The 57,671-nt window shown below is 52.1% G+C and carries 38 protein-coding genes and 1 tRNA gene (2 of these 39 only partly in view); 25 read left to right on the forward strand and 14 right to left on the reverse strand.

Annotated elements, in window-relative coordinates:
- Positions 1-789, reverse strand: partial view of a DUF368 domain-containing protein gene (locus CMUST_RS07185; RefSeq protein WP_047261939.1) — the 5' portion only. 144 nt of this gene lie to the left of the window's left edge; 789 of the gene's 933 nt are visible here — the first part of the coding sequence; it begins with the start codon at positions 787-789; its stop codon lies beyond the left edge, outside the window.
- A 102-nt stretch (positions 790-891) separates the two neighbouring features.
- A tRNA-Leu gene (locus tag CMUST_RS07190) sits at positions 892-965 on the reverse strand.
- Between the two features lie 192 nt (positions 966-1,157).
- On the opposite strand from CMUST_RS07190, the gene polA reads away from it, so the two are divergent.
- Positions 1,158-3,854, forward strand: a complete 2,697-nt coding sequence (gene polA, locus CMUST_RS07195; protein ID WP_407921998.1) for a DNA polymerase I — start codon at positions 1,158-1,160, stop codon at positions 3,852-3,854.
- A gap of 154 nt (positions 3,855-4,008) precedes the next feature.
- Entirely contained in the window at positions 4,009-4,878 is an 870-nt protein-coding gene (locus tag CMUST_RS07200; RefSeq protein ID WP_047261940.1) for a hypothetical protein, read from the forward strand.
- A 106-nt stretch (positions 4,879-4,984) separates the two neighbouring features.
- On the opposite strand, the gene CMUST_RS07205 is transcribed toward CMUST_RS07200, so the two are convergent.
- Entirely contained in the window at positions 4,985-5,623 is a 639-nt protein-coding gene (locus tag CMUST_RS07205; protein ID WP_047261941.1) for a PepSY domain-containing protein, read from the reverse strand.
- Positions 5,624-6,222: 599 nt separating this feature from the next.
- Here CMUST_RS07205 and CMUST_RS07210 point away from each other — a divergent pair.
- The 10 genes from CMUST_RS07210 to CMUST_RS07255 all read left to right on the forward strand — a co-directional run bounded on the left by CMUST_RS07210 (position 6,223) and on the right by CMUST_RS07255 (position 26,808).
- Positions 6,223-6,414, forward strand: a complete 192-nt coding sequence (locus CMUST_RS07210; protein WP_047261942.1) for an Rv0909 family putative TA system antitoxin — start codon at positions 6,223-6,225, stop codon at positions 6,412-6,414.
- 447 nt (positions 6,415-6,861) lie between these two features.
- A complete protein-coding gene (locus CMUST_RS07215; RefSeq protein ID WP_047263469.1) occupies positions 6,862-8,199 on the forward strand; it encodes an amidase family protein in 1,338 nt (445 codons plus the stop codon).
- A gap of 150 nt (positions 8,200-8,349) precedes the next feature.
- Complete coding sequence (locus CMUST_RS07220; protein ID WP_047261943.1) at positions 8,350-9,444, forward strand: hypothetical protein; 1,095 nt, start codon at positions 8,350-8,352, stop codon at positions 9,442-9,444.
- A gap of 114 nt (positions 9,445-9,558) precedes the next feature.
- Positions 9,559-12,846 carry a hypothetical protein gene (locus tag CMUST_RS07225; protein WP_047261944.1) on the forward strand — a complete coding sequence of 1,096 codons (3,288 nt, stop codon included), beginning with the start codon at positions 9,559-9,561 and terminating at the stop codon, positions 12,844-12,846.
- 65 nt (positions 12,847-12,911) lie between these two features.
- Positions 12,912-16,229, forward strand: a complete 3,318-nt coding sequence (locus CMUST_RS07230) for a hypothetical protein (protein WP_047261945.1) — start codon at positions 12,912-12,914, stop codon at positions 16,227-16,229.
- On the forward strand, positions 16,229-19,291 hold the full coding sequence (locus CMUST_RS07235) for a hypothetical protein (RefSeq protein WP_047261946.1): 3,063 nt from the start codon (positions 16,229-16,231) through the stop codon (positions 19,289-19,291). The genes CMUST_RS07230 and CMUST_RS07235 overlap by 1 nt, the downstream gene beginning before the upstream one ends.
- 244 nt (positions 19,292-19,535) lie before the next feature.
- Positions 19,536-19,958, forward strand: a complete 423-nt coding sequence (locus CMUST_RS07240) for a hypothetical protein (protein WP_047261947.1) — start codon at positions 19,536-19,538, stop codon at positions 19,956-19,958.
- A 5-nt stretch (positions 19,959-19,963) separates the two neighbouring features.
- Entirely contained in the window at positions 19,964-23,146 is a 3,183-nt protein-coding gene (locus CMUST_RS07245) for a hypothetical protein (protein ID WP_047261948.1), read from the forward strand.
- 67 nt (positions 23,147-23,213) lie between these two features.
- The gene (locus CMUST_RS07250; protein WP_047261949.1) at positions 23,214-26,345 is read left to right on the forward strand and encodes a hypothetical protein; all 3,132 of its coding nucleotides are present in this window, start codon (positions 23,214-23,216) and stop codon (positions 26,343-26,345) included.
- 76 nt (positions 26,346-26,421) lie between these two features.
- Positions 26,422-26,808, forward strand: coding sequence for a hypothetical protein (locus tag CMUST_RS07255; protein ID WP_047261950.1), 387 nt, complete (start codon positions 26,422-26,424; stop codon positions 26,806-26,808).
- A gap of 57 nt (positions 26,809-26,865) precedes the next feature.
- Here CMUST_RS07255 and CMUST_RS07260 read toward each other — a convergent pair whose 3' ends face one another.
- On the reverse strand, positions 26,866-27,204 hold the full coding sequence (locus CMUST_RS07260) for a DUF2004 domain-containing protein (RefSeq protein WP_144414148.1): 339 nt from the start codon (positions 27,202-27,204) through the stop codon (positions 26,866-26,868).
- 329 nt (positions 27,205-27,533) lie between these two features.
- On the opposite strand from CMUST_RS07260, the gene CMUST_RS07265 reads away from it, so the two are divergent.
- On the forward strand, positions 27,534-30,053 hold the full coding sequence (locus tag CMUST_RS07265) for a DUF7824 domain-containing protein (RefSeq protein WP_047261952.1): 2,520 nt from the start codon (positions 27,534-27,536) through the stop codon (positions 30,051-30,053).
- On the opposite strand, the gene pflA is transcribed toward CMUST_RS07265, so the two are convergent.
- The 4 genes from pflA to CMUST_RS07285 form a co-directional block, all read right to left on the reverse strand.
- The gene (gene pflA / locus CMUST_RS07270; protein WP_047261953.1) at positions 30,050-30,922 is read right to left on the reverse strand and encodes a pyruvate formate-lyase-activating protein; all 873 of its coding nucleotides are present in this window, start codon (positions 30,920-30,922) and stop codon (positions 30,050-30,052) included. The genes CMUST_RS07265 and pflA overlap by 4 nt on opposite strands.
- 115 nt (positions 30,923-31,037) lie before the next feature.
- Positions 31,038-31,289, reverse strand: a complete 252-nt coding sequence (gene grcA2 / locus CMUST_RS07275) for an autonomous glycyl radical cofactor GrcA2 (RefSeq protein ID WP_047261954.1) — start codon at positions 31,287-31,289, stop codon at positions 31,038-31,040.
- 129 nt (positions 31,290-31,418) lie between these two features.
- Positions 31,419-33,509, reverse strand: coding sequence for a formate C-acetyltransferase (gene pflB / locus CMUST_RS07280; RefSeq protein WP_236690180.1), 2,091 nt, complete (start codon positions 33,507-33,509; stop codon positions 31,419-31,421).
- Positions 33,510-34,031: 522 nt separating this feature from the next.
- Positions 34,032-34,865: a class I SAM-dependent methyltransferase gene (locus CMUST_RS07285; RefSeq protein ID WP_047261956.1), complete on the reverse strand. Its 834-nt coding sequence runs from the start codon at positions 34,863-34,865 to the stop codon at positions 34,032-34,034.
- A gap of 169 nt (positions 34,866-35,034) precedes the next feature.
- Here CMUST_RS07285 and rpsA point away from each other — a divergent pair, with 169 nt between their 5' ends.
- From rpsA to CMUST_RS07300, 3 genes are all read left to right on the forward strand, one after another.
- Positions 35,035-36,495, forward strand: a complete 1,461-nt coding sequence (gene rpsA, locus CMUST_RS07290) for a 30S ribosomal protein S1 (protein ID WP_047261957.1) — start codon at positions 35,035-35,037, stop codon at positions 36,493-36,495.
- A gap of 98 nt (positions 36,496-36,593) precedes the next feature.
- On the forward strand, positions 36,594-36,935 hold the full coding sequence (locus CMUST_RS07295; RefSeq protein WP_047261958.1) for a hypothetical protein: 342 nt from the start codon (positions 36,594-36,596) through the stop codon (positions 36,933-36,935).
- Positions 36,936-36,953: 18 nt separating this feature from the next.
- Complete coding sequence (locus CMUST_RS07300; protein ID WP_047261959.1) at positions 36,954-37,529, forward strand: GNAT family N-acetyltransferase; 576 nt, start codon at positions 36,954-36,956, stop codon at positions 37,527-37,529.
- A 77-nt stretch (positions 37,530-37,606) separates the two neighbouring features.
- Here CMUST_RS07300 and CMUST_RS07305 read toward each other — a convergent pair whose 3' ends face one another.
- Both CMUST_RS07305 and CMUST_RS07310 read right to left on the reverse strand, forming a co-directional pair.
- Positions 37,607-38,305: a hypothetical protein gene (locus CMUST_RS07305; RefSeq protein WP_047261960.1), complete on the reverse strand. Its 699-nt coding sequence runs from the start codon at positions 38,303-38,305 to the stop codon at positions 37,607-37,609.
- Positions 38,306-38,465: 160 nt separating this feature from the next.
- Positions 38,466-40,085, reverse strand: a complete 1,620-nt coding sequence (locus tag CMUST_RS07310; RefSeq protein WP_201779230.1) for an aspartate:alanine exchanger family transporter — start codon at positions 40,083-40,085, stop codon at positions 38,466-38,468.
- Positions 40,086-40,823: 738 nt separating this feature from the next.
- Between CMUST_RS07310 and CMUST_RS07315 the strand changes: the two genes are divergently transcribed.
- The 5 genes from CMUST_RS07315 to CMUST_RS07335 all read left to right on the forward strand — a co-directional run bounded on the left by CMUST_RS07315 (position 40,824) and on the right by CMUST_RS07335 (position 46,702).
- Entirely contained in the window at positions 40,824-42,851 is a 2,028-nt protein-coding gene (locus CMUST_RS07315; protein ID WP_047261962.1) for a glucose PTS transporter subunit IIA, read from the forward strand.
- An 87-nt stretch (positions 42,852-42,938) separates the two neighbouring features.
- The gene (gene coaE / locus CMUST_RS07320; RefSeq protein WP_047261963.1) at positions 42,939-43,544 is read left to right on the forward strand and encodes a dephospho-CoA kinase; all 606 of its coding nucleotides are present in this window, start codon (positions 42,939-42,941) and stop codon (positions 43,542-43,544) included.
- Positions 43,545-43,579: 35 nt separating this feature from the next.
- A complete protein-coding gene (gene uvrB / locus CMUST_RS07325; RefSeq protein ID WP_047261964.1) occupies positions 43,580-45,667 on the forward strand; it encodes an excinuclease ABC subunit UvrB in 2,088 nt (695 codons plus the stop codon).
- 84 nt (positions 45,668-45,751) lie between these two features.
- Positions 45,752-46,201: a universal stress protein gene (locus CMUST_RS07330; protein ID WP_047261965.1), complete on the forward strand. Its 450-nt coding sequence runs from the start codon at positions 45,752-45,754 to the stop codon at positions 46,199-46,201.
- Between the two features lie 60 nt (positions 46,202-46,261).
- On the forward strand, positions 46,262-46,702 hold the full coding sequence (locus CMUST_RS07335) for a universal stress protein (protein WP_047261966.1): 441 nt from the start codon (positions 46,262-46,264) through the stop codon (positions 46,700-46,702).
- Between the two features lie 117 nt (positions 46,703-46,819).
- Here the strand turns inward: CMUST_RS07335 and CMUST_RS07340 are convergent, their stop codons facing one another.
- The 3 genes from CMUST_RS07340 to CMUST_RS07350 form a co-directional block, all read right to left on the reverse strand.
- Complete coding sequence (locus CMUST_RS07340; protein ID WP_052844587.1) at positions 46,820-49,054, reverse strand: HelD family protein; 2,235 nt, start codon at positions 49,052-49,054, stop codon at positions 46,820-46,822.
- A gap of 145 nt (positions 49,055-49,199) precedes the next feature.
- Complete coding sequence (locus CMUST_RS07345; protein WP_047261968.1) at positions 49,200-50,033, reverse strand: DoxX family protein; 834 nt, start codon at positions 50,031-50,033, stop codon at positions 49,200-49,202.
- A 183-nt stretch (positions 50,034-50,216) separates the two neighbouring features.
- Complete coding sequence (locus CMUST_RS07350; RefSeq protein WP_047261969.1) at positions 50,217-50,807, reverse strand: MBL fold metallo-hydrolase; 591 nt, start codon at positions 50,805-50,807, stop codon at positions 50,217-50,219.
- A gap of 74 nt (positions 50,808-50,881) precedes the next feature.
- On the opposite strand from CMUST_RS07350, the gene uvrA reads away from it, so the two are divergent.
- On the forward strand, positions 50,882-53,737 hold the full coding sequence (uvrA, locus tag CMUST_RS07355; RefSeq protein WP_047261970.1) for an excinuclease ABC subunit UvrA: 2,856 nt from the start codon (positions 50,882-50,884) through the stop codon (positions 53,735-53,737).
- A 58-nt stretch (positions 53,738-53,795) separates the two neighbouring features.
- Here uvrA and CMUST_RS07360 read toward each other — a convergent pair whose 3' ends face one another.
- Complete coding sequence (locus CMUST_RS07360; protein ID WP_158408208.1) at positions 53,796-56,210, reverse strand: hypothetical protein; 2,415 nt, start codon at positions 56,208-56,210, stop codon at positions 53,796-53,798.
- 318 nt (positions 56,211-56,528) lie between these two features.
- Between CMUST_RS07360 and infC the strand changes: the two genes are divergently transcribed.
- The 3 genes in view from infC to rplT are tightly spaced (at most 59 nt apart) and all read left to right on the forward strand, a layout consistent with a single transcriptional unit that may run on beyond the window.
- Positions 56,529-57,050, forward strand: a complete 522-nt coding sequence (gene infC / locus CMUST_RS07365) for a translation initiation factor IF-3 (RefSeq protein ID WP_083987465.1) — start codon at positions 56,529-56,531, stop codon at positions 57,048-57,050.
- Positions 57,051-57,079: 29 nt separating this feature from the next.
- Positions 57,080-57,274, forward strand: coding sequence for a 50S ribosomal protein L35 (gene rpmI, locus CMUST_RS07370; protein WP_047261973.1), 195 nt, complete (start codon positions 57,080-57,082; stop codon positions 57,272-57,274).
- A 59-nt stretch (positions 57,275-57,333) separates the two neighbouring features.
- A protein-coding gene (gene rplT / locus CMUST_RS07375) for a 50S ribosomal protein L20 (protein ID WP_047261974.1) crosses the window boundary here: on the forward strand, positions 57,334-57,671 show its 5' portion. Its footprint extends 46 nt past the window's final position; 338 of the gene's 384 nt are visible here — the first part of the coding sequence; its start codon is at positions 57,334-57,336; the stop codon falls past the right edge of the window.

A 57,671-nucleotide genomic window follows, 5' to 3' on the forward strand; every position in this document is an offset into this window, starting at 1 on the left:
TTGCCACGGCCAGAGAGCACGAAGCGACCCGAGCATGAACCCAGCCATCGTCATCATGGTCAGAGTGTGGTAATTGGTAATGAGGAATTTCAGCGTTTTAATAAATAGAGCCAAGCCTGTCATAGCGCCCAGAACAAATACTGCTATAACGACCATATTGCGTTCCGATACTGCGCCGATTACTGGTTGGTAAAGCCCCATGGACAGCAGAATAAACGAACCGGAAATTCCTGGTAATACCAAAGCACACACGGCGATGGCTGCGGCACCAAAAATAATAATGAGAGGCGGATTGGGCTTTTCCGCAGAGGTAATGCCTGTAAGGAAGAAAATCGCTACAGCTGCAATGAGGAACAACGCCATAGCAGCAAAACGGTTTTTAGCAAAATCCTGCTTATCGATCATCTTGATGGGAACGATCAGCGAAACCGCGACCATGCCCAGGAATAATGCACGAGAGGTTTGCGGACTGAATTCAACAAACCGATGCATCACGCCACTTAATGCCAACACGGTGCCGACCATGCCAGCACCGATGGAAGCTAAAAATACCCACTCCACTTTCGCTGCTGCCTGTTTGAAATTTTGCCGGTCAAAAACAGCGGTGCGCACTGCGTGCAGCAAGGCATCACCGTTGCGGATTGCGCGCTCATAAATGCCCGTCACCAGCGCCACCGTGCCACCGGAGACACCAGGGACCATCTCCGCCAGGCCAATCAGGCAACCAACAATAACATTGACAACGTGACTTAGCGGCGAATTTTTTGCCAACTTCTGCGTGTCTGACATTAAACAAGCACCTTACGGTCGAGGGAATTTTTTCTAGTAGCGTACGGATAAAAATAAAACTGCCTTTCACCCGTGCAGTTAGGCAAAAGACAGTTTATAGTGTGCCCCAGGTGAGACTCGAACTCACACTGGACGGGTTTTGAATCCGTTGCCTCTGCCAATTGGGCTACTGGGGCGCAAAGAAGATATTAGCCTAATGGGGAAGTAATGGTGAAATTAGCGTCATTATGTGGGCTTTTAATGGCGGATATGGCTTTTGCGGCCGCCGCTAACTACCCGTTAATTGTTTTGGCCTATGTGGATTGTCAATGAAAGATTGTCGATGCATTCCGCTATTCGGGTGGGGCTTTTCGCTAGACTGTTGGACTGTGACTGATGCACATAACCGACTCATGCTTATCGACGGACATTCCATGGCGTTTCGCGCTTTTTACGCGTTACCAGCTGAAAACTTCGCCACCTCAGGTGGGCAGGCTACCAACGCTGTCTACGGATTCCTTTCGATGTTGTCGAATTTGCTTAACGACGAAAAACCCAGTCATGTCGCGGTGGCGTTTGACATCGGCCGAAAAACTTTCCGCTCCGAATTGTTCCCGGAGTATAAGGCGCAGCGAGAAGAGACACCCGAGGCGTTTCGCGGACAGGTGCCGCTGTTGAAAGAAGTGCTCGCTTCGCTCGGTATTGTCACATTGGATAAAGAAAATTACGAGGCGGACGATATTATCGCCACCTTAGCCACCGCCGCGAAACCCTTGGGCTATGAAACTCTCATCGTTACCGGCGATCGAGATTCTTTCCAGTTGGTCAACGACACGACGACGGTGTTGTATCCAATGAAAGGGGTTTCGGTTTTGCACAGGTTCACTCCGGAAGCCATCCAAGAGAAATACGGATTGCAGCCAAACCAATACCCGGATTTCGCCGCGTTGCGGGGTGACCCATCCGATAACCTGCCGTCGGTGCCTAAAGTGGGCGAGAAAACCGCGACGAAATGGATTGTCCAGTATGGATCTTTGGAGAATCTTCTCAGTAGTGCAGACGAAATCAAAGGTGTTGTTGGTAGCAACTTGCGTGAGTGTATTGAACAGGTGCGGATGAACCGAACCTTGACTGAAATGGTCAAGGACTTGGAACTTCCTTATTCACCAGATCAATTGGAGTTGCGCCCGGCAAATGTCACTGAGGTTGCAGCTAAATTCGACGAATTAGAATTTGGTGTTAATCTTCGAGAACGAGTTCTTGAAGCAGTTCACGCAGACGGTGCCGTTGCTGCCCAAACGGTAGAAAACGCTGTATCTTCCACCATTGATTTGGTTCCGGTGGACAAGTGGTTAGCAGCTAGGAAAAAAGCTGCAGGCATCAAGACTTGGGATGCTACAGCACCTGGGATGGCGGTGTTTATTGAAGGTTCGGGTACGCCAGCTACGGGTGATGCGGAAGGTTTTGCGATCGTCGATCAGGATTTCCACGCAGTTGCTGGATCATTTGCGGAATTGACACCAGGTGAAGAAAAAGCTCTGGTGGAATACCTCGAATCGCAGGCACCGAAGTTTTTTCACGGAGCTAAAGCTCATTTCCATATGGTTGCTGGCCGGGGAATTGCTCTTAATGGGATCGCCCATGACACAGCAATCGCAGCGTATTTGCTTCGACCGGGGCAACGTACCTATGAATTAAAAGATGTTTATCAACGCCACCTCAAACGTCAGCTTGAGGTGGCGGAATCAGGTCAACTTTCTCTCCTGGATATTCCGGGCTCGGAGCACCTTGTTGATGCCGCTGTCGCAATTATGGAATTAGTACCCACCTTGGTTTCCGAACTGCAAGACATTGCCAGCTTGGAACTGTATCTTGACCTGGAACTGCCATTGATCTCGTCGTTGGCTGCAATGGAAGAAGCTGGCATCGCCATTGATGTGGCAACCTTGGAAGACCAACTGGAAACCTTCCAGCAGCAGGTAATTGAGGAAGAAGAAGCTGCCCGCGCGATCGCCGGAGACCCCGCGTTAAAACTCACCTCGCCGAAACAATTACAGGTGGTGTTGTTTGACACCCTCGGCCTGCCAAAAACAAAGAAAACTAAAACTGGGTATTCGACAGCGGCCAAGGAAATTGAGGCGTTGGCGGTCAACCATCCGCATCCGTTTTTGGATCACCTGTTGGCGCATCGCGAATACCAAAAAATGAAGACCACCCTTGAGGGGTTAATCAAAGCGGTGGGCAGTGACGGGCGGATTCACACTACTTTCAATCAGACGGTAACCTCCACTGGCCGGTTGTCTTCAACAGACCCGAACTTACAGAACATCCCAGTGCGTACTCCGGCTGGTCGGAAGATTCGTTCCGCCTTTGTGGTGGGGGAAGGCTATGACAAGCTGCTTACAGCCGACTATTCGCAGATTGAAATGCGGGTGATGGCGCATCTATCCGCCGACCCAGGTTTGGTTGAGGCCTACCAAAAAGGTGAGGACCTGCACAATTACGTGGGCTCCAAGGTTTTTGAAGTGCCAGTCGATGAAGTTACCCCGGAGCTGCGTCGACGTGTTAAAGCGATGTCTTATGGTTTGGTGTACGGACTTTCTGCTTTTGGGTTATCGCAACAACTAGGTATTTCGCCAAGTGAAGCGAAAAACATTATGACTGCGTATTTCGAACGATTCGGTGGTGTGAAACGCTACCTAGACGAGGTTGTGGAAAAAGCAAGGAAAGACGGGTACACGGCAACGCTGTTTGGTAGGCGGCGCTATCTGCCTGAGCTAAATTCCGACAACCGGGTCGCCCGGGAAAATGCTGAGCGTGCAGCGCTAAATGCGCCGATTCAAGGAACCGCCGCCGACATTATCAAAGTAGCCATGTTGCGGGTGGACCGTGAGTTGAAGAAGATCGGCGCCAAGTCGCGGGTTTTGCTTCAGGTACACGATGAATTGGTTTTAGAAGTTGCCGAAGGAGAATTAGACCACGTGCGCGAGATTTTAGAGACCGAAATGGATTCTGCGATCTCTCTATCTGTTCCGCTAGAGGTATCCGCAGGGGTAGGAGATAACTGGGACGAAGCTGCCCACTAGAAGTTGGGGTTACAGGTGGCGTCGAAAAGCAACTATTTTCCGCTTTTCGACGCCGCCACTAAGATCTGGACGGTGAAGATCAGAGCCAACGACACGTAGACACGTAATTCCGATGTAATGTCCATGACCGTGCAAGCACATATCAGAGGTTTCAATGGCGTCTTTTACCCGAAGCAAGGTATCCACGGAATCGACAACTGCTAACTTCACAGATGCCGAGTTCGCGAAAATATGGCCGAAGCCATTGGAAGAACGTAAAACTACACCATCTTCTGCGCTTGTCGATATTAGATCCGGCGATGACCCGCAGAATAAAACAGCGATCCGAGTGATTATCAAATTATCTGATAATCCAGATTGTCAGTACGATATAGACTCACCTGCCGCATTGTCACAGTGGAATGACCATGCCGAAATTAGCACCCGACGGCTGTCGGTTGCCCACGTGGCTGGCCGCCATGAGGGGGCTAAACCAACGTTATTATGGCGGCGTAATGGCTGGATGGAGAAAGATTGTTTTGGTCTCAATGACTACCCAATCATGTCTGCTGAGATTCCAGTACTTACGGAAGTTTCTATAGCAATGCTGGCTTTCCTGGCAATTGGTACTCCACATAACCAGGTATCTAGTGCTCAGGTCACCGTACTGAAGGCAGTAAGAGCGCAGAGGCTACCATTATCACAGGTACGTGTCGCAACTTCGTTTTTGTTGAGATTTCCCCATTGGAAACCTGATACGGCAGTTCGAATTTTCCGTAAGAATCCCAGTGCACTCCCACATCTGTGGCCGATGTTGACAGAATGTTTGAATTACGCGGCAACAACCGTGGTTGCTGAAGGTTCGCTACCAGGATGGCTATCTGAAGTAATGTCGGTTATCTACGACAGCCAGCATATTTTGGTGGAAGCTACCAGACGAGGTTACATCGCAGCATCGGAGTGGAAAAGTTTGAAAACCATCGTAACCGTAAATCAGGATACGACCGCAGTCATTCAAGCCCAGGAGATGCTTTCCGCTTTCTGATGATTGCTTGGACGTCCTGGGGTTTGTCTTGAGGCGGTTGGATTTCCCAATTGCCATAAGAAAAACGCCCCGCGTTCTAATGCGAGGCGATCGAGTGCGTAGGACCTTATTTCGCTGGGATTTCTACGCTTGGTAGGTCTGCGTGGGTGTCGGCGTCGTCTAGCTCAACATCCCAATGCAGGCGGCCATTATCGTCATCTAGGTCGATGGAATCAATATAGGCGTTATTGTGATCAGAAAGCGCCTGTGCAGCGGCTTCCTTTGCCGTGACTGTTGCCTCAGCGGCCATGCGGACATCTTCAGCAAGATCGTCGCCATCGTCATCCATGTTGTCTTTGACATTGCCATCTTGGTCAACATGGATGCTCTTGAACGCGCCGTCGATGATCATATCCACCTCGGTGTGGTGGTCATCATCGGAGCGGTCAGCGTTGATGACCACCGCGTTGGGGTTCTTTTCCAGTGCGATGTCGATCGCGTTGAGAACCTGGTCATCGGATGTAGCTGCGGTCATTTTGTCATCGGCTTTGTTCATAGCGCTGGCACCCGCGTCTTTAGCCTTATCCACAGCAGACGCTCCTGCATCTTGAGCAGATGATACGCCGGAACCAACTTTTTCTGCTGCAGACGAGGCTGCCGCTGGTGCGTCGGCGCGCTGGGAGTCGGTGCATGCTGCAAGGGCTGGAAGCGCAAGGGCGGCAACTGCGGTGCCTACAAGAATGCGGTTACGGAAAGGTGAAGTCATATCAACTGCCTAACTTAGATTGCGTGACATTCATAGAAGAATGTGTCACTAGATTCGAACAAAGAACATCTTACCGACGTTTTTTGGAACCAGCCATAGCTGTTTAGTAGGCTGATATTTCTGTGTTTTTGCTGGGGGAGCAGTTGCTTTAGCTAAAATAACGTGCATTACTCCTGTTAGATCGCATTTGTGATATGTGTACAGCAAAGCCCAGTTCAGGAATCTGCTACTGATGTGACACAATTTAATTCATGTATTGCTTTAGCTTTTCTAAGTTCCGTCTCGCATGCTGTCGTCGTAAATTGCTGTTGTGCGAGACAGTTTCGGCTGTAAGCGGTAAGGCTTTTCAAGGAGATGGTCTTGTGTCAGTATTCCCAACTGTGATTGGGTGAAGTTTTAGGGCAGCGCTGTACCACATGGAAGGAAACAGCTGCTTGGTTGCAGGCTCGAGTTTATAACGTATGTGCAACAGTTTCACATGTTTTTCTTCGCAAGTTACTTAATTAAGGCTAAGTTTCGTGATTCGTGGGTTTTGGTGGGTTAGTATGTGAAATCGCGTGTTTTGATTGCACATTTTAGTTTGTAGAGAAAGGTCAACAATGAGCTTTATTAAGAAGATCAAGAAAGTTCTAAAGCTTACTGATAACGAATACGGTGAGCAGATTACAGACAGTGCTTTGGATGGGGCTACCAGTGTTGCAGAATCCGTCGCTGGTGAAGAGCATGCAGACAAGATCCAATCCGGCCGTGAATTTATTGACGGTAAAATTGGCCAGAAAGATGCGCAGTAACCCCACAGCTCGACTTATGTAAGGTGACACTGATGGAACAGTTTTCTTGTTCTGGTGTCACCTTTTTTGCGTGGCGTACTCGACTTGCGCCAGCGGGATGCTGCATTACACAACAGACAGCCGGCGCGATGCTAGAAAAACGAGCGGACGGGCCACAACTGTCGATTTGGTGATCTGCGAATAATTAGTGTGTATAGTGCGCATCGCTAACGCCGAAAGCTACTTTGCTTTTCGACGCTCAATCCCGTTTAGACTGTGGTGACCAAGTTACGCGGCGCCTTAGGTGTGGAAGTGGGGTAAGGGATGTGCTTGTTATGGAATTGAGGGATCTTGTGAACCCTGATATCTGAAATTATTGCGGTTAGCTTTACTATTGAATGCAACGGATCTACGGGAGCAATAAACAAGCCGGGAGGCGTGATGGGCGCAGCGTTAAACTGGGCGGCAATGGATGCCACTGATTGGGTTGGTACTGATGACGTGGCCGGTGGGGTTGAGCATTGCTTGGCAGTGATCGTAGAAAAAGACAAACAGATTAACGCTTTTGAACACGTCTTTGCGGAGTCAGCTCGCAAACGGGCAGCGAAATTGGACAAACTTTCTCCGAAAGATCGTGGACCATTGCATGGATTACCGGTAGCTATTAAAGCGGAGAACAACGTTCTCGGTGTGCCTACCTCTTTTGGCACCCACGCTAATATCACCCCGCCTGCGGTGGAAAGTGCGGTGGTGCGGAGGCTACGTGAGGCTGGTGCCGTTATTATCGGCACAACTCGGATGCCGGAATGTGGCGCGTGGCCGGTGACGGAAACAGACCGGGTTATTAGCCGCAATCCGCTTAACACTGATTTTAGTCCAGGTGGATCTTCTGGTGGCTCGGCAGCTGCAGTTGCTGCGGGCATGGTTCCGGTTGCAATCGGAGGTGATGGTGGCGGTTCGATCCGTATCCCGGCAGCCGTGTGCGGATTATTTGGGTTGAAACCGCAATTGGGGCGGATTTCTGTTGCCCCGTATCCGCACTTGTGGCATAACTTGGGAGTGGTTGGACCTTTAACCAAATCGGCTCGGGATTTGCGGTTGCTATATAGGGTATTGGCGGGAAATGAGCCGACCGACCAGTATCCGGCGGCAGCCCCAATGGCTGAAAACATGTTATGTGTTGCGCCAGCGCCTCGGTTGCGAATCGGTACTGTGATGAAAGCTTCATTTCCTGGAATCGCTGTTGATAAGGTGCACCGAGATGCGGTAGCCAAAGTGGCGTCATTATTGGATGGCGAAGTGGTTGCCGAGGTCGATTTACCTAAGGTTACTGGTACTTTTATCCCGTTGTATTACGCTTCGATTGCTGGTGAAGTTGAGTACATGGAGCATCCGGAAGATCTGGATAGTAAAACGAAACAATTAGTTGCGTTTGGTAATGCGGTCCCGAAGCCGGTGGTGTCGCTACTAAAGAAACGAAGTATTCAACATGCAGCAACAGTTAATGATCTTTTCGCGCGGTTTGATTTGCTCATTACCCCAGTAATCGCTCCCCGGCCAGCACCTGCGGGTTTTCTTAATGGCATATCTGCGGTTAAAGCTCAACTAAAGTCAGCTCCGTATGCCGCTTTTACCGCTTTATTTAATGTGACAGGGCACCCTGCCATGAGCGTTCCAGTGGGATACTCTGCTGCGGATGGGCTTCCGGTTGCGGTGCAACTTGCCGCTGCGGAACACCAGGAGAATCTACTCATTGATGCAGCCGAATATATTCATGACAAGCTTAAAGATAGAACATGGGGTTAAAAACTACACCAGTTAAAAATAGGTTGCGGCCACATTGAAAATGACCACTAGCGGATTTTCGCATGGGGAAATTTTTGCGCTTTTGCAGCATGCGTCAAGACACGGTGCGCACTTTTATGGGAAACACAAGAATACGACATGGGGTATCGGATGCTTAGTTCGCGTGACGCCATCTTGCAGTTAGATCGTGAGCTTGCTGCGTTGGGGTGGAAGGAAGCGAGGGTAGAACAAGCAGCGGCTTTGCCATTGGGCTCAAAAGAATTCCAGCAGCAAGTCGCGTCCATCATGTATCTTCATGACGACCTTCCTTATGGTTTTCTCAGCGACGACTATAACGTTCGATACATATACGGTTTACGCTTAGAAAAAGAACAATACTTCTTGCGGTATTGCAGGTATGACGGTCCACCTGAAATTGTCAAGGACATCGTTTCTCGTTGGGATCTGCCTGATATTCAACGCTTTATCCTCAACTCTTGTTACGGTGAGGGTGATTTTTCCCTTCCTCTCCGCAACGCCGATATTGCGGCAATCATGCTAGTAAACGACCCTGATCTAGGTTTTGACATACCGCGTTGCCAGGAGTATCTCCACGGGTGGGTATCTGTTGCCGCAAAGGTCATAGCAAAACTCGACAAAGTTGAAAATCCCAATAGCCTCACATTGCCCACGCGGGAAGAACTTATGCCACGCCTTCAAGAGCATATAGCTGCAGCTTTAGAACAAGGCATTCCCCCGTGGGAGGCGCTGGGCTATCTTCTTATCCATGTGAGCAAGGAGGGCCTTTTCGATCGAGCCAGACTCATTGGGCTTTTCCTCAGCAGTATTGAACGAGCACCACGGGTTTTTCTCCGCCACACGATGGTTAACATGTTCAAGGAAAACCTCGCAGTTACCGATGCCGAACTATATGAGCACCGACATATCCTCATTCCCCATTTGGTGGCGGGGGATCTGTTTTTTGTGAAGTCGTTTGGCAGGTGGCTTCTCCCACTCCTTGAGGGTGCCGAGCTGGTTGCCGCCGCCACCGGCGCATTGGGAGTGAAAAATGATGCTAGAAAGCGAGAGATCCTTCAGATTCTTCTTGATTTCGAGCCACCACCCAAGGTGACCCCAGAACTTGCCGCGTGTGTGCGTTTTTTGCTGAATTCCCCTCACCGTGATGGTGCCAAATGCGCGAAGAAATTAAGCCACGCGTGGGGGATTCCCGCTGAACCGGACTACACGAAGCGAGCATCTCACTGATTCTCCCGCACCTTTTGCGCCCCGCCACCCACTGTCCCGAAAATCCCCTCCACGGATTACCACCACACCACGCCTCAATAAAAGTAACAACAAAAAATTAGGAGAAAACACACGATGAAATCGCAAAACCACACCAGCGAAAACGACATTGCCCGTATCCACCAAAGCCTCGCCGAGCTTGGGTGGAGCACGGCCACCTGTGAGCAGGCGCTCACCCTCCCGTTGGGGCCCAAAGAATTACAGACTAAGGTGCGTGCACTGCTGCGCCCGCCGTTGTCGATCCCAGACGACTTCCTCAACAAGGACAGAAGTATCCGGGTTCTTTACGCTATTAGGGCGGCAGAATCCCCAAAGAACATTCTGTGGTCAGGGTTTCATGGTTCCCCAGAAATCTTGGCACAGGCCCTTCACAACCAAGGGGTGGGCTATGTTCAAAAGGTTGGGAACCACTTCACCTTTGAGCCCGAAAACGAATTCGAGGGATTCTACTATTCGAATTATCGGCTGGGGGTCATCACTGCAATAAGTGACCCAGAGTTCAACTGCCCCATCCCAGACAACCCTGACTATCTGCGCGCGTGGGGCCTTATGGCCGCCATCAGTGTGGTGAAACTTGATCGTGTGACCAGGTACTTCGACGATGACGAGCTTTCTGCGGAGCTACTGGAGCCCCGCTTCGATGAGCACTGCCAGAAAGCTATCGAACTGGATTTACCCCTGTGGGGGCCGTGGGGCTATATCTTGAGCTTCCAGGCGAATCGGGGGCGGTGTGACCGTGCACAACTAATCGCGAGGCTGCTTACCGCACTGGAAGTGGAACCGAGGACCCAAGACCGCCGCATCATTACCGAAATCCTCACCAAAGAACTCAAGGTCACCACCGAGGATCTTCTTGCCCACCAAGAAGTGATCGCCCAACTCCTCGGCACAGCCGACCCAATGTACGTCAACGCGTTCGCCGCCCAGCTCATACCCGCAGTGGAAGAATCAAACCTCTTCGACGTAGCACTCGGGGCACTGTATGTGAAAACGCTCAAGGGGCAAAAAATTGTGCTTGACGCGTTGGCGAAACGAAACCCACCCAGCCTAGACATTGCCGAATCCTTCGCACCGTCCCTGCAAACCCTCGCAGACTCCGCCGACACGCAGGTGGCCAAGCGTGCGGCAGACCTGATGGGGAAGTGGGGTCTGGCGGTGGCGTCGACAAGCGAAAAACCAGAAACCAGCATGTGGCGCGAAACCCCACCACTGTGGGAGGTGCCACGGTTTGAGCCGGGCGAAGGCACACTCGAATCAGTGATCGCCGCGCTAAAGGACATGCCGACCAGCCCAGGGTCCGGCTTTGTACCGCGGTCGGTCACCTACTCCGACCTGAGCGTGGAAATTTTCCTCCACCGCTACCACGAGCTGGCACGCAAAGACGGGCAGGTGGCAAAACGAGCGATCCAGGGCGCGCCGAGCAACATTCGGGGCGGCATTGTGAAGACACGTGCGGAGCGTTCTGGCATTTCGTGGTGGCAGAATAAGGATGGGTCGCCGGTGGTTCACCGCGACGAGGCGGTGCTGCTGTTTGCGCAGGAAATGCCGTGTATCCTGTCCGCCCCATCGTTTGAGGACCTGCGGATCACCCTCGACGATTTCCTTGACCGCCTCGAACAGTACGATCAGCTGGGTCGCGCAGTTCAGGGGCCGGATCTGGTGCTTGCGCTGCTGCGCCTCGACTTGAGTGGGGCAGATGTGGATGCGGCGAAGCAGCGGCTGAAAAACCTCAACGTCCCCATAAAGAAAAACAGCTTGGGGTCGAAAACACAGCAGGAGCCGAAAGGAAACGCGGCGGTTGTTGCCTCCATCTACCTGTCTGGCCCATACGTTGAACCGCCGCTGAGACTCGTGGAGGGTATGTGGTTCCCTAAAAAACTCGACACCCCACGCGCCATCAGCTCACTGCACGATCAGCTGCGCAAGGCCGCCGCGATCGAAAGGGAGATTGATCCTGCCGCTGTGCCCAACTGGGGTGATGCGGCATGGGTGAATCTGTGTTGGTCCCCCACGCTCCCCGTCAACGCGCTGGGGAAGATGGCGGCGCAGGCCGCGCGTCTGTCTCGCCCGTTCGGGCCGGGGCTTGCGGCGAACATGTTGGAGATTCAGCGCCCCACCCGCCGTGGCGAGCTGGTAGGGGTGCGGGAAGCGCTGTGGCAGTCCTGGGAGCGAGGCCTTCTTCGCCCCGGCGTGGCTGACCTGTGCTTTCTCTCCACCTTCAAGGGGGTGGCTGCAACGTGGGAGGAGCTTGCCCGCGACGGTTTGTTGTCCGTGGTGTGGCCGCTTTTCGACGCCATCCTCACGTATGCCTCAGAGTGCAGCTCTCCTACGGCTGGGGCAAGTGAAATAGCGGAAGCCATGGCGAGGCTTGCCCCACACGTTGTGGCGGCGGTGGATTCGGGGGTGGCTGATAAGTCGGCACTTGAAGCACCTGGTGCACGCGCGTGGTCTGGGAAAACCGGCTCCTCAAAGGTGGTGAAAGCCGCGAAGCAGGTGGTGGAAGCTTTAGGTGTGGTAGCTGGTGTACAAGCGCAACCCCAGCCAGTGAAGAAGCCTAAGGGTCGGAAAGTATCAAATCTTACAGAGTTGTGGGCTCCTGACGAATCCACCACGGTGGTGTTTCACCCGGAAACAACAATGAAGGTGATAGCTGGTGAAACCTCATCCACAGCAAAAGAATTGTGGACTGAATTTCAGCTTCCTAATTATCCCGACCAGTCTTTCATCATCCCAGTTCCGATGATCTACAGCATTGATGTAAAAGAAAGTAATTGGCGGGTCTATGAACGCCAAGAAACTCCACTCCGCTACAACCACCGTCGCTACAAGAGCATGTACTGGGATGGCACCAGCATGGTGGTGACGAAAGGCTACGACACCACACCGATCGACTCACCGCGCCCGGCACCCCAACCAGTGATTGTTGCTGCACTTGCGGGCCTTTCCGCAGGCACCGGCGACCGATCCTATTCCACGTACGCATTGCTGCGTGGTCTCGTCAAACACAAACGGATCGGTACCTCATCTTGTAGGCAGGCTGTCCAGGTTCTTATGGCATCGGGTGGACTGTGGAGCCCCGCTAAAGCAATGTCGATAATCAACGGTATACCCGAGTTCCTGCCACAACTGTGGCCGCTTGTCACCGACACCATTGCCTTCGCGGCAGGGGAAAAGACCACCCCGAGATGGCTAAATAAGGTGTTGGACGCGGCATTGGCTAACTCAGAAAGCTTGGTTTACGGCACCGAGGCTGGGCACATTAAGGCTGAAGATTGGGCGGGGCTTGTCACCATCGCCGACCAGAAGAAGGCCAGTGCCGCCCGGACAAAAGCACAGGAACTGAAAACAGCCCTCAACCTTTAAAACGGTAGGCAAGAAAATTATTTGTTTTGCACCTTTTGTTGAGTTTCACACGAGAGAATCATGTAATGGCACACAAAGATTTATCCCATGCGGTTGAACTGTTTCGAGAGCTTGGTTGGGCGAAGGCTCAGCCGAAAGATACCTCTACGTTAGGTGTGGGGACTCCCGAGCAGCAGGCAGTGGCGAAACGGGGGTTAACAAGTGGTGACTGGTACGGGAAAGATTTCAATCGCGCCCGTGAACTTCACGGGATTGACCTTTATATGATGATCCTGTTTGCACTGCGTCTCGGGGTGAACCCAAGCCGTGTCATTCGTCTCTTCCGAAACTATGAGGAGAGTACCGATTATCGTCTGATCGCTGAGCTTGTGGCGCTCAATGGGCAGGATTATGCGGAGCGTTTTATTGAGGAGGCTGTGCGTTTCCGCGAATTTGAAGGCCTGGAGGCAGAATTGGGCAACGAATTTACCGTGTCAGTATTCTTCCTAGTAACGCAGCATTTTCCTGAGCTGGAAATGCCGGTGGATAGAAATTATCTCGAAGCGTGGGCGTTGTGTGCAGCAGTGCAGATGGGAATACCTGGGGCTAAAATGCGGGGACCACGGGGACAGTTTCCTACGTGGGAAGAACTGTTGCCCACATTGAGTGCTCACCTCGAGCAGTGCGCTAGTGCGGGGGTGGAAATGTGGAACGCTCTCGGCAATGTCATTGTCGAATGTGTTCAGCGTCAACTGCTAAGCCGTGACACGGCTGTGAACTACGCGATTCGTGGACTTGATGCTGCTACAAGGCAGGGGCAGCGGCGGCGAATGGTGGCTGTTTTGTGTGACGAGCTTGGGGTTAGTGATGCGGAACTTGTTAAGCATTGTCAGGTGCTGAGTGGGGTATTGTCTGCGGCTGAGCCGGTGGTGGTGTCGGCGTTGGGGTTGCGGCTTATAGGGTGTGTGCCGTCGGAAGAGCTGGCGGATGTTGCTTTACCTATGTTGTATGTGTCCACGTTGAAGGGACAGCGTGATGTTCTTTCTGCCATTGTTCAACGAGGTGATCTACCGGAATCAGCACAAATTATTCTTCAACCACGTATGAGTGAACTTAAGTCAAGTACGGATAAAAAGGTTGCCGATGCGGCAACTAGGCTCCTTGAGCAGTGGGGTAGTGGGGTGACGGATTCAGGTGGCGAGGAGGGTGAGTTTTATTCGTGGAGTAATCCGCCCTTAGTGTGGGACCTTCCGCGTTTTCAGCGGATCGACCCCACCTATGATTCACTTATCGAAGCGCTGTCAAGCAGGGATTTTGTGCGGGAAAGCTCCTATCCGCAACCAATGTGGCTTATCACTACCGAATCCGAACAGTGCTTGGTGGCGTTTAACCAACTTGCACAGGATGATCCCCAGGCCGCGCAGCAGCTGCAAACCGTGATAAAAAACTGCGGAATATGGGTGCCGCGCATGCGATCCGACGTGGAAAATTTTTGTTTCGACCCGAGAGAAAGCTCGCCCTTGGCGCGTAGACAGCGGGATTTGGCGTGGGTGCTAGGTTCTGTTCCGTGTCTGGTGTCGGAGCCTAGTTTCGTTGATTTGAGCATTAGTTTTTCTGATCTATTGGATCGTTTTGCGGCTTACGATCGTGCGGGGGTAAGTATTGTTTGTTCGGATCTGATGGTTGCGTTGTTGCGGCTTAATCTTGATGATCTTGACGGCCTTGATATTTCTGCGGCTGTGGAAAAGGCGCGAGCTTATTCCACCCCAGTGATTCATTCTTTTGCTCAGCCGGTTGATCGTACCGCTGGTGAGATCCTTGCCGACTACCTTGTCGATCCCTACCACGTACCCGCCCTCGTGGAGCGGACACTGGTTTCCAAATATGGCGGCATGTATGCCCCTGAAAAAGTTGTGTCACCCCAAAGCCTTGCGGAATTCCCCCAAGATGTTACCTACGACAGTAACCATGGTGATCTGAACCCAGCAGCAACTCCACGGTGGGGTGACGCAACATGGACGCGGATGCGCCACTACCCGCAGGCAACCAATAGTGATCAAGGCGTACTCGCCCGCCAAGTCGCGCGAAGCGCTAGCCCACTAGGTCCTGCCACCGCGATCAACCTCATTGGCTTGGTGCGACCCACAAAGAAAGGTGGGGTCAGCCTTGCTCATGAGGCACTTATGGATGCGTGGGTGCGGGGACTTCTGCGGCCAGAAACACTTGATGTGCGCTACCTTGACTGGACGGTTGACCCTGCCAAAAATTATTCCGGTATGGCGGACGTTGCCCGAGGTCTTGCCGAAACTGGGATGCTCGCCTTGGCGTGGGGCATGTTGGACAACATTTTGGCGCAGTCTGCTAAACCAAGTGGAAAGACCGCTGAAATCGCCGAAATGATGGTGCACCTTGCGCCCAGTGTTGCCCACGCTATTGCCAACGGTTCAGCACCTTCGTCTAGTGCACAGGTGCCTTCTCTGCGCAGGTTCGCGGAGGCTAAGGGGAATAATAAAACCACCGTGGCGGCCCGGAAGGCGATTAAGCTTCTTCCTGAATTAACCAGTGAGGCAACAGACGAACCATGTGAGCGTCACCCAGAATCGGCCCTCACGCTGGAGCACTGGGGTGTGGAAGTTGAGGAAGTGGTGAACGATTCGGTTGATCTTTACCTCACCCACGCCATTTCCAGCCCGAGTGCTGTCACGGTGGGTGTGCGTGATAGTAACCACCCAAAGCTGACTTTTGAGGTGAGTTTGTGGGATTTCGATTTCTTTTCCAAATACGGCAAATACAAAGTGGAGTCCTACCAAGGGAAAGAATTCAACCACTACTACCAGATGCGGTGGGATGGGATCACGTGGCATCTTGAGCCGCAAACTGCGCCACGGCCTACCTCTAACGAATGGTTGGATCCGGAACTTCCAGTGTTCTCTTCGCTGGTGTACATCCTTTTCGGGATGATGCATTCCGGCAGCCGCGCAAAAAATGCTCTCGATGTTGCTACCAAGTTTTTGATCGAGGAGAAAATTACTGCGTCGGCGGTGGCGCACACCGTGAGCACACTGGTGCAGGAGGAACTCTGGGCACCTACCCAAGCGTTGAAATTACTGCACGATAATACACATCTTCCGGTTTTATGGCCGTTGTTGACTGAAACTGTAGCCAAGGCGGCTGCCGGTTATCAGCAGGGGCTCAACCCACCCAAGTGGCTGGGCAAAGTACTCGATGTCATAGCTGAGCACACCGTAGAGCTTGTGGCCGCAACCCACGCAGGCTACATCCCAGTCGCAGCGTGGGCGCCCATCGCCGTGATTGCAGAACAGAAGAAGAAAACTGCGGCAGTGACGAAAGCCCGCGCACTCTGGAAACTTTTTGCTCAAGAAACGCAAGATACGAGGTATTAGTGAGCACTCCTAGTCCTATCCAGCAAGCTGTCGAAATCCTCCACGAGCTGGGGTGGTTAGCTTCGCAATCCGCCCCCAAGGAGCTCACTGTTTCTGAACTGGAGGTAGGTACACCCGCGCAGCAGGAAACAGTTGTGGTGGCGCTGTCTAATCCACGCTGGCCACAAGAACTTAGCCACTACCTCGGCATACCCGAGCGGGAAGTCTACGCCCGCGCCGAAACCACCCTCCTGCAATTCTTCGCTATCCGCGCCGGTGCACCAGCGCGGGATGTGGATCAGTGGCCCACTGTGTCGGATGAAGAAACGCTTGCTGAGTTGGTGGCAGAACGCGGCGAACAGTATGTTCGTGATTTTTTCAACCTCGTGAACTATGAGCGAACGGTCGACGAATTGGAGCATCCTACCCGCTACGCGATTGCCTCAGTGCTGTTGGTCCATTCTGGTGCGACGATACCCGATAATCCCACCTACCTGAATAATTGGGCGTTGACGGTTCTGCCGCTTCTGAGTCCAGATGCCGCCCACGATTTTCCGGTCGCCGCGCATCCAGCGATCGCGAAGGAAAATGCGCTGTCTCGGTTTCCTGAGCACATTGCCTGCGGTGTGAAGTATCCGTTTTTGGTGTGGGGTGCGTGGGGAAAGCTCCTTGTTGAGGCTGAGAAGCGAACCATGGTGGATCGTGGTGTGGCGTTGGATGTAGTCGTGCGTGCCCTCGACGTGGCGCAGAAGCGGGCCCAGGTTAAGCAGTGCATCAGCCTGCTGGTGGACGATCTTGCTATCACTGATGGGGAACTAGTTGGGCGCACTGATGTGCTGGTTCCCCTCCTTGCACGCGGGGATTCGTTGTGTGTGACTAGTTTTGCGCCGCGGCTGATTGCGGCAGTCCCTAGCGGTGGGCTGGCTGAGGTGGCGCTTGCCGCCAGCTATGTCACCACGATGACGGGGCAGCGGAAGGTCTTTCAGGCTCTTGCACGACGTGGCGAGCTTCCTCCCGAACTGCGGAGTCGTGTTGAAGAGTGTGCCTTTTCTCGTGATACCCAACTTGCTGGTTATGCGCGAAAACTCCTCGGCGACGGAACACCACGCCCTGACACCACTGAGTGTTTTTCGTGGTTTCCCACCCCGCCGTTGTGGGAGGTTCCTGCCTGTGAGCTCGGTGATGTCACCGTGGACAGTGTGGCTGAGGCTTTCCGGGTGGCTGAGGCTGATGAGGATTGTGCTGATATTTCGCGTGAGCGTTTCCTTGCGCTACTGGTTCGCTTGGCGGCGGATGATCTGGAGGCGGCGCGTCGCGCGGTTGCAGGTGGTAAATCGACCCGTGTGGGACGGTGGTCAAAGAATCGCCTGGAGAGTTGGGGCAGGCATAGCCGCACGGAGTCGCTGCCGGTGGTGCGGGAGCTTGCGGTTTTGCCTCAACTGGGTCGGATTCCGTGTCTGCTTTCGCAACCGTCGCGGGTCGATTTTAGTATTACGTTTCCTGACCTTATTGCCCGTCTAGCCCTGTATGCTGCCCAGGGTGCGGCTGTGCTTGAGCCTGATCTTGTGCTTGCTCTCACGCGCCTTGACCCAACTACTATTCCGCCTAAACCGCAGGTGGAGTGTTCCTGCCTGATCCTTCTTGATACCGGTGCGAAGCATGGGACGACAGCTGGTCAGGTGGTCGAGGCGTATTGCCTAGACCCATTTGTTGAGCCGGATTTTACTCAGCCAGCGTCCCTTGCGGGGTTTCCTGTACGGTTGCACACGCACACGCCGATTCCTTATGGGGTGTTTCCACACTGGTCAACCGATATTTTTCTCCCGCAGTCTGGCTCTGTGCCCAGCCACAGTGTCGCCCAGCAGCTTGCGTGTAGCGCTGTTCCGCTGGGTCCTCGCACGTCGATGGCTGTGCTGGTTTCTTCACCTGAGGTGGCGCGTGTGGCGTGGTCGCGTGGTTTGCTGCGGCCAGATGTTCCTGATCCCGCGGCATGCCCACGGCCGCGTGGGTTGACGCAGTCGTTGTCAGAATTGGCTAGGGAGGGGTTGTTGGCGCTGGTCTGGCCGCTTTTCGACGCCGTCATCGGCGTCTGTCTGAACGCGAAAAGCTCGTCTCGCGACCTGGTGGACATCGTCCAAGCTATGTCTACTTTCGCCCCCAGCGTCATCCATGCTGTCCAAGAAAAATCGGCACCCGAATCCGCCCTTGAGCTGCCTTACCTGCGGCAATTGGCCGCACTCCCAGGGAAGTCGGCGGCGAAGCAGCATGCGGAAGCCATTGTGGCGTCATTGCCCGAGGTACACCACGAACCAGAAGTTCAGGACACCGTTAGATATCAGGATTTTTCCCACCTGTGGGATAGCGATTCTTTCTCTACGCCAGCCTGCGGCGATGGGGTAGAAGTGGCCGTGACACCTGGCGGTGATTGTGTGCTGACACTGGGAGAGAAGCAGTTTCTGGCGGAACACACAAGGGTGTTTTTCACCAACTCGTCGTATTTCATGTGGAAAGTGCGAGACAACCTGTCACACGCGGCATGGTTGGCGTGGCGTGATGGTGCCATGGTTGTTCTAGAGAAACCTCAGTATGTGCGCCCTGAGCCTGATGCGATTGCGCCCACCTCCATTGTGGCGTGCCTTGTGGTTGGGTTGGGAATGAAGAACACTGTTAAGGATGCGAGTCGCGTTTTCGGCAAAATGTTCGGTGGAAACCATCTTTCAACCGACAGTATCGACGAAGCAATGGCTGCAATTGTGGGCTTTAGCCATTATTGGAACCCAACGGTTTTGCTGCGACTAGTGCGCACCAATCCCGAACACATGGTGCTTCTGTGGCCGATTCTTAGCCACCTTCTCACATACGCAGCCCAAGCATCTCACCAGCCAAAATGGGTCAATGGGGTTCTTGATGTTATACGGGAGCAGTCGGAAATCTTACATTGGGCGTTAGGCCATCACCGTATCCCCGCCGATCGTTTTTCGGCGTTGGCAAAGTTGGGGCAGGAATCATCGACGGCGACTGTGTGTCGTAAAGCAAAGGAGCTTTCGCAACTCCTTAACCTGGAGGAAAATGACCCAGTATAAAACCAGGACGGCGAGAATTTGCGGCTGCGGTCTGCCGGACTTCAGGAACCGGAAATGGCTTGCTAATGGTGTAGAAACATAAGCATGAGCTTTCAAATCTGGTCCCACGGCTTGTTCGTGACATCAATTAAAAGGATTGATGTGAATCCTCGCCTGTTATCCCCATAACTAGAAAACTAAAAGGAATTTTTCGCCCCAGAACCCAGATCAAAGAACCCCCAGCGCATTTAGGAGATAATCCACTATGTCTTTTCACCCGCCCACTGAGGGCGAACTTGCTCGCATTGGCCATAAGCTTGCTGATCTTGGCTGGAAGAATGCCACTACCGACCAAGCAGGAAATCTGCCGTTGGGGTCTGAGCAACTCCGAATGCGGGTGAGTGAATTGATTGTGCATCAAGAGGACGTGCTTCACATGTCTCCAGATGTCTGTTTACTGTATGCCATCCGGGCGGGGGAGAATACCACCCCACGGTGGTTGAATAAAGTGCTGGATACCGCACTCACCCACGCTGAAATCTTCCAATTCGCTACCGAAAACGGTTACATTACAGCACAAGACTGGGCCGGGTTGTACAGCGTCGCAAAGCAACGCAAAAAGACCGCCGCAGCTTACAAAACACAAGAACTAATCCGCATTCTGAACAGCGAATCAGAAGAAAACTAACCACCATGGACGCACTCGACCACCTACACCACGCACTACAGATATTTACCGAACTGGGGTGGCATGGTATCACCCCAGGGGCAAACATCTGCACCCTCCCAATGGGAACCGCCCAGCAACGCGAAACAATCGTCGCCGCCCTATCCAACCCCCACTGGCCGAGCCTCATCACAGACCCAACCTACACCAACACATTCGAAACCCCACCCCACACAGACATCCCCGCACTCCAACTATTCGCAGTCCGCGCAGGCGTCGCCGCAAAATACTTCACTCGTTGGCCCGAAGTACCACACCGCGCCGCAGTACTAGCAGTAGTCAAAGAACGCGGCATAAGCTACATCAATTCCTTCATCAAACACAGCAACCCCGAACTCACCATCGACGAACTCCCATTCGCCACCCACTACGCAGCCGAATCCGTCCTCCTCGTGCACGAAGGAATACCCGTACCAAACCTACCCACCTACATAAACAACTGGGCACTTTCAGCCATCCCCATACTCGCCCGCCGCTACACCAAACGGTTCCACACAACCCCTAACCCCGCAATAACAGAAGACCTCATGCTGTCACGCTACAAAGAACACATAACAACCGGGCTCCACCACCCAAAACTAGCCTTCGGCCCATTCTGGAAAATACTCCTAGCCGGCGTAGACCGAGGAATGATCGACCGCCAAACCGCAGTCGACTACGCAATACGAGCACTCGACACCGCACACCGCAGACGACACAAAAACCAATGCGTTGAAATGCTTTTCGACGACCTCACCATCACCGACACCGAACTGATAAACCACATCGACTCCCTCGAACCCTACATCGCAAGCGGCGAATACGCCTACATCACCAGCTTCGGAACCCGCCTAATTGCCACCGCACCACGCACCAAGCTCCCCGGAATCGCACTCGCGGCTGCACACGTAAACTCCATCGGCGGACAAAACGCAGTACTATCCGCACTCATCGAACGTGGAGAATACCTACCCCAACTCAGACCCCGATTAACCGAACTCGCACAATCCCGAGACACCACCGTCGCCCACCGCGCCAGCCGACTCATCGGCGAACCCCCGCAACCACAGCCAGAAATCATCCCCAACATCTGGCAACCCAAACCCCGAAAATGGCGTGTACCAAAACTCACAATAGGAAAAGCAACACCAGAAGCAGTCACCCACGCGCTACACAACATAACCATCGACGACTTTGCCACCGACATCAACCGCGAAAAATTCCTCGCACTATTCGTCAAACTAGCAGCCAAAAACCTCGACGAAGCCCACACAGCAGTAGAAAACGCACACGAAGGCCTCATAGCCAAATGGGCCACAAACAAACTCGAACGATGGAGCAGAAAACACCGAACCACACCACTACCCACCGTCCGCGAACACGCAATCCTTACCAACATCGGCACCATACCCTGCCTTTTATCCCAACCCACCCGACAAGACCTCAGCATCGACTTCCGCGACCTTAACAAACGACTCCAACAATACGAAAAGAAAAACGCACTCGTCATCGAACCCGACCTCATCCTCGCCCTCTGCCGCCTTGACCCCACAACCATCCCACCAAACACAACAGTCGAATGCAGCTCACAAATCCTGCTCGACACCAAAGTAAAACTCGGCCGCAACGCCGGACAAGTAGTCACCGAATACCTCACCGACAGCTACAAAGAACCAGAACTCGTCCCAAACCAATGGGAATACCTCCACCCACTCCCCATCAAACAACCCCTATCCCTTGACGGAATGCCCAACCGAGTAGGCGGCGGCAACCACCTACCTATCGGAGTATTCCCACACTGGACAACCGACGCCGCATACACCGGCATCACCGGCGGACGCCGAATCACCGGAGCCCGAATGGGCATCCGCGCCCAACAAGCAGTACGAACCAACACACCACTAACCCCCGGACAAGCCATCAACCTCCTCGGACTCCTCAGAACCTCACCCCGCGGCGACCACATCGAAGGCGCCTACGAAGCCGTCCAATCAGCCTGGCACAATGGACTACTACGCCCCGGAAAAACCAACGCGAAACTACTCTACTGGCACACCCAAGTAACAAACTTCCGCGGACTTGCCCAACCACTAGAACAACTCGCCAAGGACGGACTCCTCTCCGTCGTCTGGCCAGCCCTAGACGACCTCCTCGGCATAGCAGCACGCCGCGAAGGCGCAACACTAGGCGCCTATGAAGTCGCACAAACCATGGCAACACTCGCCCCAAGCGTCGTCGCAGCAGTAACCGCCAAACAAGCACCCGTCACCGCACTGGAAGTCCCCAACCTGCGCGAAATCGCAAGCAGAGAAGGCAACTCCAAAGTACTCAAAGCCGCAAGCACCGCCGTCGCACTACTACCAGAACCCGTACAAAAACTACGCACCCCCAACAAACCCAAAAAAATAACCCTGACAGAATTCGAAACACTATGGCCACCAGAAATCAACAACCGCCCCGCTAACCCTGACAACCTCAACCTCCACGTAGAAGAAGGAACCATCGTAGAACTACAAACAACCGACAACACATATCAGGTGGAAGACTTCAACCTATTCACCAAACACCCAGCATTCTTCCTATGGCAAGTCACCACCACCAACAACACCCCCGCATGGCTAACATGGCAAGACTCACAAATAGTCGCACTAGAAAAACCCCAATACAAACGCCCCGAACCACCCACCTCCATACCCGACTCCATCCTCGCCACCGCACTCATCAACCTCAGCACCGCCGCCGGATACAACACCGGACACCAATTCATCACCCGACTACTCAACAACAACCAAATAACAGCAGCAAGCATCACCAACGCCATGCGCACCATCTGCCCCTACCTAGAACACTGGAACCCAACCATCATGATGCGCCTAATACGCAACGAACCACAACACATTGCAACCCTATGGCCCATCCTCACCGAACTCATACAACACGCAGCCACCCAACCACACCTACCACAATGGACAAACGCCGTACTCGACATCATCACCACACAACAAACAGCACTACTACTGGCAATGGGCCACAACTACATACAACCCCAACGCTTCTTAGCACTCATCGACATCGCACACGCGCCCGTGAAACAACCATCAGCAGCACAGAAAAAAGCAACCACCCTAGCCACCGCATTCGGCCTCATAAAACCAGAAACACACCAATAACCACAAACACCAAAAACTAAAAGCACATTCACGACCACCAGAACAAAAAACAACGGAAATCACCCACATGCCCCACACCCCAACAACCACCAACGCACACACAATCTTCAACCACCTAGGATGGAACAACGCCACACTCGCCGACACACCACACCTGCCGCTAGGCACCCTAAAACAACAAGAAACCGCACGCCACGAACTAACAAACACCCACATCGACTTCAGAAACCACAACCTCGTCATCTTCGCCACCCGGCTCGGGATACCACCGCGCCGGGTTATAGAGATTGCAAGCCAGATCCCAAGCGACATATTGGCAGCTGTTATCGCAGAACACGGGGATCAGTACTGCCATAAGTTCATAACTGAGGCGTGTACGAGTGGCTCCCGAATTGGTGAGCATGGCGTTAGCTGGTTCGGAACGGCTGCCGTTGATGCGTTGTTGCGGTTGGCAGAAAGTGACCCAGATGTGGTGGTTCCAGCGCTGTCGAACGTAGAGTACATGAAGGATTGGGCGGTAGTCGCAGCGCGCAGCTTGGAACCTGATGCGGTCGCGGCAACACCCCGCAAGCATGAACGGGTCGTGCCGCAGGAGTTGATTACGTCCACGCTTGCTAGACACGTGCGTGCTGGCTTCGAGTTGGGTTTGGCTGCGACTGGTCCGTTCAGTACGGTTGTTTCCGCTGGTTACCGCGGTGGGTGGCTTGGGCGGGAAGAGACGATCGCGTATATATGTCAGGCGCTTTCCATGGTGAATCGGCCTGGTGATATTAAACGGTGGGTGCAGTGCCTGACAGGAGATATAGAAATAGCCGACGCGGAAATATATGCGCAGCGTCAAGTTCTTAGTACGTGCATTGCTACGGGGCAACCTGTGGTCGTCGAAAAGCTCGGCGTTCCGCTTATCCGCACAGTAAGCGACAGCGAACTTGTTGATATCGCGCTGCCCGCGTTATACACAAAGACCAAGAAAGCGCAGAAGTTGGTTATCGCCGCGCTGAAAAGTCGTGTAAAACCCGCGTACGAGACGGTGCAACCGCTGGTGGAACGACTGCGTGAGGTGGCGGAGGGGAGCAGTTTGTTAGAACAATGGGGGATAGGCTCAGGGACTTTTGCCGCAAGTGCCCACGACGCGCCCACCTTTATCTGGCGTGACGCACCGGCACTGTGGAAGATCCCGCGTTTCGCGCCGATTCCGGCAACCAGTGAACAGATCGCGCGGATTTTGCCGCTGGTCGTCGCCGCACAACAACCGCTTTCGACCACTCGGGGCAGTTTTGGCGACGGCACCACCGAAAAATTTGTCCTAGCGTGCCACCGCCTGGCCGCAACCGACCCCGAGGCGCTACGCCGAGTTGTGGCGGGTGTTCCGGCGGAGCTTTTCGACGACATATTGCGTCAGTGGGCAGATGGCTGCCTGGAGATACCACGCTCCTTCCGCAAACTGTCGCTTATCGACGCCCGCCTCATCGCGCTTTTAAATGCAGCCAATCAACTACCATGTGTGCTCTCAGAACCCAGCTACGAGGATCTTTCCATCACTTTTGATGACCTCTTGAACCGACTTAAACTCTATGAAACCCGCAATCAGCCAGTCGCCGAAGCGGATCTTGCAACCGCGCTCTCTCGCCTCATCATCCCCGAATCGGTTATGGAACTGCCGGAACTTGAGATCCGGGTCATGAACCTCAGTGGTGAGATTCTCCATCCGACGGTCGGCACTGTCTTAAAAAATTACCTGGCTGACCCGTTTGTCGAACCAGCATTGGACTACCAGCAACCAGAAGTAAAGAAACGACCGAAGTCGTTGCGGACGGAACCCGACGGCATTGCGCCCAATTACTTTTTCTACGCCACCCCGCAACTGTTTCCTCGTTGGCAATACGCTCACCTTGGCGGCCTTCATGCCCACAGCCCAGCTGCGCCGATTATCGCAGGTCAGCTTGCATTCCGTGCCACCGAACTGCATCCGGCAGCAGCCATTAATTTCATAGGAAGCTGTCGGAGCCATCCAGAGATTATCGATACCCTGCACACGGCCTGGCAACGCGGACTCATCAACATAGCAACGATGGACGCAACCTATCTGGATTGGAAACCAGAATTAACGAATCTGCAAGCGCTTGCCGCCACCCTCATCGACATTGCCGAAGCCGACATGGTGGCATTAAGCTGGTTCGCCCTCGATGCGGTCGTGACCAAAGCAGTTACTACCCACAGCCGCATCCCAGCAGGGCTTACCGACATTATTGATGCAATGGCAACACTTTGCCCATCGGTTAAAGCGGCGGTGGCTGATGCAACCGCACCACAAACTGTTTTGGCGGTACCTGGATTACGAGCTCTGGCTGCTAAAACCGGCAATGCCAAAGCCATCACCACAGCCCGTAACGTCGTGGATACACTCGGACCAATCCTGACAGACGACAGCCCAATGCCGTTGGGTTCCCACCTGGACGATACCGAATATGAGCAATTGTGGTCCCCGCGAAAAACTCCCGAGATTACCGATTCCCTGGTAGTTGAAGTTACCGAATCAGGCGTGATCACCCTTAGTTTTCCCGCCGATCCGGCCACCTACTACCATATTCGCAGCGTGCCCACATTAGGTGCGGTGGTCTTAGACCAAAGTTATCCCAGCACCAGTAAAACGCAGCGGAAAACCGGAAGCTTTATCTACTGGGACGGTGAAGCTATCCAACACGAGCCAGCAAAACAGTTCAACGGATTCCTATACCACAAGAACACCGGTGCTCCTAAGTCTCTTCCGCCAAGCCTTGTGGCGATTTATCTGGCCGAACAGGGAACTGAGAAATGGAATGACGAAACCTGGCAACTACTAAGCACACTCGCCACCACAGGTGGCATAGCGGTGAGCGCCGTGCAAAACGCGGTACGCATCTGTAGCCAACACCCCGCCTGGAATCCAGCCATACTAGCCGAAAAGACAGTGCACAACCCGAAACTCATGCCTGTTTTCTGGCCGCTGCTTCTTGAGGCTTTGCCTGCCACAAACCCCAGAAACACCAACCGGATACTTGAGGTCATCGCAACTTCTCACACGACTCTTATGGAAGCTACGCGCCGGGGGCTGATTCCACTCTCAAGTTGGGATGGAGTGCGGCAACTGGCCTTAACCGGCACACCAAAGAACAAAGCTAAAGCCCAAGAGCTAGTAGCAGCACTGCCTCCTGCCTGAAGGCACCGCCACCAGACCTGGTGCCCGATGTGCCGATACACTTTCCGCATAGAAACTTCTACTAATTGGAGACCCCATGATCTATGACAATTTAATTCGTCGCCACGAACGTAGAGTCGCTAAAGAACGTGATCGTCGGGCTAGTTTGCTTAACAATACGAAGTATCGCGAGCTTTTCCAGTTTTTCAATTCCATCGGAATTGTCCGAGGACAAGTAAAAACGCTCACAGAATCGCGGCTATATTGGACGGAACTTGCAGAATACGAATACGTACCTGGTTACACAGCAGATGGTTGTGGCGGGCCCATCAAATTCAAGGAAATTGAATGCGTACTGGTTGATATTCCGCACAAAGTCTCACCGGATGTGATTGAAACGGGTCTCGGTGCACTGGGCCAGTTTTCCTGGGAATGGGTCGGAGATCAGAACAACCAGATTCGTATTGACGCCTACAGCAGGTAATTAGTGTGTAAGCGGTGAAAATACGGTGGTCTTGCTACCTGGTTCCGGGAAACACGACTAGCTTTCGTGGCTAATGTCAACCAATTCCCGGTTTTCGGTGAATCTGCATGCGAGGATCTCGTCGGAGAAGTCACTGTCCAATCCGAAATCAAAGCAGCAGTTTAGACTTGGAGTGTCGCTGCTAGTGTTGACGTCTTCTGGTAGCGAAAACCAAATTGCTCGTAGGCGGATTTTTTCCAGAAACTTTTCCGGGGTGATCTCATCGACGCAGGAGACTGCAAAATAATCGACGAGATCATCTGGGTAAATTTCCGCACGTTGGTCGTTAATGAAATCGACAATCACGGGATCAGTTGTATAGGTCGCTGTAATTCGATCCCAGCATTTACGATACATGTCGGGGATAGTGTCAAGATACGTCCGAAGAATAGGTGCATTAGCTTCGGTGACTTCATGTCCCAAGGAGCTTATCCGCGTTGTAACGGTCGCATCACCTACGGTAAAGCGTGCATCCGATTCTCACATGCCTTCTGAACTGTCGAATTCGATCATGCCAAATAATGCGGTGAGGATTGCGATCCTGGTCACGTTTTGGCCTTTCAAGCTGCGATAATCAATGTTTTTTAATCTTAATGCAAAATTATGCAAAACTTCTCGGGAATGCTGGTATTAGTGGAATCTGGTCGAAAAACCGCATGCCGTACCAGTAGTCGAAAGAAACACTTGTGAAAATTAATCCGAAACTCGAAATCGCCGTTACAGTCTTTCGTAACCTTGGTTGGGATACCGCTGATCGTGCCGAAATGTGTTTCCTGCCGTTAGGAGATAAGGACCACCAAAAGGCGGCGTTAAGCGGGTTGAAATCAGGTGATCTCACGTACTGGAGCAACGGCGAATTGCGGCCAGTACCGCCACTGGCTGATATCGACCTAACGATGTTTCGCTGTTTTGCCATTCGGCTTGGGATATCCGCGAACCGCGCTCGAAATATTGTCACGCAATCTGACATGGAAGTGGTCGCAGCAGCTGTGGCCTGTCGGGACGACGATTTCGTGCGCTCATTTACCGAAACCGTGTGCAGGAAAACGAACCGTTTCGGCGAGCATAACGCCACATTCTATGGCGAGATTGCTGTCACCGCGATGTGCGTTAAGGAATTACCGCCGATTGAAAATTTTGAGTATCTCAAAGACTGGGCGGTTTTTGCTGGCCGAAGTTTAGGCGGTGCCACTGAACCCACGTTATTTCCGCCAGAAGCACAGGACATCCCAGAAGAAATACTCCTGCCAACTGCGATCGAGCACCTTGTGGCGGCGATCGAACACGGAGTTCGGGTATCCGGCCCGCTCGGTGCCGCGATTACTGGCATTATTGAACGCGGGTTGGTCCCGCCAGAAGGCCTCATCGGCGCTGCGATACGTGCGCTGGAAGCTAGCGTGCGGCCAAGCGATAGACGACGCTGGATCGAAATACTTACCAACTATCTTGGTTTCGAAGGCGAGACACTTTATCGCCATCGCGTGGATATATATCCGCTGATTGCCACCAGCGAATCGCTATTTGTCACTACTTTCGGCATACCGCTGCTTGCGAACACCTCGGACAGCGGCTTAACCGATGCTGAGCTTATCGACGTCGCACTAGGTTGTCTCTATTCATCAACCTTGGCCGCGCAACGTGGCACGGTGCAGGCCTTAAGGCGTCGACAAGCACCAAGCGTTGAGGTTAAAGCCGCACTGGCAGCCCGGCTTACGGAACTCGCACATTCAACAGACGATAAACTTGCCGACGCGGCGGGCACGCTCCTGAACGAATGGAATATCGAAGAGGAACGGCAACCAGCCGTTGCTAACTCCGAACCTACTGTGTGTTGCTGGCAACCAACTCCGCCGACATGGTCGCCAGCTCGATTTGAGAAAATCCCAGCAACCATAGAGTCGTTATCAGATCTGATTCGAACAATGAGAGGCCGAGCCAGCGAATCGGACTTATATTTCGGGCAGCTTCCCGATGATCTCATAACGGAACAACTCTCGTTAGCCATCTACGAGCTGGCTAAAAAATCGCCGACTGACCTTCAATCGTTGACACAGATGGTCGGCATCGAGCCGTGGTCAACCATCATTCGGGACTGGGAACGCGGCAAATTAAAAACGAACCTGGGTGTTAAACAATATTCCATTGGTGCCGCTCGACTCGCGGCACTGATGGCAACTGTCGAAGAAGACCTGCCTGCGGTTTTGTCGGAGCCATCTTATGGTGATCTTTCCATCGATGTAGATGATCTCATTGAGCGAATCCGCTGTTACCAAAAAGCCAACAGGCCCGTACAAGAATCCGATTTGGCGTTAGCGCTTGCCAGGTTGCGCGAGGTTGCACCTGACGATAACGCCGCGCGGGACAGCTTCATTGCTGAACGCGGAATCCAAGACTTGGACGTAGCCGTGCGCAGTAATTCTGGTGAAATAGTAGGGATAACCGCAGGCACGATCGTTGCCAAGTATCTTAAAGATCCGTTCACGGAGGAAACCGTGACAAGTAGCAAAGAGTGGGCGAATGGAAAAACCCCTGCCGTGGTCAGCGCACCGCTATCGCTTCGGCAGAAGCCGAATCGGCTGGTGAAAAACTGTAAGTTCGCGCCGGAACCGGGCACTTTTCCGACATGGCGGGACGTGACCGCGCGCGGCTTGGTATGGAAGGCGAAAGACTTGGGTGCGGCTGCGATATTGGCTGAGCAATTTGCGCGGTCATCTGAACCGCTGAGCCCTAGTACTGCGATAAACCTGCTCGGCTTGCTGCGGCCTGCCGCGCACCCCGCATCGGCGCGGGTAGCGGCGGCAGTCGATACCGCCTGGCACCGGGGACTGTTGCTACCAGGCGTTCCGGATTTCACGGCGCTGGATTGGGCGGAGCAGAAAACCCATCTCGCGTTGTTTGCTGCGGGGTTAGCAGGCTGTGCCGAAACCGGCATGTTGGCGCTGGTGTGGCCCGTGCTTGACGACGCCTTAAGCTATGCGGTCACACAGGCATCCGTGCCTAGCGGTACTGCAGAAATAGCGGAGGTCATGGCGCATTTTGCCCCCGATGTGCGAAGCGCGGTGGTACAAAAGATTGCACCACCGGAGTCGCTACTCGTACCAGGCCTGCGCGAATTAGCCACACGGAGCGGAAACAGTAAAGCCGTGAAATGGGCGAAAGCTGCGGTCGCGGAGCTTGACGCTGCCTGCGAACCGAAGCGGGATTAGTAAACGGTGAAACCCGCGTTAGCAAAAACGGCGCGAGTGCGCGCAACCGACTCGGCGGTGGGAGGGGCCACGTTTTCCAGGTTGTAGTGTATCCCCAATTGCTGCCACTTATCTTGGCCCATGTTGTGGAAGGGGAGCACCTCAATACGCTCGACACTTTCTTTCCACCGGGAGACGATATCGCACACCGCCTGGATATTTTCTTTCGAATCGGTTAGCCCGGGAACTAGGACAAACCGCACCCAAACCTTCTTACCCAGCGCATGAAGACGATCACCGAAATCAATCGTGGGTTGTAACTCTTGGCCAGTTACCTCTTTATACGTTTCCGGGATACCTGATTTAACGTCAAGCAAAACCAGATCAATTTTATCCAAATCGGTGTCAGACAAATGTGCCCCGAGGAAACCAGAAGTGTCGATTGTGGTATGAACTCCCGCATTATGAACAGCGTTTAGGATTTTTCGGGTGAATGCAATCTGAAACAGCGGTTCGCCGCCTGAGATGGTTAAACCGCCGCCGGAAGCCTGGAAAACCCGCTTATAGCGGAGGATTTTAGCGATGATATCCTCCACCTTTTCAATCGTGCCTTCCTTCATGGTCATGGTGTCAGGGTTGTGGCAGTATTGGCAACGCAGCGGACAACCGGAGAGAAACAATGTCATCCGAGTGCCGGGCCCATCAACTGCGGTGACGAGTTCCCAGGAATGAACCAGACCGATGTCGCCGGTACGGCGGGCGTCGAAAAGCTCTGGCCTACTAAGCTCCACTGCGATATCCGTGCCGTGGCCAAGGCCGCTTGCCGTGCCCCGCAATCGTGGCCCACTACTCGGTGCCACTGTAACTGATGCATTAACACCATCAACCATGAAACTTACCTCATATACTGCTTAGCGCTTAGAGCATACGGCCAGGGTGCCTTCTTAAAATGCACTATCCGTGTATCAAGAAAGCACCCCAATGGACTTCAGTCTGCAATAAACTTTAAGCGCCGTAGTGGAACGTACGGGAAATAACGTCTTTTTGCTGTTCCTTGGTGAGTTTGACAAAGTTAACGGCGTAACCAGAAACCCGAACCGTTAGATTCGGATAGTTTTCTGGGTGCTCCATGGCGTCTTCCAAAGTACCCCGATCAAGAACATTGATATTGGCGTGGTACAAGCCAGAACCCGCATTGTGCTCCGAACGGGCGGCTTTCATATCGGCGAGGCGTTCGTCAAAAGTCTTTGTGGACATTGGGTAGTTTTCTCCTTATGTGTAGTGGATTGAAATTTTGGCAAAAGGACGGCTGGCGGCTGCACAACAAGGTTGCTTCACCCGTTTTTCAAAGGTGGGGAAGCACCTCGTGCAAGCGATCACCGCAGATCATTGGCTAACTGAGCAGCAGTTTGGATCATCCATGATGAAACCAGCATCCAAAATTCCGACGAGATTGCCAATCTGCTCAGTCTTGGTGCGACCCAAACCGGATGGGGTAATGGTGTTTGTCAGCGAGATACCATCAAGGGCATCTTCATAGTCAAGTTTGCCCACCGACAACATTGAGGCGAGCATTCCGTGGGAATCCAAACCGTTTTCTGGGTTTGCGCCCGGGGCGAATGGGGTGCCAGCTTCGTGACCAGATGGGAACGCACCGGTTGCTTTGCCATACACGACGTTTGATGTGATAGTCAGAACTGACTGGGTCGGAATCGCATCCCGGTACATGGGGATTTCCTTGATCTTACTCATGATCGTGTGCACAATAGTCGCGGCGATGTCGTCCGCTCTATCGTCGTCATTGCCGTAAACCGGGAAATCACCTTCGGTGACGTAATCGACAACCAGGCCAGTTTCGTCCCGCACCGGGGTAACTTTCGCGTATTTGATTGCGGAAAGAGAGTCGGCCACGATGGAAAGCCCGGCAATGCCGCAGCCCATGGTGCGCACGATTTCGGAATCGTGGAGTGCCATTTCGATGGATTCGTAGGCGTAACGATCATGGCAATAGTGGATGATATTCAGCGCCTCAACATAGGTACCGACTACCCAATCCAGCATGTCTTCGTATTTCTGCCACACTTCATCGAAATCTAATGGCCCGTCGCCGGAAATAGGATCGTAGCCGTCAACTATCTGCTTGCCCGAGACCTCGTCGCGTCCACCATTGATTGCATAGAGCAAGGATTTTGCGGCATTGACGCGGGCGCCGAAAAATTGCATCTGCTTGCCCACCGCCATAGGGGATACGCAGCACGCGATTGCCGCATCGTCACCCCACCGGTCACGAATCTGTTCGTCTGATTCGTACTGGATAGAGGATGTTTCAATGGAGATAGCAGCGCAGAAATCTTTGTAGCCTTGCGGCAGTGCTGGGTCCCAGAAGATGGTGATATTCGGTTCTGGTGCAGGTCCTAGGTTCCGTAGCGTCTGGAGCAAACGGAAGCTGGTTTTGGTAACCATGGAACGGCCATCAGTACCGAAACCGGCATCGGACCAGGTTGCCCAATAAGGATCACCGGAGAAGATTTGGTCGTAGTCGATGGTGCGTAGGAACCTGACGATGCGTAGCTTTATGACCAACGCATCGATCATTTCCTGAGCATCTGTTTCAGTGATTCGACCTGCATTGAGATCGCGTTCAAAATAGATATCGAGGAATGCGGATAGCCGACCGATAGACATCGCCGCGCCGTCTTGGCTTTTTACAGATGCCAGGTATGCGAAGTAGGTCCATTGCACAGCTTCTTGTGCAGTTCGTGCCGGCTGGGAAATGTCGAAGCCGTAGGCTTGTGCCATTGTTTTCAGCTTCTTTAGCGCTTTGATCTGTTCGGCGTGTTCTTCCCTAAACCGTGCCCAGTGTTCGGTAAAAGGCTTGTCTGCGACGCTATCTTTAGCGGCTTCCTTTTCTTTAATAAGGAAGTCGACACCGTATAGGGCTACACGACGGTAGTCGCCAATGATACGTCCTCGCCCGTAGGCATCTGGGAGACCAGTGACGATATGTGCGGAGCGAGCGGCCCGAATTCGCGGGGTGTAGATGTCAAATACGGCTTCATTGTGGGTTTTGCGGTATTTGGTGAAGATTTCCTTGACGTGGGGGTTTGGTTCTAATCCGGCTTCTTTGATCGCCGTTTCCACCATGCGCCATCCGCCATTAGGCATCATTGCGCGCTTGAGTGGGGTGTCGGTTTGTAGCCCGACAATCACATCATCATCGGTGCTGATGTACCCGGCTGGGAATGCATCAATATCGGCTGGAGTTGTAGTGTCCACGTCGTACACGCGGCGTTCGCGTTCTACTGCGAGGAAGTTTTCTTCTAAGTGGTTCCAGACCCGAAGCGTCTTTTCGGTGGGGCCTGCTAAAAACGACTCGTCTCCGTTAAATGGTGTGTAGTTGAGTTGGATAAAGTCGCGGACATCGATGGTTTCTTGCCAGTTACCTGGGGTAAAACCCTCCCAAGCAGTGGTGCTCACGATAATAGTTCTACCTTTCTTAAGGAAAAGTACGCATGTTCTCTAATCAGCGATTGTGGGGCCTGCGGTCGTTCGTGCTTACCCTTGACTACACTTTTCGACGCCCCAAGTTTTCCAATTGCCACACCTTGTCAAGCCTTCTCGTTCGCTGTTGGCTACGAACTCAAACTTTGATGTGGTTGCGTCGCGCTTTAAAGCACCTGCATAACCGTGAGATTCGTTTTCAAGAATACACCCAATAACACTTAAAACAACATTTTCCACAGATTTGTCTGATGTCTAGTGCGGGAGGGAAAATTGTGTAATTAGCTAGCATAGCTGCATAAAGTTTTCAAACTGCCTTGCTATTGGCATTTTTTACCCATGTTTAGATTTGTGGCTTTTGTTCTACAATGTCCGATTGGAGGGGGTATTCGGGGGTTGCGGTTAGGTTGCATCGGTTAGAAGCCCTAAATTATGTCGCCGCGGTTTCTTTAACGTGAACAGAGTGGGTGCAAAGGTTGTCTTTTGAGCAATGCCCAGTCATCGTCGATTCGGGAGTAACTCGGCAAGGAAAATTGCGGTGCCTGGAAATATCTTGCCTCGAAGTGGTGACCACTGTCCCCAGATTTCGGTGAGATCATCGGGCCACTTGGGCTCTAAGACGTCGACAAGCTGAAACCCAGCCGCCGTCAACGCCCGTACATGGTCGCCGAAGCTGTGGTGATATTCGATATATGTTAATTCACCAGATTCTGAGTCCATCTCGTGGTAGTTGTCCTCGAAATAAGAGACCGCCGCGAGTAACCCGGCTTCGCCTGGGTCGTCGAGAAACACCCAGCGCATGGGATGGTTGGTGGCATAGATGAATCGACCACCAGGCCGTAAGCACCGTGCAACCGCGGTGAATAAGGAGGCGAGATTAGCGATGAACGGGATCGCGCCGAAAACGGAGAATACCTGATCGAACGAAGTGTCGGCGAAAGGTAAAAGGGTGGCGTCGGCCTGAATTAGGTGGAGGTTCGTTGGTTGATTGCGCTTTTCGACGTCTGGGGCTGCCCGAAGCATGTTCACGGAGATATCAAAAGCGAAGATATCAGCAGTGGCGAACTGGTGAGCTAGCCACCTAGCGCATGGCGCTGAACCGCATCCGATTTCTAGAATGCGTTGGTTAGCAACGTCGCCGAGTAACCGTGCATGTTCTTCGTTGAGCATTTCTGGGCACCAATAAAACCCAGATAGATAGTTTTTGTGTCGGTCATGGTAATCGAGCGCGTCGGCGTTCCAATGCGTTTGTTGGGCGCGTGCAGTTTCAGCTGCGGAAAAGTTCGTTGATTCTAGTTCCACAATGGGGGATTCTATTTGCTCTAGCTGCATAAATGGGGTAATGTTTCACGAGCGTGTCTGGGTTTTGAGTGCGTATCGTTTTAGTAGGAGAGCGATGAACGCGCTGAAAGCGGGATCATTATGGCCGCTGAGCAGCCATAATGAGAGAGGCGCATAACTGTCCACCAACGATTCCTACATATTTCGGAGCACTTAACATATGACCTCCAAGAACGTCCCTCAGGTAGCCATCAACGATATTGGCTCCGCTGAGGATTTCCTCGCAGCTGTCGACGCTACCATCAAGTACTTCAACGATGGTGACATCGTCGAGGGCACCGTGGTTAAGGTTGACCACGACGAGGTTCTGCTCGACATCGGATACAAGACCGAAGGTGTCATTCCGGTTCGCGAGCTTTCCATTAAGCACGACGTCGACCCAGATGAGGTCGTCGAAGTTGGCGATCAAATCGACGCTCTTGTTCTCACCAAAGAGGACAAAGAAGGCCGGTTGATTCTATCCAAGAAGCGTGCACAGTACGAACGTGCATGGGGCGCAATCGAAGAACTCAAGGAGAAGGACGAAGCCGTTACCGGTACCGTCATCGAAGTTGTCAAGGGTGGCCTCATCCTCGACATCGGTCTCCGTGGCTTCTTGCCAGCATCTCTGGTCGAGATGCGTCGCGTCCGTGACCTGGATCCATACATCGGTCAGCAGATCGAAGCAAAGATCATCGAGCTGGACAAGCAGCGCAACAACGTTGTTCTGTCCCGCCGCGCATGGCTTGAGCAGACCCAGTCCGAGGTTCGCTCCGAGTTCCTGCACCAGCTGCAGAAGGGCCAGGTTCGCAAGGGTGTCGTTTCCTCCATCGTCAACTTCGGTGCCTTCGTTGATCTCGGCGGCGTTGACGGATTGGTTCACGTTTCCGAACTGTCCTGGAAGCACATCGATCACCCATCTGAGGTTGTCACCGTCGGCGACGAGGTAACCGTTGAGGTTCTGGACGTTGATCTGGACCGCGAGCGCGTTTCCCTGTCTCTGAAGGCTACCCAGGAAGATCCATGGCGCGTCTTCGCACGCACCCACGCTGTTGGCCAAATCGTCCCAGGTAAGGTCACCAAGCTGGTTCCATTCGGTGCGTTCGTTCGCGTCGAAGAAGGCATCGAGGGTCTGGTCCACATCTCCGAGCTGGCTCAGCGCCACGTCGAGGTTCCAGATCAGGTTGTTGGTGTCAACGAAGAAGCTATGGTCAAAGTCATCGACATCGACCTCGAGCGTCGTCGGATTTCCCTCTCCCTCAAGCAGGCTGACGAGGACTACACCGAAGAGTTCGATCCATCCAAGTACGGTATGGCTGACTCCTACGACGAGCAGGGCAACTACATCTTCCCTGAGGGCTTCGACCCAGAAACCAACGAATGGCTCGAAGGCTTCGACGAGCAGCGTCAGGAATGGGAAGCTCGCTACGCTGAATCGGAGCGTCGCTTCAACCTGCACACCGCTCAGATCGAGCGTAACCGGATCGCAGCAGCTGAGGCTGCCGCAGCCGGTGAACCTGCTAACTACTCTTCCGAATCCGCTGAGGCAGCTCCGGCAGCAGCAGACGAGGCAGCAGAAAGCGGTTCCCTGGCTTCCGATGAGCAGCTCGCTGCACTGCGCGAGAAGCTCGCTGGCAACTAATCGCTAGTTAGTAATAACCCCTTCACCGACCTTTTTGGTTGGCGAAGGGGTTATGTGCGTTTTAAATAAAAGTGCAAATAGCTAAAAGAGGGAACCAGATGCACATCAACCGACAACAAATCGTTTCCGCCGCAGCGAATTGGGCGGCTCGTCCCGCCACGGCTTCTACAATAAATGCCTACCTTGGGGTGGAAATCGACCGAATTGGTGATGCACACTGGGGCGAAGCCGGAAAGAGTTATTTCGGAGTCGATGTGGCAGACCCATTATTGTGGGCGAACCGAATCATTGATCTTGGTGCGGGTGACTGGGCACTGACCGGAATACGTTACCGGGGATTAGAGGTGTCCCAACCGTTTATTGACATCATTGCCACCTCACTGACACCAGAGTCGTTTAGTTTTGACCACTGCACAGAAATTCTTCGGCAGTACGAGTAGTGCTTTAAGCCGCTTGCTATGCGTATCTTCACGCCGGTAGTTTGGCCGAATGCTGCCGTCGACCAATATGTGGTTTCTGCACCTATCGCAACAATAGCCAGCCATTTTAGCCCAACGCTCGAAAACGTACAGTTACGAGGAATGAGCGCTGATGAAGCAATAAAAGTTGAACGCAGCATTTATACGAAGTTGCGTGAGGTGAATCCTAGAATTTCCCGTAAGTTCCACCTTCTTACAGCTGACCAGATCTCACCAGGAATGGCTTGGAGCGTTAGCACAGACGGAGAACTCATTGGCATGGTTGCATGTGCGATCGATTCGCAGTTCGGAATTGATGGCATCGCCTTAACTAGTATCTGTCTTGTGCCGCAACACCACGGAAAGAAATTCGGTAAAGCAACACTGATTCATCTTGCCCGGGAGTTAGCTGATAGCGAGGCGTACAAAACCAAAGAACTCTGGGGACATATTGTGATGGATACAACCAAGTGTCTTTGGCTAATGCCCAGTCGGTTGGGCGAGAAATTGTCGGCGCATACGTCTGGAGCGAGTCCGTCTCACAGCTACAGTGATAAATTACTGATTGCGTGTTAACGCCGCGACGTCATTCGTCGTAAAGCGTCTTTGGCACGATGGTGCTATTAGCACGGGGTGAGAAAAGCTTTTGAAACTTACCACTGAGATATACAGCTGCGAAGAAAGTTGATCAGGTTCAATGACTGGGGTTTTGATAAAGTGCCGGTTAATCTCTGAAGCTGAAAATCATCAAGCGTTCCCGACCAAGAATCGTCATGAATAAGGTGACCAGTCTTGGTCCGGTGTAGCGTGATGTGGGCATCTGTGGGCGCACCAAAACTAACCGCACAGACATCACCCGGATCGGTTATTACCGCCTCACCGCCGATACGCATCAACCCGGAAATGGAAACGCCACCGGTGATAACGCTTGCGTCTGTAACCAGTGCGGAACCGGAGACCCAGGTCGAACCTGTGACCATAGCATTCCCGGAAACGCACGCCCGGCCAAAAACCTCAGCGCACTCCGCAACGTGCGCGGCACTGGTTACTATCGCTTGGTCATAAATATCGGCATTTCCGCTGATTATTGCCTGTTCTTTGACATGCGCGGCACCCCATACGGTTGCCTCATCGCGAACGATTGCCTGACCAGATACAACGGCATCGTCATACACCTTGGCCTCGTCCGCAATCCAGGCGCTTTCCTGGACGTTATAAGCCCGCGCCGCCCAACCACCCCGGTCGCCGCGTTTTACACCGTGCACCGGCAGATCCACTGCGGCATGTACCCGGTGCAACGTTGTGTCGTTGAAAATCAGGGTGTCGGTGGGGGAGAGGAGGATATGAGACATTGTTGTTAAAGTTGATAAGTCAAAGCAGAAAATAACACCTCGAGGGGCGATTAAAAGCATAAGCTGCTGCGTAAACGGTTGTTGAAATTGGCCGCCAGCGCGTACGCGAAGACCACGAGGCTTATCGTAGCAACTTACGACGACCGGTTGGGTTAAAAAATTAGAAAGTGAACAGCAAGAATAAGAGAACTTGGGCGCTCACGATTTTAGCCACCATCGCCATCGGATAAACCGAGGTATAACCCATGGACGGTAATTCATTCTTGGTGTGGTCTGAAACATACGTTAAGACTGCTGGGTGGGTTTGCAGACCTGAAATCATGCCAGCAACCTGACCAAACGGGATTTTCAGTACCTTGTACCCTATGATCAGAGTGAGCAAGCTGAAAACAACAGTGATGATCGCGCCAATGCCGATAATCAAAAGCGATTGCGGATCTTTCAGCGCCTCGCCGAATCCAGCACCAGCTGTCGTGCCAATCCCGGCGAGGAATAGTGTGATTCCCAATTGCCGAAGCGCGAGATTAGCACCGAACGGAATTTGCCATACGACTGGGCCGGTGCGCCCAATTGCCCCCAAGATGAGTGCGGCGATAAGTGGGCCACCCGCACTACCAAGCTTCAACGATGCGCCACCCGGCAATGGAATTGCAACCATACCGAGTAAAACACCGAGAGTCATGCCGACCAAAAGCGGAAGCAAGTTGATGTCTGAAATTCGCTTATAAGAATCGCCGAAAATCCGAGTGGCTTGGTCGATCCTATCGGTACTGGCCACCACCCGAACTCGGTCGCCTAATTGCAAGACGGTGTCAGGAGTCGCGACAAAATCCATATCCCCGCGGCGAACCCGGGTAACCAATATGCCGGGAAGACGCCCGCGCAGTCGCCGTAGCGGAATGCCTACTAACGACGTTGAAGAAACGAAGATACGTCGAAAATCTAACCGTTCATCATGGGTTGGATCACCGGGGAGGAACTCACCGATGTGTGCAGCTGCGCGTTCGAGTTCTTCCTCTGTTCCGACAACGGAAATGATATCTCCTGGATCTACATGGTCACCAGGCTCAGGTAGGAAAAGCTCGCCGCGATGCTCAATGCGAGAAATGATAATCTCCAAATCAAAGCGAAGAGGCATACTCGATACCGAGGGTAAACCCTCGTGCGTGACCCGAATCCGGCGGGTTTTTAACGGTTGAATGGCAACACCGGCATCTTCGGCTTCCTTATCGTGATCAATTTTGAAAACCTTGGATAAAAAAGCTACCGAGAGGATAACCCCCAAAACACCAAGCGGATAGCTGAGCGAGTACGCAACTACAGGTAGTTCTAGTGTTTTATCGTCCGCCTCGTTGATGAAAACCGGGAGGGAATCGACCACCGCAGCCATTGCAGGTGTATTGGTAAGTGCACCTGTAAATAAGCCAGCTGCTGAAGGATTATCGATACCGAACCACTTGACCAAACCAAACGAAACCGCCGTGATTGTTGCAATCATTCCAAGGCCAAAAAGATTGAGCCGAAGTCCACTTGTGCGCATTGATTCAAAAAATCCAGGAGCCGCTTCTAAACCGATGGTGTAGACGAATACTGAAAGCCCAAGGATATAAATGAGCGGTGGCAAAGTAATTTCGGGTTCGATTGTGGCAAACCCCAACCCTACAAAAAGCACTGCCGCCACACCGAGCCGGAAATTACCTATTCTGACTCGCCCAAGAAGCAACCCGAGCGACATAATCGTGATGAGAGCAAGAAGCTGATTTTCAACAAGGAGATGCACAGTCTCATGTTGGCACATATTTTATGGGGCTTCAATTGCTTAAACGTCGATTATTTGGCAATTGACGTGACGTACGAAAACCAGATTACTATCCTGCTGCGCGTCGTATAACCGCAGATATTGATTATTTTTGCCCCCAGAAAAGGGGCGAAAAACGTTACGCACAACTCATCTATTGCTACATAATTGTGTTATTCGTACATCTGAAATGGGGCACAGATGAGCTATTTTCAATAGCTTAAAACCTCTATTGTGTGATTAGTTACTCAACATAAACTGTTTCCAATTCCAGTGAGGCACCAAGGATAATGGTTTTTAGGACGGTGAGCTATATCCCAATTCCCCCTATTTGTGGGTTCTAACTCATTTAGGTGGCATATTTCACAGCGTGCTAGGTGCGCGTACTCGTTAGAAAAGTTCGCGCCTTACTCTAGGGCTAGCGACGCTGCTTCAGGTCGTATCGAAATCTGTTACATGCTGCGGAATTAGATCTTGTCCCCATGTTTTAGTCCAAAGCTTGGTGGGGTATTGGCTGAGGTCATCATGCAAATTAACCCAGAATTAGGTTTGTTTATTTGAGTTTTGCCCGAACTTAGTGTGTGAGATATTCCGCAAATGTGGGAAAGCGGTTATTTAGGTGTGGAGTTGGGTAGTTTCAACGGCTAAGCTGTGGGGTAAGTTCCGGTTTTGCTTCCGATTGTGAGTAAAACCCCACATTTCATTCTCGAAAGGGTTTTGATGGCGACTGTAAAACAGACATCAGAGTTCATTTTGGAGAAGGTCGGTGGTGCAGCAAATATTGCTTCCATGTCGCACTGTGCGACACGCCTCCGCTTCCAACTTCATGACCAATCTAAAGCGGATCAAGACGCGCTTGACAACAATACGGATGTTCTTGGTGTTGTTCCACAAGGAAGCACTGGACTTCAGGTTGTGATGGGCGGTGCAGTCGCCAACTACTACCAGGAACTCCTTCGGCTTCCTGGTATGGGCGAAAAAGAAGAAGGGGGCGCCAGCACCAAGAAGGAATATGGCGGTGTTCGCGGAAAGTATTCCAAGGTTGATTACTGCTTCGAGTTCCTCTCAGATACTTTCCGTCCAATTCTTTGGGCACTGCTTGGTGCATCGCTGATCATCACGCTTCTGGTGTTGGCTGATACTTTCGGCCTGCAGGATTTCCACGAAGATCTCGCGAATCAGCCAGCTGGTTACCAGCTCATGCACGCAATGTTCCGCTCGGTGTTCTACTTCCTGCCAATCATGATTGGTGCTACCGCTGCCCGTAAGCTTGGCGCCAACGAGTGGGTCGGTGCGGCTATCCCGGCTGCGCTTTTGACTCCAGAGTTTTTAGCTCTTGGTGAAAAGGGCGAAAAGGTCGACGTTTTCGGCCTGCCACTGGTTCTCAATGACTACGGCGGACAGGTATTCCCACCGCTGATCGCAGCAATTGCATTGTACTGGGTGGAAAAGGGACTTAAGAAGATTATTCCGAGTGCCGTCCAAATGGTATTCGTGCCGTTCTTCTCACTGCTTATCATGATTCCAGCAACGGCGTTCATCTTCGGCCCGTTCGGCATTGGTATTGGTGATGCGATTTCTACCTTCCTCTACAACGTCAATGACTTCTCGCCGTTTATTCTGGCGATCGTCGTTCCATGTCTCTACCCATTCCTGGTGCCACTGGGTCTGCACTGGCCACTCAACGCTATCATGGTTCAGAACCTCACTACCTTGGGATATGACTTCATCCAAGGCCCAATGGGTGCCTGGAACTTCGCCTGCTTCGGTGTTGTTACTGGTGTCATGATCCTTTCGATGAAGGAACGCAATACTCAAATGCGCCAGGTGTCGCTCGGTGGCATGATGGCTGGTTTGTTGGGCGGTATTTCCGAGCCTTCGCTCTACGGTGTTTTGCTCCGGTTTAAGAAGACCTACATGCGCTTACTACCAGGCTGCGTGGCTGGCGGTATTGTCATCGGTATCTTCGATGTTAAGGCGAAAGCATTCGTCTTTACCTCGTTGCTCACCATTCCAGCAATGGAACCAAAGGGTGGCTACGCTTTGGGTATCGCCGTAGCCTTCTTCACGTCGATGCTGCTGGTGCTCTTCTTCGATTACCGCGGCAAGGAAGAAAAAGAAGAAATCTTGGCACGGTTGGCTGCTGAACGTCAGACTCCAGTTGAGGCTGCCCCTGCGGTTGTGCCTTCTAGTGCAGCAAGTGCTGCAGCTCCAGTGGCTGGTGCCGCTGCGGCTGGAGGTACCGCAGTAGCTGTAGCAGAAGCACCTACCAAGATGGCGCTTGAAAAAGGCACTGTCACCGAAATTACCGCACCACTTGCTGGTGAAGCAGTTGCACTCAGTGATGTTCCAGATCCGATTTTCGCTACGGCGAAGTTGGGTAAGGGCATCGCCATTAAACCAACTGGCACCACTGTTGTTGCGCCAGCTGACGGTACTGTTATCGCAGTTCAGAAGTCGGGCCATGCTGTCGGACTCCGGTTGGATAACGGTGTGGAACTATTAATCCACGTTGGTATTGATACCGTCCAGCTCAATGGCGAAGGTTTCAAGGTTCATGTGGAGCGTAAGGAACATGTCAAGGCAGGTTCACCACTGATCACCTTTGAGCCTAAGTTCATTCAGTCCAAGGGCTATAACCTCATCACACCGGTATTGGTTACCAATACCTCGAAGTTCGCTAATGTTGAGGGATTCCCTGACGCAGCTGTAGACAATGCCTCGGTGGTAATTAAGACCACAGGCTAATTAATCTAACAGATCTAAGTTGAACCGGGTCGCTGAGTTATTAAATACTTAGCGACCCGGTTTGCCATTTCTAATACAGTGGTGGGCATGAAGATTATCGGATTGACCGGAGGGATCGGTTCCGGAAAAACTACGGTGGCTCATCTTATTCGGGAAGCTGGCATTCCCGTGGTAGACGCTGATCTTATTGCCCGGGAGATCGTGGAACCAGGGCAACCAGCTCTCGCAGAATTAGCAGAGCATTTTGGCGAAGACATCATTGGAGAAGACGGCAGCCTGAAACGTTCAGAGCTAGCCGCTAGGGCTTTTAAATCGAAAGAAAAAACAGCTGCCCTTAACCGGATAACGCATCCGCGGATTGAAGAAGTGACGCGACAGCGATTCGCGGAGTTAGAACGTAGCGGTGAGCCGTTGGTGGTGTGGGACATGCCATTACTTATTGAAAACGGACATCATAACGAGGTAGATGCGGTAATCGTCGTTGATGTTTCGGCAACAGAACGAGTTAATCGCCTGGTGAAGTTTCGAGGATTATCCCGCAAAGATGCCGAGCGGCGCATCGCTGCACAAATTGGCGACGACAAACGTCGAAAAGCTGCAACGTTCATCATTGACAACAACGGTGAGCAAGCCGCACTGGCACCCCAAGTTGCACAGGTGGTAGCCGAATTGCGCTCGCGGTGGCTGCAATGAAATTGTGTGACACTTCGGCGCTACTATGGTGAGTTATGAATGCGGCTTTAGAGCACGAAGAAAATGCGGTCAATCACCGGCCAGTCGGCGAGATCGAACGATCCAACGGAACGTTCGAAGTTGTTTCGGAGTTTTCACCTTCGGGAGACCAACCTGAAGCGATTCGCGAATTAGACGAACGGCTTAATCGCGGCGAACGCGACATCGTGTTATTGGGTGCAACCGGAACAGGTAAATCGGCTACCGCTGCGTGGTTGATTGAGAAGCAGCAGCGCCCAACGTTGGTGATGGCACCGAATAAGACACTTGCGGCACAGCTTGCGAATGAGCTTCGGCAACTACTGCCGAACAACGCGGTTGAGTATTTTGTGAGCTATTACGATTATTACCAACCCGAAGCCTATATTGCGCAAACTGATACATATATCGAAAAAGACTCGTCTATTAATGATGACGTGGAGCGGCTTCGGCACCGGGCCACCAGCTCTTTGCTATCGCGCCGCGACGTCGTGGTGGTGTCGTCGGTTTCTTGTATCTACGGCTTAGGCACCCCGCAGGAGTACTTAGACCGGTCAGTGTGGTTGCAAGTAGGGGAGGAAGTCGACCGCGACAAGTTCCTACGTTTGCTTGTCGACGTCCAATATGACCGCAACGACGTAGGATTTAGCCGTGGCACATTCCGCGTCAAAGGCGACACCGTGGACATCATTCCGGCATACGAGGAAGTAGCGGTGCGTGTGGAGTTTTTCGGTGATGAAATCGATGCGCTGTACTATATTCACCCGCTTACCGGTGATGTGCTAAACCAGGTAGATGAGCTACGAATTTTTCCAGCAACCCACTATGTGGCGGGTCCGGAACGGATGGCGCGCGCGATCGAAGATATCAAGGAAGAATTAGCTGAGCGCCTGGCAGATTTGGAAAATCGCGGCAAACTTTTGGAAGCGCAACGGCTGCGAATGCGTACCGAATATGACCTTGAAATGATCGAGCAGGTTGGCTTCTGCTCAGGCATTGAGAACTATTCCCGCCATTTAGACGGTCGTGCTGCGGGCACGGCACCTGCAACGTTATTGGACTATTTCCCGGAGGATTTTTTAACCATTATCGACGAATCCCACGTGACTGTTCCGCAGATTGGTGGCATGTTCGAAGGTGATATGTCCCGGAAACGCAATCTGGTGGAATTTGGATTTCGGTTGCCATCCGCGTTGGATAACCGGCCCCTTAGGTGGGAGGAATTCGAGCAGCGAGTGGGGCAAACTGTTTATCTGTCGGCCACCCCTGGAAACTATGAAATTGCTGCTGCGGGCGGCGAGTTTGTAGAGCAGGTGATTCGGCCCACTGGTCTGGTTGACCCTAAGGTAACTGTAAAACCCACCCATGGCCAGATCGATGATTTGATACATGAAATCCGGGAACGCACGCGTAAGAATGAACGGGTTCTGGTTACAACGCTGACGAAGAAAATGGCGGAAGACCTTACCGATTACCTTCTGGAAAGCGACATTAAAGTCAGATACCTACATTCAGATATTGATACTTTGCAGCGGGTGGAATTGCTGAGGCAACTACGACTTGGGGAATACGACGTTTTGGTTGGAATTAACCTTTTGCGTGAGGGACTTGATCTTCCGGAAGTATCCCTGGTAGCGATTCTTGATGCGGATAAAGAAGGATTTTTGCGGTCAACCACCTCGTTGATTCAGACGATCGGCCGTGCCGCGCGAAATGTTTCTGGCGAAGTCATAATGTATGCCGACAAAATCACTGATTCCATGCAACAAGCGATCGATGAAACTGAACGCAGGCGGGAAAAACAGCTTGCCTACAATAAAGAACACGGTATTGATCCTCAGCCACTGCGTAAAAAGATCGCAGACATTCTCGACCAGGTTGCAGACGCCCAGGGGAGTAGTTCCGCTGATGCTGACACTGCTTTGGTGGAAAAGCCCGATACCTCCAGCATGGCATCAAGCGAGGTTGAGAAGCTTATCGACGACCTGACCAAGCAGATGGGCGATGCCGCTCGCGAACTCAAATTCGAGTTAGCTGGTCGGCTGCGTGATGAAATCATTGACCTCAAGAAAGAATTACGCGGAATGAAAGAGGCAGGTATTTAGTCGCATGCTAGAAAAGTCTTAGGGATGAATTTGCTTTACAGTTACATCCAAATGGTTGCGTGCATAATACTTTAGGAGAAAACCATGATCTCATATTCACAGATAGTCGTAGGTACTGATGGCTCCGATTCCTCGCTGAAAGCGGTAAAAACTGCGGCTAGTTTAGCGCGGGTCTACGCGGCTGAATTGACCATAGTCTGTGCGTATTTCGGCGATTCAGATCCAATTACCGCGAAAGCGCATTCAGAGTTTCATGCCACTCCCATTTTCACGGAAGAAACCGCAACAGAAATCTTGGCCGAGGCGGCTCAAGCTGCCCAATCAGAAGGATTCGATGCTCCGAAAACGATTACTAAGTCTGGATCTGCAGCGGCAGTTCTGCTGCATGTAGCGGAAGAAATATCAGCAGATCTCTTGGTAGTCGGCAACAGGGGATTGGACTCACTTTTAGGAAGGTTGCTGGGTAATATCCCAGGTGAGGTATCTCGCAGAGCTGATATAGACGTGATGCTGGTTAACACGGCCGAAGCCTAACCTTGGTTTTTGTTACACTTACTTTTATTCCACCATTCACGAACTAAAGAAAAGGTTCTTATGAGCGATTATTCAACCATCGTTGTTGGTACTGACGGCTCCAAGTCTTCCATGCTTGCGGTTGAGCGGGCAGCCAAAATCGCGGCAGCTTTCGACGCAACGCTGGTAATCGGTTGCGCATATTATGAGACCAAAGAGGAAGCTTCTAAGACGCTGCGTCAAGACTCCGTTACTGTCTTGGGTACTGACCCAGCTCAAGAGAATTTGGATAAAGCAGCGGAGTTTGCAAAAACTGTTGGTGCCACCAAGATCGAAACCGCTGTCCGATCTGGAACTCCGGTCGAAGCGTTGATGGAAATCGTTAATGAAAACAAGGCTGATCTATTGGTTGTTGGTAACCGGGGTATTAACTCCTTGACAGGTCGGTTGCTTGGTTCCGTCCCGGCTGATGTCGCTCGACAATCAGATTGCGACGTAATGATCGTACATACTGTGAGCTAGTTTCGTGTTCTTCTCAAAATGCCTAGGCGGCAACCACGTGCTGTCTAGGCTTTTTGGTGCCAGTAGGAGGTAGCAGGTAGTTGATGAAAGACCATTATGGTTTTAATTAATCAAAAGTTAAAGGCTACCTACGATGGTCAGACTTTGGGTCGCACGAGTGAGCGCTACAAAGAGATCCTGATAACCTTGGGGCGAGTCAGCGATTATCTCCTGCGGTTCAACCACAATAACGTGATCAAATTCTAGGCCCTTGATATCACTGACACCGAATGTGCCCGTACACTTTTGGGAATCAGCGGTAATGATCGCCACCAGTCGACTGGGGTGAGCAGCGGTGAGAGCGTCGAAAAGCGCAATAACGTCAGTCCCAGATGGCTCGAAACGAACCTGATGCCCAGATTTTCGTAAACTGACACTCGGTGTAATCTCGGGCGCGAAAATCGCAAGGATCTTGTTTGCTACCGTCATAATTTCTTCGGGGGTGCGGTAGTTGACGGATAGCTGATGCGTTTTAAACCTATTGCCTACAAACGGCGCAAGAGTCTCCGACCAGCTGTCTACACCAGCTGGTGAACCTGTTTGCGCTGTGTCCCCAACAAGTGTCATCCACCGCGACGGTATCCGCCGCATAATCATGCGCCATTCCATCGGACTGAGTTCTTGTGCTTCATCAATAATTACATGTCCGTACGCCCACCGAAGATCGGCAGAAGCGCGCTGTGCTGTCGATCGGTGATCACGCACTTCGTGACGTCGAGCTAGCTCCTCAGCATCGACAACGTCAAAGGCCGATAAGATTTCGGCATCTGATTCATCATCTAAATCGGAGCTTGCCGACGAACTCAGCGTATCTAGGGCGTACTCGGCGTCTTCAATTTGTGCTTCCCAAGCTTCGGTAGAATCTGCTACGTCCGTGATCCCAATGATCTCAGCAAGCTCATCAAGTAAAGCAGCATCACTGGCGCTCCACGCGTTACCTTCGGTGCGCCACAGTGCGGACTGCGTCTCTTCATCGTAATCGAATGCTACCTCGGCGATAATGTCGCGATCGGAAAGAAGCTCTGAAAGGACATCGGTGGGGTTCAGCAGCGGCCAAAACTCCCGGATTACCTCAGCCACTGCAGGCTCAGCTGCTATATCGTCGTGAAGTTGGGCTTTGTCCCCAGCCGAAAGTAAATTCGTGCCACCAAGAGGGTCAGTGCCGATCTTATTTACCAAAAGATCAGTGATCTTTTCCACCAGTGCTTCCGCGAAAAGCGGTTGGGCTTCATTATGTGGACGACGGCCTCGACGAGCACGGGTACGGGCGGCTTTCACCATTCCAGGGGATATATCTAGGCTGATCCCGTCAATGGTGATAGGCAGACTATGATCTGGCAAGCGTTGATAGCGTTTAACGGCTCTATCCAAAACCGTCACCATTTCTTCAGAACCTTTAATCTCTCGGCTCAGCACTGAATCAGTGGCACTGGGAGTCACCCCCGGATAAAGTTCACCAACAGTCGATAGCACCACACCAGTTTCCCCAAGTTCGGGTAGAACCCGAGAAATATAATCCAAAAAAGTGCGGTTAGGGCCGATGATTAGCACGCCGGTGCGTGCTAATTTATCTCGCCAGGTATATAAAAGGTAGGCGACTCGGTGTAGCGCCACGGCGGTCTTACCTGTCCCTGGCCCGCCAACTACTACCATGACGCCACGGGTTTCATCACGAATGATTTCGTCTTGTTCCCGTTGAATAGTCTCAACGATCGATGACATAAAGCCCGTTCGAGCGGCAGACATGGCACGATGCAAAACCGACTCGCTCGCTACGCCAAGTGTCGCTTCGTGCGCTAACGACGACGAATCGACATCACCTGAAAGGATCTCGTCATCAATCCCGATAACTTTACGTCCAGTAGTGCGAATATGACGGCGGATTTCCACCCCCTCTGGTTTCGCCGTGGTGGCTAGGTAGAAAGGTCGCGCCAGAGGTGCACGCCAATCGAGAAGTAACGTTCGATAATCATCGTCCCGATCATCTAGCCCCATGCGCCCGATATATCGGCGGTCCATGTTTTGCCGCCCAGGCACTGGGTTATCGATAAAGTCGGGTTGGTCACATGCAACATCAATTCGTCCAAAAACCAACCCCAACTGAGCAAGATTCAGTTTGTCTATACGCTCGTTTAGGGCATGGTATTCAGTTTCCCGCTGAATTAATGCCTCCGCGTCAGGGTTTGCCGGGTCCACTCGTAATTGAACTTCCGCAAGTCGGCTTTGCGCCTCGGCTACTTCATCATCGAGTTTGGCAAATAGCCCGTCTACGTAGTGCTGTTCAAGCGAAATCTCTGAAGCGGAATCTGACACGCTGAACCTCCTTACGTCCCAGCAATCGTAAATAAAAGTAAAGCGTTAAGCATAGCAAAACCCACTTTCAGCGGCAGAACTGAACCACTGAAAGTGGGTTGACACAGACGCGTCGACTTATCCGGCTGAGAATTATAGAAACCGGTTAGATAACATCACCAATCTTTTTCTGTGCACGTTTTAAAGCTTTTGCGGCCTGACCCTGCAACTTCTCGGCGCGCTTTGATGCTTTTTTAGCAGCCCGACCGGAAGCTTGGTGCGCGTCTGCATAGGCAGCTGCAGCCCGATCCTGGGCCTTGGCAGCAGCCTTGATCACAGATTTTTTAGCAACCTTAGTGTTTTCTTGAGCTGAAGAAAGCCAATCCGAAGACGTATCAACTAACCCGGAGAAAGTGTCTTTCCAATCGTCTTGGTTGTCAGCCACGAATTGATTGATCTTCCCCTGGGTATCCTCAAACCAGTTCGAAGCAGAGGCAGCAAAACGCTGAGTATCGCTTTGCGTTGGCAGTGCTTGCTGTATGTGCTTTTGCGCCTGCTGTGTGGCTTTGGACGCCCGCCATTTTAAGCCAGGCTTGCCAGCAGTGTCGGCGCTTGTGATGAAAAGTCCGCCTAATAGCGCAACGGAAGTGAGGAATCCTTGACGGCGAGCAACCTTCTCCTCCGGATCTTGGGTTTCCCAGAAAGCGTGACGAGCCATCATCGTAGGAATACTGACAGCAGCGAGAGTTGCCGCCGAGAGCCGAGGGAACTTCCCGAGTGCAAGCATGGTGCCAGCACCTACTTTAACACCACCTACGGTTCGAGCGACGACGACCGGATCCTGTGGCAGCTTTTTAAACGTGCTGCGAGACACGACTGTTCGAAGACGCCGCATCAAAGCCTCAGCGCCCTCGACATGTGCTTGGGTATTTAAAATGGTGTCTGCACCGTCAGCAATATAGACGGAGGCTACCATAGGGCGGGCGAATTTCCGGATCATGTACTTGATCGCTCCTTCATGTGCATTCAATTGGTTTCTATGGTCTTAGTGTTACAAAGACCTACTACAGATCGTACAGAACTGTGCAGAGGTATGGGATTAAATACCGAGTTCGGGCTCCGGATTGCGATCGGTGCAACCAATGCAATACTACGAACTTCTACGCAATTACGTTCCTTGCAGCTACCATTTGCGGTCCCACCATTCGTCTAGATGAGGACGTTCGTCTCCCAGCGTTGTAGGTTTGCCATGCCCTGGCCAAATAACCGTCTCATCAGGAAAGACGTCAAACACTTTGGAGGTTGTGTCCGCGAATAATTGCGTAAAGAGCTCTTCGGAAGCTGTTTTACCCAAACCGCCAGGAAATAGGCTATCGCCAATGAAAATATTGGGTACGCCGTCAATAGTGGCAACAAGACAGGCGCCACCCGGAGTGTGACCCCGCAAGATAATAACTCGAAGGTCATCCCCACCAAATTCAATGACATCCCCGTCGGTCAAGGTGATATCGACTGGCGCGGGTAAACCAGGGGCATCAAGTGCTGATGCGTAGTGGGTGGCGCCAGTTGCAGTGAGTATTTCTTGCAATGCACGCACGTGATCATGATGCTGGTGTGTAGTGAGGACCTTAGTAATTTTGACGCCATTATCGGACGCTAATTGCAGTATCTGCTTTGCATCATCGGCCGCGTCAATCAGTAGTCCCTGGCCATCAGCGCACAATAAGTAGCAATTATTGTCCATGGCGGATACTGAAATGTGAGTCAGAAGCATAATGCCAGACTAGCGAAAGTTTCGATTCGTTGCTATGTTCGATTTGTTATAGTTATATGGAAAGTGGGTCTACTGTGGCAGATCGGTTGATAGTACGTGGTGCTCGGGAGCATAACCTCAAAGGTGTCGATATAGACATTCCACGTGACTCGCTCGTGGTATTCACCGGTTTATCCGGCTCCGGAAAATCTTCGCTCGCTTTCGACACGATTTTTGCGGAAGGACAACGACGATACGTCGAGTCATTGTCGTCGTATGCCCGGCAGTTCCTAGGGCAGATGGATAAACCAGACGTTGAGTTTATTGAAGGGCTGTCACCTGCAGTTTCCATCGATCAAAAATCAACTAACCGCAATCCACGATCAACAGTAGGCACCATTACCGAAGTCTACGATTATTTGCGCCTGCTGTATGCTCGGGCAGGTACGCCACATTGTCCAGAATGCGACAGTGTTATAAGCAGGCAAACTCCCCAACAAATCGTCGATCAAGTCTTGGAGATGGACGAAGGAACTAAATTTCAGGTACTAGCTCCAGTCGTCCGAACCCGAAAAGGCGAATTCGTTGAATTATTTGAAGACCTAGCCAGCCAGGGGTTCGCACGGGTGCGGGTTGATGGTGAGATTTACCAATTATCTAATCCACCGACCCTAAAGAAACAAATAAAGCACGATATTGACGTTATCGTTGACCGGTTGCAGGTGAAGAAAACACAGCAGCAACGTCTCACAGATTCTGTGGAAACGGCGTTGAAATTAGCGGATGGTGTTGTTGTTTTAGATTTCGTTTCGCTTGACGACGACCACCCGCATCGTATTCGCCGGTTTAGCGAGAAAATGGCTTGTCCGAACGGGCATGCCATAGGAATCGACGAGCTAGAGCCCCGTGCGTTTTCTTTTAACTCACCATATGGTGCCTGCTCGGCCTGCGATGGATTAGGAACCCGCTCAGAGGTAGATGTCGATCTAATTATCCCGGATCCGAGCGCGCCTGCCGTTAGTTGTATACAGCCGTGGTATTCCAGTCCAAATTCGAAGTACTTCGCTAAGCTAATTGAAGGCCTGGGCGCGGTTATGGATTTCGATCCGAAAACCCCGTATCAGGATCTGCCAAAGGCGGTTCAGAACGCGCTAATCCACGGTAGCGATGAGACAGTGACGGTGCGCTATAAAAACAGATACGGTCGAGTCCGCAACTGGAGTGCACCATTTGAAGGCGTTTTGGGATACATGAACCGGAAGATTGAGACTTCGGATTCAGAATCCCAAAAAGAAAGGTTACTTGCATATACCCGTGAGGTTGCATGCCCCGCATGTGCGGGATCCCGGCTACGACCGGAGATTCTGTCTGTTCGGCTTAATTCAGCTAGCCACGGCGAATTATCTATCGCTGGTTTGGCCGCCTTATCAGTGGCAGACGCCGCGGCATTTTTAGAGTCGCTAGTATTAGGCGACCGGGAACAGATGATCGCCGGTGCCGTTCTGAAAGAAATCCAAGCACGACTGAAATTCTTAATCGATGTTGGGTTAACCTATCTCAGCCTTAATAGAGCTGCCGGTACGTTATCCGGTGGCGAGGCGCAACGAATCAGGCTTGCGACCCAGATTGGTTCCGGTCTAGCAGGTGTTTTATATGTATTGGACGAGCCATCCATTGGTTTGCACCAGCGTGATAATCAAAGGTTAATTGCTACACTGGAGCGACTGCGGGATATCGGAAATACGCTGATCGTTGTAGAACACGACGAAGACACAATAAAAGCCGCTGATTGGTTAATTGATATTGGCCCGCAAGCTGGTGAATATGGTGGAGAAGTTGTGTATCAGGGCGATCCAGAGGGAATCAAAACCTGCGCAGATTCGATCACTGGCGCATATCTTGCCGGAAAAAAGACGCTGGGTGTACCAGACAATCGTCGGCCCATTGATCGTAATCGAATGCTCAAAGTGGTTGGTGCACGAGAAAACAACCTCAAAGGAATTGACGTAGAAATACCTCTCGGTGCGTTAGTGTGCGTGACGGGTGTTTCCGGTTCCGGAAAATCCACCGTCGTCAATCAAATTTTGGCGAAAACTCTGGCAAATGAGCTCAATCGTGCGCGGCAGGTTCCAGGGCGTGCCACCCGTGTCGAAGGCATTACCCATCTAGATAAACTTGTCCAGGTCGACCAATCGCCAATTGGGCGAACACCTCGATCTAACCCGGCGACATATACCGGAGTATTCGATAAAATCCGTACCCTATTTTCTGAAACCACCGAGGCTAAAGTTCGGGGATACAAACCTGGACGTTTTTCCTTCAACGTTAAAGGCGGCCGCTGCGAAGCATGTCAAGGAGACGGCACCCTGAAAATCGAAATGAACTTCCTGCCAGATGTATATGTGCCCTGCGAAGTATGCCACGGCGCACGGTATAACCGCGAAACCTTGGAGGTCCGGTATAAAGGAAAAACAATTGCGGAAGTGCTGGAAATGCCGATTTCAGAAGCCGCCGATTTTTTTGCGCCTATTACTTCCATACACCGGTACCTAAATACTTTGACCGAAGTGGGGTTAGGGTATGTGCGTTTGGGTCAATCCGCTACGACCCTTTCTGGTGGCGAAGCGCAACGTGTAAAACTAGCATCTGAACTGCAAAAGCGATCAAATGGTCGCACGATCTACATTCTGGATGAACCCACCACAGGTCTGCATTTCGAGGATATTCGCAAGCTCATGTTGGTCATCCAGTCGCTGGTGGACAAAGGAAATTCAGTGGTCGTTATCGAGCATAACCTTGACGTGATCAAGGCTGCTGACTGGATCATTGATATGGGGCCGGAAGGTGGAGCCGGGGGAGGCGAAGTGGTTGCACACGGAACACCAGAAGAGGTCGCTTCCGTTCCCGGATCATATACCGGCCAATTCTTAAAACCATTATTGAACCTATAACTGAAATCCCATGCCGGGTATTCATGCTCGGCATGGGATCGCAAACTATGGCAGACGCTTATTTCAGTGAATCTTCGTCCTGTTGCGGTTTTTCACTGCTATCAGTCAAAGGTTTAGCATCGGATGGATCAGTACCATCCTTTTTACCTACATGTGGCACTGCTTCCTTATCTTCTTCACGTTCCGATGGGGTCTCGGAGTCAAGAGATTCTTCTATCTCCACATCGATAATTTCGTCGTCTTCTAGGTTGTCACGTTCACCGATAACGACTGTGGGTTCACTTGATGGGCCGGAATATGGTTCTGGGATCGGTGGAACCGCAGGCGAATGGGCGACACCACTTTCGGAGTTCTCAATTACTCTGACATCAGCGCCGCTTATTACATCGCTTGGTATGGCTGCTGGCTCTTCACCTACCTTTGCGAAATTACTATGGCCTTCGCTTTCTGTCTTGCTTGTGGTCGTCTCTGAGGACTCAGTGTTAGAGACCGTGGCGGGATTATTGTCTTTTCCATAAGGATTATTGATCACAGCTGCTTGCGCCTGTTGCCATGGTTGTGGCTGTTGATGGGAGGCTGTTGGCGTTACGTGGCTGTCACCGTTTGAAAATGATTGCTGGTCTACTTTATCTTCTGGATATGCCTCGCTGTTCGTTGCTGCCGGTATATCGGTGCCATTTGTGTCTGGTGCTTTAGCTGCAGGGGGATCATTTCCATCGGGTGTGCTATCGGTATCTGGAACTACTGCTGGTTTTGCTCCACTAGCCTTACCTCGGCTAACAGTAATGCCGATGAGTATTGCACCTGACAACAGGAAGGCTAGGACACGCGGAATTCCGGTCAACGTATCCATGTCGAAAAGCAACAGTTTGAGAATGCCAGCGATTGCAAACATCATGCCTATACCCAGGGAGGATTGTCGTTTGAGCAGTAGCCATGCCGCAAGAATGATCCACGATAGTGAGGTCAATGCGTGGCCGAACATCAACCCGTTAACCCCGCCTAAGGCGCCTGCTATCAAGCCGACAGCGATCATTGAGTAATAGAGACCGAAGATGGCACTTAACAGCGGTATCGGACTTGGTTGTTTGTTGAATACATCACGATTAAGAAGGGCAACTACCAGTGCAGTTGCAATGGCGAACCCTACGACTAGCGCTGATAATGCTGGCATGTTCGTCACGGCACGCGAAACAACAGCCAGAGATTCACCTGAGAGCATTAGCGCACCAAGAGATAACCATGTCAGCCAAAACGCGGGATGCTGTGGTCGCTTCTTGAAGTATACGACCGCGGCGGCGAAACAAATAAAGAAGGCAGCAGTGACAATAAACTCCCACTCGCGTGGTGAATGAAATTGGAATGGTAGGAAGTTAAAGATCAAAACAATCCACGGAATAAAACCGCCAGCTAATGCGATCCAAATTGCACAAACTACTACAGCGAATCCAAAAGTAATTGGATCATCAAATGTGCAGAGCACGGCGTATAAGCCGATTGTTATTGCTGGGTGGGCTTTTAACAAAACGGTGGCAAGCATCGCTAACAGGATGAAATAGCCAAAGTCATCTATGTCCGCAGAAAATGTATCGCCGAATAAAGCGCCAGCAACTGCAAGAATGCCACCGACGATCTCGGCATTTTTCCAATCACGTTTGTATGCGGCATATAACACCATTATGCCAGCTAAAGTATGCGGCATAAGTTGAATGTCCAAATCTGAGTGGTAGTTATAATGCCACATTGTCAGCGCAAAACCCGAAATTCCTGTGGCGATAGCAATACCTTCTTGATTCCACCGGCGTGTAATAATGCCGAAACCGATTATCAAGGCTATTAGGCAGATAGTTGCTAGTGATGTCGACCATAGATCCAATATGAATCCCAATGCGATTACGGTCGCACCTAATACGAGAAGGGCGGCGTTTGATGTAGCACCTACTGCGGCAGGGTGAAAGTTGCGCTTTTTAAAAAGGAAGGAGAGGGCTAAGAAGGCAAACCCTAATAAGGCGGACAACACGACTCGAGTAACTGGGCCCAACCAACCTCGTTCGATCCCAAGGGAAACCAGGAAACCCACGCCTGCGAAGGTGATGATGGTACCCAAAGTCCCCAAAATTCGAATGATGACTTGCTCATTCGTCCACCAGGGCTTTTTCGGGGGCAGGGGAGCTGCCTGGGGTTGCGTGCCTGGAAACGGCTGTGGTTGATATGGGGGTCGGGGATGCCCGTATTGGTTGGTTTGCGGGGATTGTGGATGCAGCGGGGTGGGCTGAGGTATGTAAGGCTGCTGATTTATTGTTGGACTGGTGACCGGTGGGGGCGGTGGTGGTGCTGGGAACTGACGTGGCGGTTCGATTTGGGCGGCTAGGGCTGCAAGTTCGTCGCGGGCTTTGCGGAACTCATTTTCTGCCTGCTGCAACCGCCGCATTGCTTCCGCGATTTGATCACTGGATTGCGGTATTTCTTCCATGCGAACTAGCATATCAACTGCAAATTAGCTGATTTTGATTTCAATTTTGCGGTTTCATAACAGTTTATGTTAAGTTGATTCAGCTACCGCCTAAACCTAGTTTGGGTCGCAAGTGGAGATCTTCCCACCTGAAGCTGCTTCTGTCGAAGTTGGCACAAGGTCAAAGAGTACGTCAGTAACTTTTTAGGTTGCTGCTGTATGGCATATAAGGTCTCCCGTTTATCGGTTTTGGATAAACGGGTTTTATTTGTGCCAGGGAAAGCGCGAGCGATTGACGGTAGGACACATTTCGTTCACTTTGCTACTTGAGGAGTTCCCATCAGCGCTGAAGCTCGAATTAATGAGCGTATCCGAGTCCCCGAGGTCCGTCTTGTTGGCCCTAACGGTGAGCAGGTAGGTATCGTTCGTATCGATGATGCTCGTAAATTGGCATATGATGCCGATCTTGATTTGGTGGAGGTGGCGCCAAATGCAAAGCCTCCGGTATGCAAGATTATGGATTACGGCAAGTTTAAATATGAACAAGCTCAGAAGGCTCGTGAGGCTCGTAAGAATCAGCAGCAAACGGTAGTCAAGGAGCAAAAGTTCCGTCCGAAAATCGATGACCACGATTATGAGACGAAAAAGAGCAATGTGATCCGCTTCCTTAACAAGGGTTCCAAAGTGAAGGTTACCATTATGTTCCGTGGTCGTGAGCAATCTCGTCCGGAACTTGGTTTCCGTCTTTTGGAGCGATTGGCTGAGGATGTCGCCGAATATGGCATCGTCGAGTCGAAGCCAAAGCAAGACGGTCGTAATATGACCATGGTTTTCGGCCCGGTGCGCAAGGGCAAGAAGTAAAGACTAAAAGTTAAAGGACGTTTAATCCCATGAAGCAGAAGACCCACAAGGGCACCGCTAAGCGGATCAAGACCACTGGCTCTGGCAAGCTGCGTCGTGAGCAGGCTAACCGCCGCCACCTCCTTGAAGGTAAGCCTTCCAAGCGGACTCGTCGCCTGAAGGGCACCGAGGATGTCGCTCCTGCCGATGTCAAGCGCGTTAAGCGTCTACTGGGCAAGGCTTAATTAGCCGTCTTTCCCATCACAACAGATAAAGAACCTAATTAAGTAAGGAAGTTTGAACAGTGGCACGTGTCAAGCGCTCACTCAACGCCAAGAAGAAGCGTCGCGAGATTCTAAAGTCCGCCAAGGGCTACCGGGGTCAGCGTTCCCGCCTGTACCGTAAGGCAAAGGAACAGTGGCTGCACTCCATGACTTACGCTTACCGCGATCGTCGGGCACGTAAGTCAGAGTTCCGCAAGCTGTGGATTACTCGTATCAACGCTGCAGCTCGTATGAACGACATCACTTACAATCGCTTGATCCAGGGTCTTAAGCTCGCTGGTATTGAAGTCGACCGTAAGATTCTTGCTGAGCTGGCAGTTAATGACTTCGCTGCATTCTCTGCAATTTGCGATGCAGC

Source organism: Corynebacterium mustelae, assembly GCF_001020985.1.
Lineage (GTDB): Bacteria > Actinomycetota > Actinomycetes > Mycobacteriales > Mycobacteriaceae > Corynebacterium > Corynebacterium mustelae.

Coding starts and splice junctions, on each gene's coding strand:
- CMUST_RS07330 (WP_047261965.1), top strand. CDS start 45,752: ATGATCTCATATTCACAGATAGTCGTAGGTACTGATGGCTCCGATTCC.
- rpsA (WP_047261957.1), top strand. CDS start 35,035: ATGACCTCCAAGAACGTCCCTCAGGTAGCCATCAACGATATTGGCTCC.
- CMUST_RS07210 (WP_047261942.1), top strand. CDS start 6,223: ATGAGCTTTATTAAGAAGATCAAGAAAGTTCTAAAGCTTACTGATAAC.
- grcA2 (WP_047261954.1), bottom strand. CDS start 31,289: ATGTCCACAAAGACTTTTGACGAACGCCTCGCCGATATGAAAGCCGCC.
- CMUST_RS07200 (WP_047261940.1), top strand. CDS start 4,009: ATGGCGTCTTTTACCCGAAGCAAGGTATCCACGGAATCGACAACTGCT.
- CMUST_RS07295 (WP_047261958.1), top strand. CDS start 36,594: ATGCACATCAACCGACAACAAATCGTTTCCGCCGCAGCGAATTGGGCG.
- CMUST_RS07255 (WP_047261950.1), top strand. CDS start 26,422: ATGATCTATGACAATTTAATTCGTCGCCACGAACGTAGAGTCGCTAAA.
- CMUST_RS07220 (WP_047261943.1), top strand. CDS start 8,350: ATGCTTAGTTCGCGTGACGCCATCTTGCAGTTAGATCGTGAGCTTGCT.
- CMUST_RS07285 (WP_047261956.1), bottom strand. CDS start 34,865: ATGCAGCTAGAGCAAATAGAATCCCCCATTGTGGAACTAGAATCAACG.
- CMUST_RS07360 (WP_158408208.1), bottom strand. CDS start 56,210: ATGGAAGAAATACCGCAATCCAGTGATCAAATCGCGGAAGCAATGCGG.
- CMUST_RS07305 (WP_047261960.1), bottom strand. CDS start 38,305: ATGTCTCATATCCTCCTCTCCCCCACCGACACCCTGATTTTCAACGAC.
- CMUST_RS07205 (WP_047261941.1), bottom strand. CDS start 5,623: ATGACTTCACCTTTCCGTAACCGCATTCTTGTAGGCACCGCAGTTGCC.
- coaE (WP_047261963.1), top strand. CDS start 42,939: ATGAAGATTATCGGATTGACCGGAGGGATCGGTTCCGGAAAAACTACG.
- rpmI (WP_047261973.1), top strand. CDS start 57,080: ATGAAGCAGAAGACCCACAAGGGCACCGCTAAGCGGATCAAGACCACT.
- pflA (WP_047261953.1), bottom strand. CDS start 30,922: ATGGTTGATGGTGTTAATGCATCAGTTACAGTGGCACCGAGTAGTGGG.
- CMUST_RS07245 (WP_047261948.1), top strand. CDS start 19,964: ATGGACGCACTCGACCACCTACACCACGCACTACAGATATTTACCGAA.
- CMUST_RS07225 (WP_047261944.1), top strand. CDS start 9,559: ATGAAATCGCAAAACCACACCAGCGAAAACGACATTGCCCGTATCCAC.
- CMUST_RS07345 (WP_047261968.1), bottom strand. CDS start 50,033: ATGATCCGGAAATTCGCCCGCCCTATGGTAGCCTCCGTCTATATTGCT.
- CMUST_RS07350 (WP_047261969.1), bottom strand. CDS start 50,807: ATGCTTCTGACTCACATTTCAGTATCCGCCATGGACAATAATTGCTAC.
- uvrB (WP_047261964.1), top strand. CDS start 43,580: ATGAATGCGGCTTTAGAGCACGAAGAAAATGCGGTCAATCACCGGCCA.
- CMUST_RS07230 (WP_047261945.1), top strand. CDS start 12,912: ATGGCACACAAAGATTTATCCCATGCGGTTGAACTGTTTCGAGAGCTT.
- CMUST_RS07215 (WP_047263469.1), top strand. CDS start 6,862: ATGGATGCCACTGATTGGGTTGGTACTGATGACGTGGCCGGTGGGGTT.
- CMUST_RS07240 (WP_047261947.1), top strand. CDS start 19,536: ATGTCTTTTCACCCGCCCACTGAGGGCGAACTTGCTCGCATTGGCCAT.
- CMUST_RS07300 (WP_047261959.1), top strand. CDS start 36,954: ATGCGTATCTTCACGCCGGTAGTTTGGCCGAATGCTGCCGTCGACCAA.
- CMUST_RS07260 (WP_144414148.1), bottom strand. CDS start 27,204: ATGTATCGTAAATGCTGGGATCGAATTACAGCGACCTATACAACTGAT.
- CMUST_RS07250 (WP_047261949.1), top strand. CDS start 23,214: ATGCCCCACACCCCAACAACCACCAACGCACACACAATCTTCAACCAC.
- CMUST_RS07335 (WP_047261966.1), top strand. CDS start 46,262: ATGAGCGATTATTCAACCATCGTTGTTGGTACTGACGGCTCCAAGTCT.
- CMUST_RS07315 (WP_047261962.1), top strand. CDS start 40,824: ATGGCGACTGTAAAACAGACATCAGAGTTCATTTTGGAGAAGGTCGGT.